Origin of the sequence: Methylophaga nitratireducenticrescens (assembly GCF_000260985.4) — a bacterium.
GTDB classification, from domain to species: domain Bacteria; phylum Pseudomonadota; class Gammaproteobacteria; order Nitrosococcales; family Methylophagaceae; genus Methylophaga; species Methylophaga nitratireducenticrescens.
This window is the reverse complement of record NC_017857.3, coordinates 2,131,243-2,188,913: the sequence shown is the minus strand read 5'-3', so window position 1 is coordinate 2,188,913 and position 57,671 is coordinate 2,131,243. Positions and strand designations below refer to the sequence as shown.

The 57,671-nt window shown below is 44.4% G+C and carries 51 protein-coding genes, 1 pseudogene and 1 riboswitch (2 of these 53 only partly in view); of the genes and pseudogenes, 39 read left to right on the top strand and 13 right to left on the bottom strand.

The window, feature by feature from the left end; translation table 11 throughout:
* A protein-coding gene (locus tag Q7A_RS10370; RefSeq protein WP_151903919.1) for a hypothetical protein crosses the window boundary here: on the bottom strand, positions 1-24 show its 5' portion. 192 nt of this gene lie to the left of the window's left edge; the window shows 24 of its 216 coding nt (coding positions 1-24); its start codon is at positions 22-24; the stop codon falls past the left edge of the window.
* A gap of 110 nt (positions 25-134) precedes the next feature.
* Here Q7A_RS10370 and Q7A_RS10365 point away from each other — a divergent pair, with 110 nt between their 5' ends.
* The 9 genes and pseudogenes from Q7A_RS10365 to Q7A_RS10325 form a co-directional block, all read left to right on the top strand.
* Positions 135-1,058: a patatin-like phospholipase family protein gene (locus Q7A_RS10365; protein WP_014707309.1), complete on the top strand. Its 924-nt coding sequence runs from the start codon at positions 135-137 to the stop codon at positions 1,056-1,058.
* 173 nt (positions 1,059-1,231) lie between these two features.
* Entirely contained in the window at positions 1,232-3,112 is a 1,881-nt protein-coding gene (locus tag Q7A_RS10360) for a peptide-binding protein (protein ID WP_014707308.1), read from the top strand.
* A 279-nt stretch (positions 3,113-3,391) separates the two neighbouring features.
* The gene (locus Q7A_RS10355) at positions 3,392-4,774 is read left to right on the top strand and encodes an ABC transporter permease (protein ID WP_014707307.1); all 1,383 of its coding nucleotides are present in this window, start codon (positions 3,392-3,394) and stop codon (positions 4,772-4,774) included.
* The gene (locus tag Q7A_RS10350; RefSeq protein ID WP_014707306.1) at positions 4,767-5,963 is read left to right on the top strand and encodes an ABC transporter permease; all 1,197 of its coding nucleotides are present in this window, start codon (positions 4,767-4,769) and stop codon (positions 5,961-5,963) included. Before Q7A_RS10355 ends, Q7A_RS10350 begins: the two co-directional genes overlap by 8 nt.
* Positions 5,960-7,612: an ABC transporter ATP-binding protein gene (locus Q7A_RS10345; protein ID WP_014707305.1), complete on the top strand. Its 1,653-nt coding sequence runs from the start codon at positions 5,960-5,962 to the stop codon at positions 7,610-7,612. Before Q7A_RS10350 ends, Q7A_RS10345 begins: the two co-directional genes overlap by 4 nt.
* Positions 7,613-7,709: 97 nt before the next feature.
* A complete protein-coding gene (locus tag Q7A_RS10340) occupies positions 7,710-8,249 on the top strand; it encodes a glutathione peroxidase (RefSeq protein ID WP_104934837.1) in 540 nt (179 codons plus the stop codon).
* Positions 8,250-8,391: 142 nt separating this feature from the next.
* Positions 8,392-9,075 (top strand): esterase/lipase family protein, encoded by a 684-nt coding sequence (locus Q7A_RS10335; RefSeq protein WP_238595906.1) that lies wholly within the window; start codon positions 8,392-8,394, stop codon positions 9,073-9,075.
* A 99-nt stretch (positions 9,076-9,174) separates the two neighbouring features.
* Positions 9,175-9,705, top strand: a complete 531-nt coding sequence (locus Q7A_RS10330; protein WP_238595905.1) for a DUF3280 domain-containing protein — start codon at positions 9,175-9,177, stop codon at positions 9,703-9,705.
* 100 nt (positions 9,706-9,805) lie between these two features.
* Positions 9,806-10,262: pseudogene (locus tag Q7A_RS10325) on the top strand (transposase); the annotation flags it as partial.
* Between the two features lie 297 nt (positions 10,263-10,559).
* On the opposite strand, the gene Q7A_RS10320 reads toward Q7A_RS10325, so the two are convergent.
* Positions 10,560-10,892 (bottom strand): hypothetical protein, encoded by a 333-nt coding sequence (locus Q7A_RS10320; protein WP_014707300.1) that lies wholly within the window; start codon positions 10,890-10,892, stop codon positions 10,560-10,562.
* A gap of 122 nt (positions 10,893-11,014) precedes the next feature.
* Between Q7A_RS10320 and Q7A_RS10315 the strand changes: the two genes are divergently transcribed.
* The 6 genes from Q7A_RS10315 (at position 11,015) to Q7A_RS10290 (ending at position 19,787) form a co-directional block, all read left to right on the top strand.
* Positions 11,015-11,377, top strand: a complete 363-nt coding sequence (locus Q7A_RS10315; protein ID WP_014707299.1) for a FlxA-like family protein — start codon at positions 11,015-11,017, stop codon at positions 11,375-11,377.
* Between the two features lie 231 nt (positions 11,378-11,608).
* Positions 11,609-12,175 carry a glycine cleavage system protein R gene (locus Q7A_RS10310; RefSeq protein ID WP_014707298.1) on the top strand — a complete coding sequence of 189 codons (567 nt, stop codon included), beginning with the start codon at positions 11,609-11,611 and terminating at the stop codon, positions 12,173-12,175.
* 10 nt (positions 12,176-12,185) lie between these two features.
* Entirely contained in the window at positions 12,186-13,559 is a 1,374-nt protein-coding gene (locus tag Q7A_RS10305; protein ID WP_014707297.1) for a PFL family protein, read from the top strand.
* A gap of 54 nt (positions 13,560-13,613) precedes the next feature.
* Complete coding sequence (locus Q7A_RS10300) at positions 13,614-14,096, top strand: hypothetical protein (RefSeq protein ID WP_014707296.1); 483 nt, start codon at positions 13,614-13,616, stop codon at positions 14,094-14,096.
* 904 nt (positions 14,097-15,000) lie between these two features.
* A complete protein-coding gene (locus tag Q7A_RS10295; RefSeq protein ID WP_169697774.1) occupies positions 15,001-18,051 on the top strand; it encodes a bifunctional diguanylate cyclase/phosphodiesterase in 3,051 nt (1,016 codons plus the stop codon).
* 452 nt (positions 18,052-18,503) lie between these two features.
* Positions 18,504-19,787 (top strand): GGDEF domain-containing protein, encoded by a 1,284-nt coding sequence (locus tag Q7A_RS10290; RefSeq protein WP_014707292.1) that lies wholly within the window; start codon positions 18,504-18,506, stop codon positions 19,785-19,787.
* A 5-nt stretch (positions 19,788-19,792) separates the two neighbouring features.
* Here the strand turns inward: Q7A_RS10290 and Q7A_RS10285 are convergent, their stop codons facing one another.
* The 4 genes from Q7A_RS10285 to Q7A_RS10265 form a co-directional block, all read right to left on the bottom strand.
* Complete coding sequence (locus tag Q7A_RS10285; protein ID WP_014707291.1) at positions 19,793-22,726, bottom strand: EAL domain-containing protein; 2,934 nt, start codon at positions 22,724-22,726, stop codon at positions 19,793-19,795.
* Between the two features lie 559 nt (positions 22,727-23,285).
* The gene (locus Q7A_RS10275) at positions 23,286-23,906 is read right to left on the bottom strand and encodes a class I SAM-dependent methyltransferase (RefSeq protein ID WP_041354544.1); all 621 of its coding nucleotides are present in this window, start codon (positions 23,904-23,906) and stop codon (positions 23,286-23,288) included.
* Between the two features lie 67 nt (positions 23,907-23,973).
* On the bottom strand, positions 23,974-24,750 hold the full coding sequence (locus Q7A_RS10270) for a nucleotidyltransferase domain-containing protein (protein WP_014707290.1): 777 nt from the start codon (positions 24,748-24,750) through the stop codon (positions 23,974-23,976).
* 202 nt (positions 24,751-24,952) lie between these two features.
* Positions 24,953-25,501, bottom strand: a complete 549-nt coding sequence (locus Q7A_RS10265; protein WP_014707289.1) for a Smr/MutS family protein — start codon at positions 25,499-25,501, stop codon at positions 24,953-24,955.
* 125 nt (positions 25,502-25,626) lie between these two features.
* Between Q7A_RS10265 and Q7A_RS10260 the strand changes: the two genes are divergently transcribed.
* From Q7A_RS10260 to thiE, 6 genes are all read left to right on the top strand, one after another.
* The gene (locus Q7A_RS10260; protein ID WP_041354542.1) at positions 25,627-25,839 is read left to right on the top strand and encodes a hypothetical protein; all 213 of its coding nucleotides are present in this window, start codon (positions 25,627-25,629) and stop codon (positions 25,837-25,839) included.
* A 49-nt stretch (positions 25,840-25,888) separates the two neighbouring features.
* Positions 25,889-25,993: riboswitch (TPP riboswitch) on the top strand.
* Between the two features lie 106 nt (positions 25,994-26,099).
* Positions 26,100-27,911, top strand: coding sequence for a phosphomethylpyrimidine synthase ThiC (gene thiC / locus Q7A_RS10255; protein ID WP_014707288.1), 1,812 nt, complete (start codon positions 26,100-26,102; stop codon positions 27,909-27,911).
* 12 nt (positions 27,912-27,923) lie between these two features.
* The gene (locus tag Q7A_RS10250; protein WP_014707287.1) at positions 27,924-29,003 is read left to right on the top strand and encodes an FAD-dependent oxidoreductase; all 1,080 of its coding nucleotides are present in this window, start codon (positions 27,924-27,926) and stop codon (positions 29,001-29,003) included.
* Complete coding sequence (thiS, locus tag Q7A_RS10245) at positions 28,993-29,208, top strand: sulfur carrier protein ThiS (protein WP_014707286.1); 216 nt, start codon at positions 28,993-28,995, stop codon at positions 29,206-29,208. The genes Q7A_RS10250 and thiS overlap by 11 nt, the downstream gene beginning before the upstream one ends.
* A 1-nt stretch (position 29,209) precedes the next feature.
* The gene (locus tag Q7A_RS10240; protein ID WP_014707285.1) at positions 29,210-30,007 is read left to right on the top strand and encodes a thiazole synthase; all 798 of its coding nucleotides are present in this window, start codon (positions 29,210-29,212) and stop codon (positions 30,005-30,007) included.
* Complete coding sequence (gene thiE / locus Q7A_RS10235) at positions 30,000-31,469, top strand: thiamine phosphate synthase (protein ID WP_014707284.1); 1,470 nt, start codon at positions 30,000-30,002, stop codon at positions 31,467-31,469. Before Q7A_RS10240 ends, thiE begins: the two co-directional genes overlap by 8 nt.
* Here thiE and Q7A_RS10230 read toward each other — a convergent pair.
* Together Q7A_RS10230 and Q7A_RS10225 are read right to left on the bottom strand one after the other, a co-directional pair.
* Positions 31,458-32,300, bottom strand: coding sequence for a MotY family protein (locus tag Q7A_RS10230; RefSeq protein WP_014707283.1), 843 nt, complete (start codon positions 32,298-32,300; stop codon positions 31,458-31,460). The genes thiE and Q7A_RS10230 overlap by 12 nt on opposite strands.
* Complete coding sequence (locus Q7A_RS10225; protein WP_014707282.1) at positions 32,300-32,815, bottom strand: adenine phosphoribosyltransferase; 516 nt, start codon at positions 32,813-32,815, stop codon at positions 32,300-32,302. The genes Q7A_RS10230 and Q7A_RS10225 overlap by 1 nt, the downstream gene beginning before the upstream one ends.
* 109 nt (positions 32,816-32,924) lie before the next feature.
* Here Q7A_RS10225 and Q7A_RS10220 point away from each other — a divergent pair, with 109 nt between their 5' ends.
* The 8 genes from Q7A_RS10220 (at position 32,925) to Q7A_RS10185 (ending at position 43,106) form a co-directional block, all read left to right on the top strand.
* The gene (locus Q7A_RS10220; protein ID WP_014707281.1) at positions 32,925-33,566 is read left to right on the top strand and encodes an ABC-type transport auxiliary lipoprotein family protein; all 642 of its coding nucleotides are present in this window, start codon (positions 32,925-32,927) and stop codon (positions 33,564-33,566) included.
* Between the two features lie 150 nt (positions 33,567-33,716).
* Positions 33,717-36,296, top strand: coding sequence for a DNA gyrase subunit A (gene gyrA, locus Q7A_RS10215; protein WP_014707280.1), 2,580 nt, complete (start codon positions 33,717-33,719; stop codon positions 36,294-36,296).
* 5 nt (positions 36,297-36,301) lie between these two features.
* Positions 36,302-37,381 (top strand): 3-phosphoserine/phosphohydroxythreonine transaminase, encoded by a 1,080-nt coding sequence (gene serC / locus Q7A_RS10210; RefSeq protein WP_014707279.1) that lies wholly within the window; start codon positions 36,302-36,304, stop codon positions 37,379-37,381.
* Between the two features lie 2 nt (positions 37,382-37,383).
* Complete coding sequence (gene pheA, locus Q7A_RS10205; RefSeq protein WP_014707278.1) at positions 37,384-38,472, top strand: prephenate dehydratase; 1,089 nt, start codon at positions 37,384-37,386, stop codon at positions 38,470-38,472.
* Positions 38,473-39,435, top strand: a complete 963-nt coding sequence (gene ispH, locus Q7A_RS10200) for a 4-hydroxy-3-methylbut-2-enyl diphosphate reductase (protein ID WP_014707277.1) — start codon at positions 38,473-38,475, stop codon at positions 39,433-39,435.
* Positions 39,436-39,443: 8 nt separating this feature from the next.
* Positions 39,444-40,853 (top strand): ABC transporter permease, encoded by a 1,410-nt coding sequence (locus Q7A_RS10195; RefSeq protein ID WP_014707276.1) that lies wholly within the window; start codon positions 39,444-39,446, stop codon positions 40,851-40,853.
* The gene (locus tag Q7A_RS10190; protein WP_014707275.1) at positions 40,850-42,883 is read left to right on the top strand and encodes an ABC transporter ATP-binding protein; all 2,034 of its coding nucleotides are present in this window, start codon (positions 40,850-40,852) and stop codon (positions 42,881-42,883) included. The genes Q7A_RS10195 and Q7A_RS10190 overlap by 4 nt, the downstream gene beginning before the upstream one ends.
* Entirely contained in the window at positions 42,861-43,106 is a 246-nt protein-coding gene (locus Q7A_RS10185) for a DUF1244 domain-containing protein (RefSeq protein ID WP_014707274.1), read from the top strand. The genes Q7A_RS10190 and Q7A_RS10185 overlap by 23 nt, the downstream gene beginning before the upstream one ends.
* A gap of 32 nt (positions 43,107-43,138) precedes the next feature.
* Here Q7A_RS10185 and Q7A_RS10180 read toward each other — a convergent pair whose 3' ends face one another.
* Positions 43,139-43,378 carry a zf-HC2 domain-containing protein gene (locus tag Q7A_RS10180; protein WP_014707273.1) on the bottom strand — a complete coding sequence of 80 codons (240 nt, stop codon included), beginning with the start codon at positions 43,376-43,378 and terminating at the stop codon, positions 43,139-43,141.
* Between the two features lies 1 nt (position 43,379).
* On the bottom strand, positions 43,380-44,000 hold the full coding sequence (locus tag Q7A_RS10175; protein WP_014707272.1) for an RNA polymerase sigma factor: 621 nt from the start codon (positions 43,998-44,000) through the stop codon (positions 43,380-43,382).
* A 194-nt stretch (positions 44,001-44,194) separates the two neighbouring features.
* Here Q7A_RS10175 and Q7A_RS10170 point away from each other — a divergent pair, with 194 nt between their 5' ends.
* The 10 genes from Q7A_RS10170 to Q7A_RS10125 all read left to right on the top strand — a co-directional run bounded on the left by Q7A_RS10170 (position 44,195) and on the right by Q7A_RS10125 (position 55,900).
* Positions 44,195-44,488 carry an HvfA family oxazolone/thioamide-modified RiPP metallophore gene (locus Q7A_RS10170; RefSeq protein ID WP_014707271.1) on the top strand — a complete coding sequence of 98 codons (294 nt, stop codon included), beginning with the start codon at positions 44,195-44,197 and terminating at the stop codon, positions 44,486-44,488.
* Between the two features lie 65 nt (positions 44,489-44,553).
* Positions 44,554-45,189, top strand: a complete 636-nt coding sequence (locus Q7A_RS10165) for an HvfX family Cu-binding RiPP maturation protein (RefSeq protein WP_014707270.1) — start codon at positions 44,554-44,556, stop codon at positions 45,187-45,189.
* Positions 45,176-46,132 carry a protein-methionine-sulfoxide reductase catalytic subunit MsrP gene (msrP, locus tag Q7A_RS10160; protein ID WP_014707269.1) on the top strand — a complete coding sequence of 319 codons (957 nt, stop codon included), beginning with the start codon at positions 45,176-45,178 and terminating at the stop codon, positions 46,130-46,132. The genes Q7A_RS10165 and msrP overlap by 14 nt, the downstream gene beginning before the upstream one ends.
* The gene (locus Q7A_RS10155; protein ID WP_014707268.1) at positions 46,132-46,734 is read left to right on the top strand and encodes a protein-methionine-sulfoxide reductase heme-binding subunit MsrQ; all 603 of its coding nucleotides are present in this window, start codon (positions 46,132-46,134) and stop codon (positions 46,732-46,734) included. The genes msrP and Q7A_RS10155 overlap by 1 nt, the downstream gene beginning before the upstream one ends.
* A 179-nt stretch (positions 46,735-46,913) precedes the next feature.
* The gene (gene aceE, locus Q7A_RS10150) at positions 46,914-49,568 is read left to right on the top strand and encodes a pyruvate dehydrogenase (acetyl-transferring), homodimeric type (RefSeq protein WP_014707267.1); all 2,655 of its coding nucleotides are present in this window, start codon (positions 46,914-46,916) and stop codon (positions 49,566-49,568) included.
* 3 nt (positions 49,569-49,571) lie between these two features.
* Positions 49,572-50,891: a dihydrolipoyllysine-residue acetyltransferase gene (gene aceF / locus Q7A_RS10145; protein WP_014707266.1), complete on the top strand. Its 1,320-nt coding sequence runs from the start codon at positions 49,572-49,574 to the stop codon at positions 50,889-50,891.
* Positions 50,888-52,681, top strand: a complete 1,794-nt coding sequence (gene lpdA, locus Q7A_RS10140) for a dihydrolipoyl dehydrogenase (RefSeq protein ID WP_014707265.1) — start codon at positions 50,888-50,890, stop codon at positions 52,679-52,681. Before aceF ends, lpdA begins: the two co-directional genes overlap by 4 nt.
* 111 nt (positions 52,682-52,792) lie before the next feature.
* Positions 52,793-53,578, top strand: a complete 786-nt coding sequence (locus Q7A_RS10135; protein ID WP_014707264.1) for a DNA adenine methylase — start codon at positions 52,793-52,795, stop codon at positions 53,576-53,578.
* Positions 53,579-53,629: 51 nt separating this feature from the next.
* A complete protein-coding gene (locus Q7A_RS10130; protein WP_014707263.1) occupies positions 53,630-54,838 on the top strand; it encodes an argininosuccinate synthase in 1,209 nt (402 codons plus the stop codon).
* Positions 54,839-54,862: 24 nt separating this feature from the next.
* Positions 54,863-55,900, top strand: coding sequence for a GGDEF domain-containing protein (locus Q7A_RS10125; protein WP_014707262.1), 1,038 nt, complete (start codon positions 54,863-54,865; stop codon positions 55,898-55,900).
* Here the strand turns inward: Q7A_RS10125 and Q7A_RS10120 are convergent, their stop codons facing one another.
* The 3 genes in view from Q7A_RS10120 to Q7A_RS10110 are tightly spaced (each overlapping or abutting the next) and all read right to left on the bottom strand, a layout consistent with a single transcriptional unit that may run on beyond the window.
* A complete protein-coding gene (locus tag Q7A_RS10120; RefSeq protein ID WP_014707261.1) occupies positions 55,901-56,551 on the bottom strand; it encodes a nitroreductase family protein in 651 nt (216 codons plus the stop codon). It lies immediately after the preceding gene.
* Positions 56,521-57,303 (bottom strand): secretin N-terminal domain-containing protein, encoded by a 783-nt coding sequence (locus Q7A_RS10115; RefSeq protein WP_014707260.1) that lies wholly within the window; start codon positions 57,301-57,303, stop codon positions 56,521-56,523. The genes Q7A_RS10120 and Q7A_RS10115 overlap by 31 nt, the downstream gene beginning before the upstream one ends.
* A protein-coding gene (locus Q7A_RS10110; protein WP_014707259.1) for a DUF7931 domain-containing protein crosses the window boundary here: on the bottom strand, positions 57,300-57,671 show its 3' portion. 135 nt of this gene lie beyond the right edge of the window; the window shows 372 of its 507 coding nt (coding positions 136-507); the start codon falls outside the window, past its right edge; the stop codon is at positions 57,300-57,302. Before Q7A_RS10110 ends, Q7A_RS10115 begins: the two co-directional genes overlap by 4 nt.

The window sequence follows — 57,671 nt, the reverse complement described above, 5'->3', positions numbered from 1 at the left end:
ATAAATTCGTGAAATATCCATCATGTTGACCTAAGGTTACACAAGTCATTTAGTTATAACGGTCGGAATTTATATATCTTTAGCCTTTTCATCATGTTAATACGGTTTTCCCCTAAATTTAAAGTGAATATTAAATGAAAAATTCGTTGAAAATCGGCTTGGCACTTGGCAGTGGGGCAGCAAGAGGATGGACACATATTGGTGTGATAAATGCTCTCGAAAAGGCAGGAATCAAGCCCGATGTGGTGGTTGGTACTTCAATAGGTGCTTTAGTTGGGGCAGCATATCTAAGTAATAAATTGCCCGATCTGCAACAACGATTGTTAAAGCTGACCAAACTGGAGACAGCGCGATTTTTTAATATCGGTTTTCCGTTTAACGGCGTGGTGAACAAAGATAAGTTGCATCAATTCCTAAGACAGTATGTGGCTGATGAAGCCACATTAATTGAAGACCTTCCGACGCGTTATGCCAGTGTAGCGACCCATCTTCATTCCGGTCAGGAAGTCTGGAATACTGAAGGAAAATTGCTTGAAGCCGTCTGGTCTTCTATTTCTTTGCCAGGTTTATTTCCAGCCATTAAGCACCATGGACGTTGGTTAATTGATGGTGGATTAGTCAATCCAGTACCGGTGTCGGTCTGCCGCGCACTGGGGGCTGATATTGTGATTGCAGTCAACCTGAATGGCGATATTTTAGGAAAACATCTGCATCAGAATCCTCCGGTTCCCAAGAATGATCAAAGCAGTAATCTGCTGAGTAACCGGATTGGTGAGTTTATTACTAATTACACGGGTAATCTTTTTGGTGAAGAGAAAACACCCAAAGAGGATGTACCGGATATGTTTGCCGCAATTGCTGCATCAGTCAATATCACTCAGGACAGGATTACCCGCAGCCGTATGGCGGGAGACCCACCGGATGTGTTGTTACAGCCACGTTTGTCGCATATTGGTTTGCTGGAGTTTTACCGTGCAGCTGAAGCGATACAGGCTGGCACGAATAGTGTTGAAAAAAATCTGGCAGAAATTCAATTTTGTCTTGGTCAACTTGATTAGATAATTTATCTGTTACCTTTTTAACCTCTGATAAGAACCAACTTCTATTTGCAACTGTCATGTCGTGAAGCTAAATTTTTAGTAGAAATCTACTGACAGTAACGCTACAAACTGTCAGGCTGAACAGAATAAATAAAATAACGTACATCTACAGAGATATAGGCAAATAAAGCATGAAAAATGGAAATGCGGGTATCAGTAAACTTAGGTTTTGGCTGGGATTAAGTTTATTCGTGGTGATGTTTCTGCTGCTAATGGTTCAGATAGACAGGCAGTGGACCAAGATGGATGAGATGACCCGTATCATGGAAGAGCAGGCCAAGGATATCCGCTCGACACGTGGTTTATTACGTAATCTTGAGCAAGCAATGCGAACGGCTGATTTCAGTAGCCGTTCCAACATCAGTAATGCTGAAAAATCAGCTTCGAATGAAACCGATGCGTTTGAAAGGGCTCGTCAGGCCGCTGAACAGGAAGACTATGCTCAGGGTGACTGGATGATGATGGCTTTTGGCAGCAACATTCGTACGCTGACTCCTTTGGTCTCTGCTGATGCCTATTCGTCTGAAGTACAACAATACGTCCTGGAATCTTTATTAGTCAGAAATCCCGATACGCTGGAGTGGAATGGCTTACTGGCTGAAGATTGGTCAACTTCAGCAGATGGGTTAACGATTACCTTTGCATTACGCCGAGATATTACCTTTTCAGATGGCGAACCGTTAACCGCCAAAGACGTTGAATTTACCTTTAATTTCATTATGAATGAAGCCATCGCGGCACCGCGCAGCCGTGCTTATCTTTCACGAATGGAGCGGGTCACTGCGCTGGATGATTACCATGTGGAATTTGTGTTCAAAGAACCTTATTTCAATAGTCTGCAATTGGCTGGAAGTCTGCAGATCATGCCGGAGCATTTTTACGGTCGTTTTCTCGATGATCCACAAACATTTAATGAAAGCCGGGGCTTATTACTTGGTTCAGGTCCGTTTCGTTTAGCCAATCCTGAAGGATGGTCTCCCGATGCAGGTGTCGTTGAACTGGTACGTAACCCACGCTATTGGGGGCCGGTCAGTGCTTCTTTTGATCGCATTGTCTGGCGAATTATTGAAAATGACAGTGCCCGTTTAACCACCTTCCGTAACGGTGATATTGATGTCTACAGTGCTCGTCCACGCGAATATCAAACGTTACTGGATGACAAAGACATCACCGAACGCAGTCAGAATTTTGAATATATGAGCCCCACCGCGGGTTACAGTTTTATTGCCTGGAATCAGGAACGAGGCGGTGAGAAGACTATATTTGCCGATAAACGGGTGCGGATGGCAATGTCCATGCTCACTGATGTAGACAGGGTATTGGAAGAGATTTTTCTGGGATATGGACAACCTGCAGCCAGCCCCTTTATGCCAGGCTCGGCTCAGCATGATAAGGCTAATGAAGCAATTGGCTACAATATCGAAAAGGCACGCGAATTATTATTGGAAGCCGGTTTTCAGGACAGCAATAATGATGGCGTATTGGAAACTCCCGATGGTGACAATTTTGAGTTTTCGCTGACTTACTTTCAGGACAGTGATGACACCCGCCGCATGGTACTGTTTTTGAGAGATTTATATGCTCGTTCGGGCATTATCATGGAACCAAATCCTACCGAGTGGTCAGTCATGGTGGAAAATATCCAACAGAAAAACTTTGATGCCATCACCCTGGCCTGGACCTCAGGTATCGAAATCGACATCTATCAGATGTTTCATTCCAGCCAAACCGTTGAAGGCGGCGATAACTTTATTAATTACCGAAATCCTGAACTGGATGCCATCATTGATGCGGCTCGTGGCGAGGTAAATGAGCAAAAACGTATGGCGTTATGGCATCAGGCAGAGAAAATTCTGGTGGAGGATCAGCCTTATACCTTCCTGTTCCGTCGCAATACCATGGCCTTTATTGACCGGCGCATTCACAATCTGGAAAAAACATCACTGGGTCTGAATCTGATGAGTGTCCCGGTCGAGATATATGTCCCGGCCGAACTGCAGCATAGTCGCTAGGGTCTGTTTATCTTTCATAGCCGCCTCTGTTGTGACTGAAAATGCACTAATCAAGGCGCGAGGAGAGCAGTTTAGTGACTCTAAATAAACGACGAGCAACGAAGAGTAGCGCATTTTCAGCCTCAACCCGCAGGGCTGGGGCTATTTTTCCGCCCTCCGGCGTTGAAAATGACTTATGTAGAACAACTACATTGCATCATTTCCGCCTTGTAGGACAAAAAAATAGCCTCCAGCAGTGGTGGCTATGAAAGATAAACAGACCCTAGGACCTAGACAGACATGCTGAATTATTTGCTGCGACGCATCTTCTTGATGATTCCGACGCTGCTCGGAATCACCATTGTCGTGTTTACTGTTATGGCTGCAGCTCCGGGCGGCATCAGTGCCCAATCGCTGGTTGATGGCATGGAACTGGAACCGCAAAGCCGTCAGGCGTTGGAAGACTATTACAACAAATTGTATGGTCTGGACCAGCCTGCCCCGGTGCAGTATGTCCGATGGTTAAATAATATTTCACCAATTGGTTTTGAAAGATTAGCTGACGGTAGTTTTGGTGAGTTTTCATTGTGGAAAGGCCCCGATCTTGGCACCAGCTTTCGTTATGGCAGACCGGTCACCGATATGATTGCTGAACGGCTGCCAATCACCTTGTTGCTCAATCTGATTTCAATACCACTGATTTATGCTCTGGCGATTGGTATCGGCGTACAAGCGGCTCGCCAGCGGGGTGGTCGCTTTGATGTCACCTCCAATATTTTCCTGCTCGGCTTATGGTCAGTGCCGAGTATGCTGGCCGGTGTTTTGTTTATTGGCTTTTTTGCTTCAGAACAATACTGGCGCTGGTTTCCAACCGGTGGCCTGATGCGTCGCGAAACAGCTGATCAAACGTTTCTTCCATTGTTTAGCAGCTTTGGCGATGCGTTTATTACCGTGGTGTGTGTGGCATTGATAACGGTTGCCTTAATCAGTGCTGCGGTGAGTTTTTCATTAAAAACCCGACAGTTCGCTGGAGTGATAGTAGGGGCCTTATTAGGCTATGCCATGGCGGTTAATCTGCATGGCGAATGGTTTGGTTTATTGCACCTGTTATTGATTCCTTCAATGGCAATGTTGTTCACATTACTGGCTGGACTCAATAATATTGCGCTTCGAATCGTAGTCACCGGTACCTTTGCGGTGGGACTGGGTTTGGCGATATCGCGGTTACTCGGAGTGGAAATTCTGCAAGGTGGTTATTTGCTGGATCGTCTGTGGCATTTGGTGTTACCGGTTATTGCACTTTCTTATGGTGGCCTGGCGTTTCTGGCCAAATTAACCCGCTCATCTCTGCTGGAAAATCTGGTCGCTGATTATGCCCGCACTGCTAGGGCCAAGGGTGTGGATGAAGAGGCCGTTTTATGGCGTCATGTATTTCGTAACTCGCTGTTACCGTTAATCACCGTTTCAGCAACCTTATTACCCAGTCTGTTGGCGGGCTCGGTGATTGTGGAAAGTATTTTCAGCATTGATGGCATGGGCAAACTGGCAGTTGAAGCAGTTCAGACCCGTGATCGTGAGCTGGTGTTATCGGTCACATTGATTTCCGGTCTGCTGACATTAGTCGGCTATTTACTGGCTGATATTGCCTACGCAATTGTTGATCCGAGGGTCAGTTATGACTGAGCAAGTCGTCGATATTCCAGTCAAGCAACTGTCTAAATCCTGGACCCAACAGGTGGTTTCTTCACTGTTAAAACGCACCAGTGCCAAAATCGGTTTAGCCTGGATTGGACTGTTAGTGTTAATCGCCACCTTTTCACCCTTTCTGGCCAGCAGTCATCCACTTTACATGGTCGTGGACGGACAGGCTTCCAGCCCATTACTGCAACATATGGAACCACTGGACTGGGTCTGGTTGAGTGGTTTTTTTATAACCCTGGTGATTTCCGCCTTATCCATTGTTGCCTGGAAAAAGATTTTGTTGTGGGTTGCCAGTATTGCCGTGGTGTCATTTATTGCTTACTCGAGCGTCACACCGCCGGTTCTGGTGGTATATGAACATTACCGTGAATTGGAAGCTGCCGGTAAAGTCGACAATATCATTCGGGCACCGATTCCCTATTCCGCTAAGGATTACCTGCGTGATTACGCCGATACCGGCATTGAATCACCCTTATCAGTAAACGAACGTACCCATTGGATGGGTACTGACGAAAATGGGGCAGACGTTGCATCCCGGATGATCCATGCGTCCCGTATTGCCTTGGGAATTGGGTTTATAGCTACGGGAATTGCCTTGGTTATCGGCACCATTATTGGCGGTCTGATGGGGTATTTTTCCGGCATTGTCGATATTATCGGCATGCGGCTGGTGGAAATCTTTGAAGCTATTCCAACATTATTTTTGTTGTTGTCATTCGTGGCGTTTTTTGGCCGTTCCATTTATATGATGATGGTGATTATCGGGATAACGGCCTGGTCAGGTTATGCACGTTATGTGCGTGCCGAGTTTCTCAAATTACGGCAGCAGGATTTTGTTCAGGCGGCAATCGCCAGTGGTTTGCCGTTACGATCAATTTTATTCCGTCATATGTTACCCAACGGGCTGGCACCGTTACTGGTCGCTACCAGTTTTGGTGTAGCTTCTGCGATTCTGGCTGAAGCGACATTAAGTTTTCTAGGTCTGGGGTTAGTCGATGATCCTTCGTGGGGACAGTTGCTTAATCAGGCCGTGCAATCCTCGACATTTAACTGGTGGTTGGCTGTTTTCCCGGGTGGTGCAATTTTTATGACGGTATTTGCCTATAACCTGTTGGGTGAATCATTGCGTGATGCCGTTGATCCTCATACCAATCGGGGTATGCAGTCATGAAATTACTGGAAGTTGAAAATCTGGTGACAGAGCTGGGTGAGGGCGAAAACTGGTTACGAGCGGTTGATAATATCAGTCTGGCTGTTGAGCCTGGCCAAACCTATTGTCTGGTCGGTGAATCTGGCAGTGGGAAATCAGTGACAGCATTATCGATCATGGGGTTATTACCGCATGGACATTACCGGCATCCTGATGGCCATATTCAGTTAATGGATCCTCAGGGACAATTACCTGAAATTGCCTTACTCAATGCGGATGACGAAACGCTGCGATCAGTTCGTGGCAGTCGGATTGCGATGATATTTCAGGAGCCAATGACCTCACTTAATCCCGTGCAGACGATTGGTGAACAGCTGGAAGAGGTGTTGCTGATACATCGTCCGGAACTGGACGAAGAAGCACGTAAACAGAAGATTCTGGCAGCATTGGCAGAAGTAAGGATTCCGGACCCGGAAGGTCGGATTCGGGAGTATCCCCATCGGTTATCCGGTGGCCAACGCCAGCGGGTGATGATCGCGATGGCGCTGATTTGTGAACCGGCATTATTGATTGCGGATGAGCCGACTACTGCCCTTGATGTAACGGTACAGGCTGAGATTCTCAAGCTGATGCGTGATTTACAGACCAAATATGGCATGGGCATGTTGTTTATCACCCATGATTTTGGCGTGGTGGCACAAATTGCCGATGTGGTTGGGGTGATGCGTAAAGGCAAACTGGTGGAAAGCGGTAAGACGGCAGATGTCCTACGTAACCCACAACATGCATATACCCAGAGTCTGATAGCGGCATTACCGGAGCGCCTGATCAGACCCGGCAGGCCCGTGAAACCAGAAAAAGTGTTGCTGGAAGTCAAAGACGTGTCTGTATATTTTCCGGTGCGTCGCGGTTTGATGCGTCGGGTAGTCGACCATTTTCGTGCCGTTGAAAATGTTTCTCTGCAAGTTAATGCAGGAGAGGTTGTTGCTCTGGTAGGTGAGTCAGGCTGCGGTAAGACAACATTAGGACGAGCCTTGTTACGGCTGCAGGAAGTGACATCTGGCAGTATATTTCTTGAAGGTCAGGATATCACCCAGGTATCCGCCAAAGCGATGCGGCCCCTTCGAAGAAGAATGCAGGTAGTGTTTCAGGATCCAGGGTCTAGCTTAAATCCACGATTGCCGATTCATACCACGTTAATCGAACCGATGCGGGTTCATGGTATTGGCAATAGTGATGCTGAACGTACTCAAATCGCAGCGCGGTTTTTGGACAGAGTTGAAATGCCAACCGATAGTCTATGGCGCTATCCACATGAATTTTCCGGCGGCCAGCGTCAGCGTCTTGCCATTGCCAGAGCTTTAGTGTTGGAGCCACGCTTTATATTATGTGATGAAATAACCTCAGCTCTGGACGTATCCGTACAAGCCGGTATTTTGCGATTGTTAAGGCAACTAGTCGATGAAGAGGGGATTGGCATGTTGTTTATTACGCACAATATGGGCGTAGTGGATTATCTCGCTGATCGTATGGTGGTGATGCATAAAGCAAAATTAGTTGAATCCGGTAATACCCAGGAAATCATGAACTCGCCACAAAACGAGCACACCAGAAACCTGCTGGATGCCGTGCCACGGTTGGATGATAACTATCTGGCTTCTGCTATCTGATAATAAAACCTTAACATCAACTTTTGATGCTCAAACTGGTCTGCATTGATAACGATTACCATTGGGCAATCAGTCTGTGGATTATTACAAGGATTATATGATGCGTACTCTCGTGCTGTTACTATCAAGTTTAATGCTATCTTTTTCAGTTCAGGCAGCAGAATCCTGTCCTGAATTTCTCGATTATGAACTGCCCAAACTGCATTCCAATGAAACAGTAAATCTATGCAAAGTTGCCAATGACAAGCCATTACTCGTCGTTAACACCGCCAGTCACTGCGGCTACACTCGCCAGTTTGAAGGACTTGAAGCCTTGCATCAGAAATATAAAGAAAGCGGTTTGATGGTTGTCGGCTTTGCCAGTAATGATTTTAACCAGGAAGCTAAAGAAGAAGCAGAGGTTGAACGGGTTTGCCGGGAAAACTTTGGTGTAACCTTCACCATGATTGCGCCAAGTTTTGTTACCGGGCAGAAAGCTAACCCGGTGTTTCAGGAAATCAATCGCCAGAGTGAACAGCCTGGCTGGAACTTTACTAAATATTTGATTAGCAAAGAGGGGAAAGTCGTCGCCACTTTTCCAAGTAAAGTTCAGCCCAGCGATAAAAAGCTGATCGATGCGATAGCTTCTTTGTTGTAATCCGTTACAAAATTCAAATCTACTGACTTGGCAAAAGTGCGTGTTGTGGTTTTTCTCAGGTCTTTTGTATAACTGAAACAGCATGAGCATCAAACCTAATCGTTGTTCAAATTGTCGATGGTTAATAACGTTTAGCTGGATAATGATGAGCATAATCTCACCGCTTGCTAACAGCCAGGAGTCAGCCGGTAATGTAGTGCTATTACATGGTTTGGCTCGCACAGCGGGCTCAATGGAATCGATGGAAAGCCAACTGAACAATGCGGGATATCAAGTTTGTAATATTGATTATCCTTCCCGTAAACATCCTATAGAAAAGCTGACTCACGAGTTTGTTGTGCCTGAAATTCAAGAATGTTTTGGAGATTCTCGAACACCTGTTCATTTTGTCACCCATTCACTGGGAGGCATTATTGTCAGACAACTCGCGGCGGATCATAAGCGAGTCAAAATCGGACGGGTAGTCATGTTGTCGCCACCTAACCAGGGCAGTGAAGTGGTCGATAAATTAGGTACCTGGGGTTTATTTCAATGGATAAACGGGCCTGCCGGTAAGCAGCTGGGGACGACACAAGACGCCGTGCCCAAACAGCTGGGGCCCGCAACATTTGAGCTGGGCATTATTACTGGCAACCGCTCGATCAATCTGATCTTATCGACCCTGATTCCCGGCCCTGATGACGGCAAGGTTTCTATTAGAAATGCCAAATTAGATGGTATGCAGGATTTTCTGGTTGTTGAGCAAACACATCCTTTTATTATGGCGAACGATATGGTTCAGTCACAGACCTTGTATTTTCTGCAAAACGGACGTTTCAGGCATTAAACCGTAAATTTTTAAACACGGGCAAATATCCCGCGGTTTGCGGTCAAAAAACTGTTTGAGCTTTCTGGAGGGTGAGTAATCGTATTTTAGGAGAACTGTATGATGTTAATAATCCGTGCAAGCAGATATATCCTGCCTTTCTTATTGTTGATGGGGGCTGCGCCACTGATGGCTGATGAGCATCAGAAACATGACTATAAAACCCTGGTGCTGGATATTCTGATTACTGGGGACAGTTCAGTAGCGGGCGATAAAGCCGAGAATGCAGAAAAGATTGCCAAGTTCAGTGAACATCTACGAAACGAATTGAATGATAAAACACAATTTAACATTATTAATGATGCTGATTCACTGGCAAAAGTTAACGCAGCAGATGAAAAACAGGATTTGCATCATTGCAACGGTTGTGAAATTACCCTAGCCAAAGAACTGGGAGCAGAGTTGGTGGTTATGCCAAATGTTTTCCGCATGAGTCATTTGATTTCGACATTACATGTTGAGTTTAAAGAGGTAGCCTCAGGAAAATTGATCAAGCGTAAATCGTATGATTTTCGTGGCAACACTGATCAGGCTTGGGAACGGGCGATTAAATATGCCATGCGGGATTTAAAAGATTGGGATAGAAAGTAATCTAGGGTCTGTTTATTGATCTTTGTTGGTTATTTTTTGAGCAGCATGGTGACTCGATATAATTGTGGTTCACCACAAACAAAAATTACACCAAATCACCATGCCAAGACTCATGTTAACCGACCAACGGTGGCAAACGCTATCCAGACTGATGTATCAAAGTGGCCGTATTTACAACAAACCCGAGCACAGAATGACGCTCGAAGGGATATTGTAACGAATGCGAACCGGCGTTTACCCAGAGAGTTTGGGCAATGGAGTACCGTTTTCCGACAATTTAGCTTATGGTCGAAGAAAGGTCTATTGGAAAGGCTGTTCAAAGCATTATCACGTGGCACGGACATGGAATGGTTGTTCATTGATGGCAGTATCGTTAAAGCCCACCAACATAGCTCTGGCGCGGCTTCTCTCAAAGGTGAAGCGATAGGCCAAAGTCGGGGCGCCACTTCACCAGAATCAAGTATTTCCGGGCGATTGCAACGCGCTACGACAAGCTCGAACGGAATTATTACAGCATGCTCATGCTGGCGTTCACCATCATGTGGCTGCCAATGTGGGCTGGTTCATTTTTGTACAGCAAAGATCATTGTCGGCATTCTGTTCATTTTGACGCAAGTTTTCATTCCATAATATTTGGTTATAGAGTTAATTCACTCCGTTCTCAAAATACAAAATGGATTATCTCTAAGGGAATGAGCACGCTAAAATTGAGCGGCTATTTGCGGCGTTATCTCAAGGACTCACGCTAATTGCTGATAATGTTGAAGTAGCCGCTACCGATAAACAAGCCCCCTGAGGTGTTGAAATATTCGAGAATATAATGTGTAGTGCCAAACTACTATTTATAAACACCGTTACTTTAGTAGCAGATAAATACAGATCAATCCCGTTACCGAAGATAATCCCAACGACACAAATAATAGATTCCGATAGGTCGTTACTTGTTTTCTGGCCTCTTCAGCTGCGGTTTCAAATCCATTAATCGCTTGTTGCATCTTCTCGGCCAACACGTGAATGGACTGAGCATTTTGAGTCGCTGCTTCTTGTAATTCTTCTATCTGTTTGACGAGAACCGGATCGGCTTTAATGGTTTCAGGTTTTGCTGTAAATGCCGGAATTGCATAGGCAGCAACCTGGGCAACATAAGGTGCAACAGCCTTAATAATCGGTAGAAATTGGATGGCCATAAATAAACTCGTGTTGAGTGTGAGCAATAAAGTGTAATTTTTGTTATAAATCCAGCAAAAAAATTAAAGTTAATGTTATAACAACCGACTTTATAAATAAGTTTGTTTCAGGAAACTTTAGCATGAGTAATCCAATTTCTGTTGATATGCGTTCCTTCACTGCCTCCAGTGCTTCCACTGGAGACAGCAAAAGCAGTGGTCAGTCGTTAGATGCCAAAATTGCTGCTTTAAAACAAAAATTGGTTGATTTGTTTGACGATCTGAAACAGACTGTTCAAGAAGCAACACCTGAATCAGCGAAAAAAGCAAAAATGATTCAAATGCAAATCCAGGTGACTCAAGCTCAAATCATGCAGCTGGAAGCAATGAAACAGCAAAAAATTCAAGATGAACAGCGTGAACAGCAACAAACAGATGCGGCAAATAAACAAGCCACTGTTCAAACAGAATCGACCATCGGTCAAAATATAAACTCCTTTATCTAAACATAATTCCTTAGCAAGCCGTCATTGAATTACGCTTAATTGACCTCATTTGTTAAGCTAGTCGATTTACCTATTATCTGTACAAAATTTCTACCGTTATTGGACGAAAATTCATCGTCAACGCGATATTGTCTGATTACGTTTGTCTATTGACCTTCGGGGAAGGGCGTTGTGTGTAGCATTAATGCCCAATCCCGCTTTTAACAACTTGATCTCATACAAGGAGACATCGTGAACAAGGCACTCATTTCGGTTCTTGGTAATGACCAGCCCGGCATTATGGCCGCTGTTGCTACCATCATTACTGAGCATGGCGGTAATATTGAAAATCTCAGTCAAACACTGCTTCAGTCGGTATTCGGCGCTTTATTGATGGTTTCAATGCCAGAAGAAGCTCAGTGTGAAGAATTACACAAGGCACTACAGCAGGTAGGCCAGAAAATGCGTTTGTCGATTCACGTTGATCCCTGGGACGAGCAGCCGACAGCATGGCAGGAAAACCCACCTGAAGTACAACCCTATATTTTGACCGTTATTGGTCCGGATCGCCGGGGTCTGGTGGCAGAAGTCTCCACTCAGCTGGCTCATCATGGCGTCAATATCACCAACATTCAGGCGATATTTAAAGGGGGTAAAAACCCAATGGACAATCTGATGGTGTTTGAAGTTGATGTACCTCGTTCTACCGTGATGCAGGATCTACGGGATGCCCTGCATTTAGTGGGGCAGCGGTTGGATATCGAAATTGATACACAACATCGTAAGATTTTCGAATCCGTGAGCAACATCAGTAATTAAGGAACCTCTCATGCTCAATGAAAAAGATATTATTTCCACTCTGATGATGGTTCGGGAGCAAAACCTGGATCTTCGCACCGTGACTGTTGGTATCAACCTGACCGATTGTGTCAGTCATGATCTGGAAACATTCAAACGTAAAATTTACGACAAAATCACCCGCTATGCCGGTCAGTTAGTCGCTTCCTGCAATCGTATTGAAAGACGTTATGGTATTGAAGTCGCCAATAAACGTATTTCCATCAGTCCAATTGGTGTGGTTGGGGCTCCTTTCAGTTCGGAACAATTGGTCGAGGTCGCCGTAACGCTTGATAAGGCAGCTCATGAACTGGGTGTCGATTTTATCGGTGGCTTCACTGCTCTGGTAGAGAAGGGCATGAGTAAAGGCGATCAGGCTTTGATCGAAGCGATTCCCCAGGCTCTGACTGAAACGCAACGAATCTGTTCATCCGTCAATGTCGCCAGTACCCGTGCCGGTATCAATATGGACGCGATTCTCAAGATGGGACAAATCATCAAACAGGCGGCAGAACTCACCGCCGACGATGATGGTCTGGCTGCTGCAAAACTTGTTGTTTTTGCCAATATTCCTCAGGATGTGCCGTTTATGGCAGGTGCTTATTTAGGTATTGGTGAAGCCGATGCCGTTGTCAGCGTAGGTGTGAGTGGACCAGGTGTAGTAAAAGCGGCTTTAGAAAAAGCCCTGGCTGAAGATGAAAATATGGATCTGAGTCGAGCTGCAGATGTGATCAAACAAACGGCCGCCCGGTTAACCCGTGCCGGTGAACTGGTAGGTCGTGAAGTGGCACAATTACTCAATCTGCCATTTGGTATTGTCGACTTATCTTTGGCTCCAACACCAAATCGTAACGACAGTGTTGGCGAAATCTTTGAAGCCATCGGTATACCAGCGTTTGGTGCGCCAGGCAGTACGGCCTTTTTATCCATGCTCAATGATGCAGTGAAGAAAGGAGGTGCATTTGCCAGTTCGCACGTCGGTGGACTGAGTGGCGCGTTTATTCCGGTTTGTGAAGATTTAACGATTGCTGAATCGGCAGCCAATGGCACTTTGAGTTTGGAAAAACTTGAAGCCATGACCGCCGTCTGTTCAGTCGGTCTGGATATGGTGGCTATCCCCGGTGATACTTCAGCGGAAATGATTTCAGCCATCATTGCTGATGAAATGGCCATTGGCGTTATCAACAAAAAAACTACGGCGGCTCGATTGATTCCCGCTCCAGGTAAAAAAGCCGGTGATATTGTGCGTTTTGGTGGTTTATTGGGCGAAGGCCCAGTGATGGCAGTCAATATGGGCAGTCATGAAAATCGTTTCGTGCGTTTAGGCGGACGCATTCCGGCGCCAATACAAAGTTTGGTGAATTGATTCAATATCCCATGCCAGCAGTGTTGGTGTGGGAATTTTCCGAATCTTAATTGAATGAAAAAACTTGTTTTACAGTTTGTCATCCACCAGTGGGATAAATCCCAACTCACAGAACATCATGAACAACTAAGACAGGCGCTGCCTGATCGTTATCCCATGAGTAATGAGGTATTAGCATTATTCAATAATAAGGTATTGCTGGATCAACTTGGCGATGACGTTTCAGGTAATCGTCTTCGCTATCAGCTGATAGACAATCATTTGTTAATTGACCGTTTTCATTTTGATCTCGATCTCCAGACAGTTGAGTTCAAACCCCGATTACAGGCTGATGAGCCTCCGATATTACTTGCCAAGCTCAATGAAGGATGGGTGCAATGCCAGTATCAATGGCGTTATCGAGTGGATGATGGTGGGTTTATTTACTGGCGATATGAAAAAATAATTGTAAATGCGTGTTTTATAGAAAAAGTGAATTCAACCGTTTTTCTTGATTCACCACCAGACCAATGTTTCAAACAACGCGTATCGATCTGAACAACCAATCAACGATTTCATTTTTATACGTGAAGCAGCAAAAATATATCGCTTATCTTGATGCTGTCGTTCTGATCAATGCCTGCTGGCTCTTTCGGAGCTACTTTTAGGATGATTGAAAATGCCCAAGTAAAGCACAAAAAAGCTGTTTATGAGTGATCTCTATTCATCTCACCCGTTGGGCCAGACTCTAAAAACGTTTACCTTCATGAATAGCAAGGTCTCTCCTGTGCTTCTTTGCATAGCATAGGCAAAAACAATGTCAAGAATATGGCTTGTTATGAAGCTTATGAAGTCGTTCTAAATAAATGACAATCAACACTCTGGCACCATTAGCTTGTCTTCATGGCTAAGGTAAAACATCCTCGTTTTAAGGTGAGAAATATCCCTTGTAATAAAAAAGTAATGTGCCTAAGATGCACCGGCCTTTTGTCCTTTTACGGTCAACTGGCATGTCGAATATTTTGTAGATGGATTGTTTTTTATATTGATTCAGGAATTTGAATCGTGGCTGTTACTAAAGGATAAATGCAGTGAGTCAATAATTCATCCTTCAGCGGTAATAAAAAACAGGTATTAACCTATTAACAACGAACTCATCAATCGAAACATATTAAAATTATCGTCAATGATTAACGGTGCAACCGATACTCCAGAGGTTGCAATAATCAAATTTTGTCTGCATGAGCATAATCAGATCAAAATTCTTGATAGCACTTCTTCGATAACAAATGTTTTTGGCTTTTCAGTTAAGGCTTTAATCAAAAACCCCTCTCTTCTCTGGTCAAAAATATTTCCTGAAGATCGTGTCAATATCCTTCAGAAGTTGAATGAATCTGCCCAAACGATGCAGCCTCTGAATATAAGTTGGCGGCTATCGCATCCCCTCAAGGGTGAAGTTCTGTTGGATTGTAAAGCGCTCCCTGAAACCGATGCAGAAGCCAAAATCGTTTGGCATGGCTATTTTCAAGATATCACTGAGCTAAAACGTGTCGAACAGGAAAACCAAGTGCACCTGCATTTTCTTGAATGTCTGGATCAGGTCAACCGGGCCATTCAGGGAACCAATGATCTTGAGCAGATGATGAGTGATGTTCTGGCAGCGATTCTGTTGTGTTTTGAATGTGATAGAGCTTGGCTTTTATATCCTTGTGATCCAACAAGTGCCACTTGGCACATTCCCATGGAGCAGACACACCCTGATTTCCCCGGCGGTTTGGCTGCCGGTGTTGATTTTTCAATGACTAAGGAAGCTGCGGTTGGGTTGGAAGCCTATCTGAGCAGTAAACAACCCGTAACATTAATTCCCGATCTTGATTGTGCAGATACTCCCGAATTTTTCAAAGAGCATCAGATTCGCTCCATCATTGGTACTGCAATTTATCCAAAAACAGGTAAACCTTGGGTGTTTGGTTTACATCAATGTTCCTATGGACGTGTTTGGACTGATAATGAAAAACGTTTGTTCAGTGAAATTGGCCATCGGCTGTCTGATGGTTTAACCAGTTTGCTGATATATCGTGAACAGCGTGAAAGTGATGAGCGCTTTCGGCAGGCATTTGAATTTGCTGCAATTGGAATGGGTATATTGTCATTGGGTGGTCAGTGGTTACGTGCCAATCATTCCATTTATGAAATGTTCGGTTACTCTGAAACTGAACTACTGAAAATGACCTATCAGGAGATGACCCATCCTGATGATTTGCCAAAAGGACAGGCTGAGCTGGATCGGCTGATTGCAGATCAGATTCCCTATATGCAGATTGAAAAACGTTATCGGCATCAGAACGGGAAGTATTTCTGGGCAAGACTTACAACCAGCATTGTCAGAGGAACAAACAATCAGCCGCTGTATTTTGTCTCGCAGATAGAAAATATTGAGAAGGGGAAGAAATCTGATCAAAGCATCGCCCTGTTAAATTTTGCCATCAATCAGGTAAAAGAGTGTATTTATTTACTCGATAGGAAAGGACGCATCAGATATGTCAACGATGAAACCTGCCATACCATGGGATACCATTACGATGAGTTATTGACTATGTCCGTTCCAGAGGTTGATCCAAATATCTCCCAACAACATTGGAATGAACATTGGCAAGAACTCAAACAAGAACGTTCCGTTCGTTTGGAAACCCACCATAAGACAAAAACGGGCAGGATCATTCCAGTCGAGGTTAATGCCAACTATTTTGAGTATGGGGGGATAGGCTACAATCTGGCATTGACCCATGACATAACCGAAAGAAAAGCGGTAGAAAGTGCGTTACGAGAACAGGAAGAACGTTTCCGTCAGCTTGCCGATAATATTGAAGAAGTCGTATGGTTGACCGATCTGATGAAGGGGCATCTGCTTTACATTAGCCCTGCCTACCAAAAAATTTGGGGACACAGCTGCGACAGTCTTTATGAAAAACCCTCATCCTGGCTGGAAATAATTCATCCTGAGGATATCAATAGTGTTCGTCAGGCTCTCGTTAATGGCAAAGCCGTTGGTGAATATGATATTGAATTTCGTATTATTCGCCTAGATGGCACTATTCGTCATATACATCAAAAAGCTTTCCCTATCCTGAATGAATCGGGTGAGCTGTATCGAATTGCCGGTACTGCTCAGGATATAACGGAACGCAAAGAGCAGGAAGCTCATATAGAGTATCTTGCCTATCACGATTCATTAACCGCATTACCTAACCGCTTACTGACTATGGATCGTCTGGAGCACGCCATAACGCACGCTATTCGTCACACAGATGTACTGGCGGTTTTGTTTCTGGATTTGGATCGATTTAAAACCATCAATGATTCACTTGGTCATCAAGCCGGTGATTTGTTGTTGCAACAAGTCGGTTCACGTCTGCTCGAGGTCTTGCGACAAGAAGATACTATCGGTCGGGTGGGAGGGGATGAGTTTCTGATTCTGCTCCCCAGTATTAACTCGCCTGACGATGCGGCACATGTTGCTAATAAGCTTCTCGACGTATTATCTCCGCCTTTTATGGTAATGAGCTATCAGTTACATGTTAATGCCAGTATTGGCATAAGTTTGTGTCCCCGTGATGCCGTAAACGCCGAAACATTAGTGAAATATGCTGATACAGCGTTGTATCTGGCGAAAGAGCAGGGCCGGGGCGTTTTCCGTTTTTTCAGCCCCGAGCTGGATGATCGCGTTCATGCACGACTGCAATTGGAAAATGATTTACGCGTTGCTTTAGAAAACAATGAACTGTATTTGCATTATCAACCATTGATGGATTTGAACTCGGGCGAATGCATTGGCACAGAGGCGTTATTGAGATGGTTACATCCCGAGATAGGTTCTATCTCACCAGGGGATTTTATTCCGGTTGCTGAAGAAACGGGGCTGATCTTACCGATTGGCGACTGGGTTCTACGAACCGCTTGTATTCAGGCAAAAAAATGGTTTGAGGCGGGTATCACAAATTTTCGGATGGCAGTTAACCTGTCACGCAGACAATTGGATAATGCCGGTTTAGCCACAGATATAAAACGAATTCTGGATGAGACAGAATGTCCGGCATATCTACTGGAACTGGAAGTCACTGAATCCAGTGCCATGCAGAATCCGGAACAGGCTATTGTTATCTTAAACTCGCTTCATGAAATGGGTATTTGCCTGGCACTTGATGATTACGGAACGGGTTACTCCAGCCTGGCTTATCTAAAACGTTTCCCGTTTGATCGGCTTAAAATTGATCGGTCATTTATTGATGGGATCCCAGATGATGCTGATGATATGAGCATTGTGCAGACAACCATTATTCTGGCGCGTCAATTGCGTTTAACGGTCATAGCCGAAGGCGTGGAAACCCAGGCCCAGTGCGATTTTCTTAAGAAACATCAATGTGATGAAATTCAGGGCTATTTGTTCGCAAAACCAATGCCGGCGGATGAGCTGGAAAAACGATTTGGATTTGGTAAGCTGCAATTGGGTTAGTTTTTTGAAAATGACGTGTCGGACTAAAGCTCGTCATGGTGTTTTTAACGTGATTGCTTACGCTTTTGTTCCTATCGAGAGCTGGTTTTTCTGATCTGGGTTATTTTCATATTCAATCGTATCTGTTTATTTATGGACTTCTGCTACGCTGCTTATTTCAATCATCCGATAATCAATGTTAAAACTGACCAGATCAATCAATAAAGTAACAAAAATAATAATCTCAAAATTAATGGTTTTAGTGGATGTTTCAAAGAAAAAAAGTGAACAGGATTGTATGGGTGACGCTGGCGATAAATGGATTTATGAGCTTTCCTGTTGACGTTCAGGTGGATAACCCAAATTGATGCAGAAAATGTTGCAAATGGATTTTGACAACAAAACCATTTGTTGTTCATTAACCAATAGCAATAAGCTTGTCATATGCTTTCCAACGGGTGAAAATTTGAAATATGGATAAACCCTTTCTTGATTCCTTTAGCGAATATGTACATTTATTATTGGATGCTATTTGTGTTGTAGATGAAGATAGCCGCATTATCTATATCAGTGACGGAGCACAGCGTGTATTTGGGTATCCACCTGAAGAAATGATCGGCAAAAGAATGCTGGATTTGTTGCATCCAGACGATCAAGAAATAACTGAGCAAAGTATTTCTTCAGTTATGCAGGACAAGCAGGTACTGGACTTTGAAAATCGCTATATTCGTAAAGACGGTCAAATCACCCATCTGCTTTGGTCCACCAGTTGGTCAGATCAACATAAAATGCGCATCGGGGTTGCGCGTGACATCACCAGTATCAAAGCTGCTGAGGCAATGCAAAAAACCTTGGTTGCAATTTCTGATACAGCGCATCGAACGAATGGCATAAAACAAATTTGTCAGCAAATTTTGTTTCACATCGACACGCATCTCTCTGTAGCTACATTCGGCGTGGCAATCTTTCCGAAAAATAATGAAACATGGCAGATTGTTTTTGAAAGCGTTGGTGGTTGTATGAGGATCCTGGCCAATGAAGCGATGTTTCGCATAGCCAGTCAGAGTGAGATTGCTCTGGAAAAAAATGATGCTAGATCAGTGTTACTGGTGCCACTGCTTTTTGGTGAAGCATGTTATGGAGTACTTGCGCTGGCATTAATGGAACAGGATTATTTGCTTACTGAAAACCACCGAACATTATTAACCTTTACGGCTTTGCAGGTGGCTACCGCTATTGAACGCTACCAAAGCATTGAGAGACTGCAACACCTTGCTTTATATGATGCTTTGACCGGTTTGCCTAATCGTGAATTGTTTGAAGATCGCGTTCAAAGATCGCTCTTAAGAGCAAAGCGTGAAAAAAATTGCTTTGCTCTGATGTATATGGATTTGGATAAATTTAAAGAGGCCAACGATACCTTTGGACATGCCGCAGGGGACTTTTTATTAAAAGAAGCAGCACGGCGTATTGTCGCTTGTGTTCGTGATACAGATACTGTGGTGCGATTTGGTGGTGATGAATTTGTGGTGTTACTCGATAGTATTGATAACCGACAAGGCGCGCTTACTGTCGCTGAAAAAATTCGTCTGGCGCTTTGCGAACACTTCCAATGGCAAGGAAACGACATAGCGCTTTCTGTCAGTATTGGTATCTCATTGTTTCCCGAACAAGGAGATCACATTCCTCGATTGGTCGCTGCCGCTGATGAAGCCATGTACAAAGCCAAAAAGCGTGGTAAAAACTGTATTTTTTGACGCTATCAGTGAATCGTTAGGCCACTCGAAGTTCCCTGTTTTTGTTTTATCCATTCTTCTTCAAAGTCATTAATAGTGAGAGGATGAGAGACAAAATAACCTTGGGCATAATCACAGCCTAACCGCTTTAATTCCGTAAGCGTTTCTTGATCCTCTATTCCTTCGGCCAGTGTTTTCATGTCAAAAATCTGGGCCGTTGAAATGATCGTTTTGACAATGGCCATATTTTTTTTATCAGTCAACATATTTTTAATGTAAAACATGTCGATTTTTAGAATGTCAGCCTCAATATTTCGAAGGTAGCTGAGTGATGAATGGCCCATGCCAAAATCATCTATCGCCAGAACAAATTTTTCCAGTTTGAGTTGTTTAATGATTTCTATCGCGAGCTCAGGATCATGCATTATCCCTGTTTCGGTCAGTTCCAATTCAAAATCTTCCGGGGTTAAACCAGAATCTTTGATATCTGCTATAAACTCTTCAACAAAGATCAGGTTATTAAAACTTTTGGCAGAAATATTGATTGCCATTCGAATATCCCGATCGGTTACTAATGCGTAACCTTGTTTTTTCCAGGAGAGCAGAGCGTGGCTGGTAAGCTGAATCACTAATTTTGTAATTTCATTGATTAAGCCACGCTCCTCGGCGATAGGGATAAAAATATTGGGGGGAATACTACCCAATGAGCTGTCATCCCAACGTAACAATATTTCGGCCCCTGAAAGGTTCATTGTCTGTAAGTTAACTTGTGGTTGAATCCTGATGGAAAAGCTATTGGGATCAAATTTTAATGAGTACTCCAGCCTTTTTGCGATAAGGGAGTGTCGATGTATTTCTTCGCCTAAACGTACATTGAAAAAATAACTGGACAGCAATTTTTCTTTTGCAATATGCAATGCGATAGCGGCTCCTCTCGTCAGTGCGTCAAAGTTGTCGGCATCTTGTGGATATAAGGCAATACCAGTTCTGGTATTCACCATCACCTTTGAATCGGAAATAGAAAAAGGTGCTTTTAACGTATTCTGCAGTCGCGTTACCATTATTTCGACTGCATCAACGGAGCTTACTACTGCTGCCAGAGCAAATACATCACCATTGATTCTGGCAAGTGAGTCAAACTCGCGATCAATTATCGTATGATCGATATCGAAATTTTTTGAATCATCATTAAAAACATAGTGAGCCAGTGAATCTGTACTTCTTATAATACTGGTTATTCGTTGGCCGACAGCATGCAGCAACGTATCACCAGCAATATAGCCGAGCGTTTCTTGAATATCTTCATGATTAACAAGGTCAAGGTAAACAACAGCAATGGTATAGTTGTAGCGCTTGGAAAGTTGCAGAAGGTGTTTAACTCGATCAGCAAATAGATTTTTATTTGCCAGTCCGGTTAGTTCATCAAAATACGCCAATTGCTTGATTCGGTGCTCTTTAGCTTTAATATCCGTCAAGTCCCGCCAGACTACCTGAATGCAGGTTTCATCATGAAATATAACTGGCGTCAACGTTACTTCGATTGGCGTATTCTCACTTTGTGCGGTGTGGTGAAGCCATTCAAACCGTTGATAACCTTCGGTCAAAGCTTTACTTATGTATTGCTTTGCAAGATCACTACTATAACCAGCAGGCTGAGAAACCGGCGAAATGTCGAGAGGCGATAGACCAATCAACTCCTGCCGAGTTGCAAAACCATAAAGTTTGGCTGCCGCATCATTACATTCGGTAATGATCATTTCTTTACCGATAATACCCATTGCATCGGCCGATCTTTGTAATAAAACCGCAATCTGTGACTCATTTTGTCGACGCAGTCGATCATTTTCAATTAGCGTTTCGCTTAAACGATCACGCATTTTCCTTGCCTCATAAAGGCTCTCAAGGGTTGCAAGGATAGGACTAAGACGTTTGATGGTATTCTCGTTATAAGCGCCATTAGTTTTCGAGAGCTCTATCATACCGACGACATTGCCATTATGTGAAAAGGGAAGCCCAAGACACGAAGTGAATTTTGGCTGGCATGGTTGTGCTTCATCTGAATGGCTATTCGTATTTGGTGAATTGTTAATTACTGGTTTTCCAGAGGCCATCACGCTATCAAGCAGATTATGCGGATTATGCGGATTATGGAAATCAAGTGGATTTGTTTGATTGACTTTGTACAAAGCTTGGTTTTTGCCATTGGATTGGATATCAGTCAATACTCGCACTTTCAGGTAAGGGGCTTGGTTTGCATCATAACGAACATCTCCAATCAAGCCGAAAGCGCTATCTGTAAAATCAATAAGCTCGTTTAATAGCAGTTCCAATGCGCTGTCATACGAGGCATCAAGGATAAAAGCTTTTTGAATGCGATCAATTGTTTGTTGTAATCTTAATTGTTCATCATATTTATCAGATACCTCTTGCCTTGCAACCTGGATTGACTCATGACTGGCATACATATACGCATCAAAGGCCAGCGTAATATCCAATAAGGCAACCTTGTAAAGTGCGTGGATTGAGGGTTCGATTAATGCCGGTGTATGAGAGAGAATTTTGGCAACATAGTGACTCGTCAATTCAAGATAAATAGCATACGAGCCAATATACCACTGCGTGGTGAGACCCACACGTTCATGGGCTATACCGACACGGATGCGATCCTTTGCGTAATCCAGGTCGTATATTCCGGCAGTCAGCCTTCGAAAGTAAGCTTTTTGAGTGGTTTTTAACTTAGCGACGATTTGAGGATCCGCCAGAAAATCTTGTGCAAAATCAAATGTCTTCAAATGATCATAAAAGGCATCGATCAACTCAGTTTCATAGGATTGCAATGGACCATGCAGGGCGCGAAGTAGCCCAATATCTTCACTATGCAGGCGGATCAGATCCTTACGATGGTGAAAACTTGTTTCATCTAGTGCTAGATGTTTGAAGATGACTTCCATTGCTTGCATGAGCTAAATGTCCATCTATATAAGAGCAGTATTACATACCTAACAGCACGTTTATTGTTACACATTTATGGCGAATGGATGATGGTTTTCGTTATCTTTACATCAAACTATAAAATGTCATATTTTTAAAGAAAAAGGTATTGTCTCGTCAGAATTTACATGATTTTTTCTTGATACCAATAAAGTAATGTCACAACTGCAGCAAGCGTAACGCGTTATTTCCTTTGATTGAAGTAGCAATGTCGTAACAGCTTTTATCCAAATTCATATTGCGAGTTATTCAGCAATGAAGACAACATCCTCGGCAACACAACCACCATTAGAAATCTCAAAAAATTTACAAAAGTCGCTGTACCAGACCGTTTCCCAAACACTTTTTCTCTGTCGAGTAATGGATTTATATTCACATTCCCGTTGCAGTATTTCTCGTTCCCACGCTCCTGCGTGGGAACGGACTTTTTTAAACCAAATTCAAGTTTTATGACCACTTGATACATTTTTCTATCACCTAAATTTCCAATACCTTGTTGTGTAACGCAGGTCGCGCGTGAGGTGTTTGTTAGGCATTTGCAACTCGACAATAACAATAAATAAAATTTTGGTTGGTGCCAAAAGGCGTTTTATGCCTTTCGTACTCATGACCCAGTAGTACGAACGGCTCACCAAATTGATCATGTAACGATTCAGCGTCGTATCTTTGCACTAGCAGCCCGCTACATTTTTCTGGCCCATCTAAAGAGAAAGTAGAAACAATGACATGACCACCAGGCTTAACCGCATTTAGGACAGCTTTTACGTACTTTTCTCTTTGCTTCTGATCGTTAAGAAAATGAAATACAGCTCTATCGTGCCAAACATCTATGGAATGCTTTGGAACACTGAATTTTGTTACATCCTCCACAATCCATTCAACGGCATTCGCCCGTTCTCCGAGCCTTGTTTTCGCAACTTCTAAAGCAGCAGATGATATATCAAGTACTTTTATGTTTGAGTAACCTAGTGAAAGTAAATCGTCCACGAGTGTTGAAGCACCACCACCAACATCAAGAATGTGCGCTTCAGTGTTATTTTCAAGTTTTCTTATAATATCAATCGAAGCCGCAGCGTGAGGCTGGAACCAGCTCACTTCATCGCTTCTTTTTGTTGTATAAACCTTTTCCCAATGATTTTTCTCGTTCATATAAATTCCTTATGCTTGAGGATTTGGTTGCTAACGTCAGGGCTAAGCCGCCGGTTTGAGCCCCTTGTTAACTCAATATCTCGTGGAACAAAGAGTTTAGGTCGTTCATGATTTGCCCCTTTTTCTCAGGGCTCTCAGAAAAAGGTTCCAAGCGCTGTAGCTCAGATTCAATGAATTCGTTTAGCTCAGTGATCGGCGGCGCCAACTCCTTTTCCAAACTTCTCTTTTTTCTTTGCAATAATTTTGAAATCAGGCCATCTAGCTCAGTTCTATCTTTGACCATTTTTCGAAGCTTCTCAAATTCAATTGGTGCTGGGTCCCGATATTCTTCCAGCCACATAATTGAAAGCAGTGGCCTCAACACATAGAAATACTTCTTTATAGGAACACGTTCTTCGCGGAGATAGCCCCTGTAATTCGTCTTCGCCATGCTGTGGTAGTGGTGTATTCCTTTTTCAACGGAATACACTTTAGAGAGAAGCTCTCGCGCTCGCTGAGCAAAATTGCCACGCTCGATATACACAATAGGTGACTGCAGCCATTCCACAAACGCAGGATTAGATTTGGAAAAGAGCCTCAAAGCCTTTCTGATGTCCCATCCATTGATGTCGATTTCGTCGACAATCGGATATTCAATAACATCTCTCTTATCTTCCAAATCAATAGCCACATACCAGTCCTTGGGATGGGCATATATAAAGCGAACATCGTAGTCACTATTGGGCGATTCGAATCCCCAAGCGCGGCTACCTGATTCAACAGCATAGAGCACTCGCACCCCATGCTTTTTTTCAGCTTTCTCTATTCTGGAAAGGATCGCTTCTTTAACAACTTGTTCGATCATAAATATTTTTGAGTTAACAGTATGGTAATAAGGCCGTTGGCCACATAATAATTATTATCAAGCGGCTATTTAATTTGAACGAGGCTTGATCAAGTTGTCTAAGTGTTTGAATAGTATATAAAAAAACGTATAAACAAAAGTTTAATGATAATTAAAAGGCCAATGGCCAAAAATTAATGAATTGAAAAGGAGGGTTGTAAACTTATCTTTCAAACTGTCTTTTCAACAAAACATACAAAGCCCCAGTCCCCCCATCTTCAATCGTTGTACTACAAAACGCCAGTACGGCATCACTTTGTCTGAGCCAGTGATTGAGTTTGCTTTTTAAAACCGGTTTGTTATCACGGGAGCCCCAGCCTTTGCCGTGGATGATTCGTACGCAGCGGATCTTTTGTTCCTGACATTGTTCGAGAAAATGGGAGAGGGTGGGTTCGGCTTTGGCTAAGGTGAGGCCGTGTAAATCAAGTTCGGCTTCGAGATGCACTCTGCCACTTTTGAGTTTGGCGAATTGACGGTTTTGAATGCCGTCGCCTCGGTATTCCAGATATTCCTCGTTCCCCACCGTTTCGGGGGCGAATAAACTGGAAAACTCACTTTGATCATTTACCAAATCGCTAGGGATATGTTTTCTGACTTTGGGTTGAGGCGGTGGTTTGATATGCAGTAATTTATCGTGCTTGATAGGCTCGGCGTCGCTCATTTCAGTACGAAATAATTCCAGTTCCTCATCAATGTTTTTATCTTTGCTCATATCAATATCTGTGTTTTGAGAAACGGTTCGTTAATTAGCCTAATCATTTACATCAAAATCATAACATCTGAGATACGATTCAAACGATATTGATTTTTATTTACCGCTCAAATGAGGGATTAGCTATGGGCTTACAGGATCGGGACTACTATTGGGAAAAGCAGCAGAGTAACGCCAAGGCTAAACCTTCGCGATTAAAACGCGCCAGTAGACCCATTGGTACAGCAAACCAACCGCCGGATTTGCTGGACATGATGTCCAGAGTTTCTTTTGCAAAATACTTATTTCTTCTGGTTGTTCTAGGCTGTGCGGGCTTTTTTCTCTATCCCATGATCTGATTTTTCAATCACTGATTTGCTTAATGGCAATTTAGTGGATTAAGATAATTTCCACTTGTCGGGGTGCCACTCTGAATTTTCAGAAATGGCTGAGATGAAACCCGTTGAACCTGAAGAGGCTAGAACCTCCGTAGGAAACAAGCCGGAATGCCGGTACGTCTGATTGTCTGACTGTAGCCGCCGTGTATCTCCATCACCTTGTTCGCGTAAGCGCAACGTCTTCATTTCCCCGACTTTTTTATTCAAAAAGGGGAAATCAGATGTCAGCAGCCAATCCAAAAGTCATTGATATTAAAGACCGTAGTGGCATTACTACCCAGCCGTTACCGGGTTCTGAAAAAATCTATATTACCGGCAGCCGTGACGATATCCGGGTGCCATTTCGTCAAATTTCTCTGACCGATACACCGAATCGTGATCCCAATCTTCCGGGTGAGCCAAATGCGCCAGTGATGGTGTATGACACCTCTGGTATTTACACCGATACCACTGAAACCATCGATCTGGAAAAAGGTTTAACGCCGATCCGTCAGCAATGGATTGAAGAACGCGATGATACCGAAGTGTTACCAGCTTTCAGTTCCAACTTTACCCGCGATCAGGATGGTCTGGAATTTGATATTCCACTGTTCACCAATCGTCGTCTGCCACGCAAAGCCAAGCCGGGCAAAAACGTCAGCCAGATGCACTATGCACGTCAGGGCATCATCACGCCCGAAATGGAATATATCGCCATTCGTGAAAGCATGGGGCGTGCTGCACTGCAAGCCAAAGGCGAATTGCCAGCCGATAAACCGAATCACATCACGCCGGAATTTGTCCGTAAAGAAGTCGCTGAAGGTCGGGCGATTATTCCAGCCAATGTCAATCACCCTGAGGCTGAGCCGATGATTATCGGTCGTAACTTTCTGGTCAAAATCAACGCCAATATTGGTAACTCTGCCACCACATCTTCGATTGAAGAAGAAGTCGAAAAAATGGTCTGGAGCACCCGTTGGGGTGGTGACACAGTAATGGATTTGTCGACTGGTAAACATATTCACCAGACCCGCGAATGGATTATTCGTAACTCACCAGTGCCAATCGGTACTGTGCCGTTGTATCAGGCATTGGAGAAAGTAAATGGCATTGCCGAAGATCTGACCTGGGAAGTGTTTCGCGACACCTTGATTGAACAGGCCGAGCAGGGCGTCAGTTACTTTACGATTCATGCCGGTATTCGTCTGGCACATATTCCACTGACGGTCAATCGCACCACTGGCATTGTCTCGCGTGGCGGTTCGATTATGGCGGCATGGTGTCTGGCGCATCACGAAGAAAGCTTTTTGTACACGCACTTTGAAGATATCTGCGAAATCATGAAAGCCTACGATGTGTCGTTCTCGCTGGGTGATGGTTTGCGTCCGGGTTCACAGGCTGATGCCAATGATGAAGCCCAGTTTGCCGAGCTGCGTACTCTGGGTGAATTAACCCATATTGCCTGGAAACATGATGTGCAGGTAATGATTGAAGGACCGGGCCATGTGCCAATGCACAAGATCAAGGAAAATATGGATCTGCAATTGGAAGTCTGCCACGAAGCGCCTTTCTATACCTTAGGACCATTGGTCACCGATATTGCACCGGGATATGACCATATTACCTCGGGCATTGGTGCGGCGATGATTGGCTGGTTTGGTACGGCGATGCTGTGTTACGTGACGCCTAAAGAACATCTGGGTTTGCCGAATAAAGATGACGTTAAAGTTGGCATCATTACTTACAAAATTGCAGCCCATGCCGCCGATTTGGCGAAAGGTCATCCTGGAGCACATGAACGTGATGATGCGATTTCCAAAGCACGTTTTGAATTCCGTTGGGAAGATCAATTTAACCTCGGGTTAGATCCGGATACTGCACGAGCTTTCCATGATGAAACCCTGCCGCAACCCAAAGCCAAAGTGGCACATTTCTGTTCCATGTGTGGGCCGAAATTCTGCTCAATGAAGATTTCACATGATGTGAAAGAAGCCTTTGCCGAGAAGTCAGAAGAGTTTAAGGCCGGCGGCAGCAAAATTTATCACCAAATTTGAGGAAAATAAGAGATGAGTCATTATCTGGTAATTGGAAGTGGTCTGGTTGGACGGCTGACTGCCTGGCGTTTACTTCAAGCCGGCCATGAAGTAGCAATTTTATCCAAGGATGATCGTGAAGGTCGTGATAGTGCCGGTTATGTCGCTGCAGGTATGGTTTCACCTTCGAGTGAAGCGGTTGGTTCTGAAGCGTTGGTTAAAACAATTGGACAGCGATCATATGAGTTATGGCCGCGCTGGTTAAAGGATTTACCAGAGCCGGTGTTTTATCAAGAAACGGGTACTTTAGTGGTCGCCTATGCGGGAGATCAGGCTGAAATGTCACGCTTCCGGCGAAGAGCGGATCATGTTCTCGGTGCTTCTGAATATATTGCTTTGGATCATGATGGCATATCACAACGTGAGCCTGAGCTTGCAGACACATTTGACCAGGCAATCTTGTTCGAGCAGGAAGCCGGTCTGAATAACAGACAGTTTTATCGTCACATCACCGCTTTATTGGAAAAAAACTGTGAGTGGTATCAATGTGAAGCGATTGAACAGCTTACTAAGAAAAATATCGACAGTTTATGCCAACGCTATTTTGGTAAACCGGCAGATCATTTTGATGCCGTGATTGACTGCCGTGGTAATGGTGCACGAGCTGATTTGAAACAACTGCGAAGTGTACGTGGTGAAGTGATACGAGTGCATGCACCAGAGGTTAATCTCAAACATACCGTTCGGTTAATGCATCCCCGTTATCCCTTTTATATCGCTCCCCGAGCTGATCATGAATATATTCTCGGGGCGACAATGATTGAAAGCGATGATATGTCCCCTGTCAGCTTGCGTAGTGGTCTGGAATTGATGTCAGCGTTATATAGCTTGCATAAAGGCTTCGCCGAAGCACGAATTCTGGAAATGTCTGTTCATTGTCGTCCCGGATTACCCAATAATCTGCCGACTATCAAGCAGACCGAATGGGGTTATCACATCAACGGCTTATACCGCCATGGTTATTTGTTCGGGCCCGCCTTGGTTGATGATCTGCTTACTTTGTTGGCTGGCAATAAACAGCAAGTTCATTTCGGGGCATTGTATGGCGTCTGAACAGCTACAGATTCAGTTTAACGGCGAATCTGTTGCGATTGACAACAATCAAACGATCGCCGCTTTTCTGCAACAACAAAAAATGGCCAACAGTCGTTTTGTTGTGCTGCTCAATGATGAAATTGTGCCCAAGTCTTATTGGGCTGAGCGGAAAATTAATCCGGGTGACCAAGTTAATATTATTTCACCCATTAGTGGAGGTTAAAATGCAAGCATCAAGTTGGCAAGTATATGGCCAGGAACTTTCAAGCCGATTATTGATTGGTACGGCTTTGTATCCGTCACCACACGTTATGATAGATGCGATTCGTGCCTCGAATGCTGACGTTATTACAGTATCGTTGCGTCGACAAACGCTCTCGCAGTCAAAAAATGGTGAACAGTTCTGGCATCTGATAGAAGCGTTGAACCGGCATTTACTGCCTAATACGGCGGGCTGTTATAGCGTTAAAGAGGCTGTTCAAACTGCTCATATGGCTAGAGAGCTGTTTCAAACAGACTGGATTAAACTGGAAGTGCTGGGCGACAGTTTTAATCTGCAACCTGATCCGTTTGCCTTGCTGGAAGCCACTAAAATTCTGATTGCCGATGGTTTTAAGGTATTTCCCTATTGCACCGATGATTTGGTGCTCTGTCAGAAACTGGCTGATGCTGGCTGTGAAGTATTAATGCCCTGGGGCGCGCCGATTGGCACAGGTCAAGGATTGCTCAATCCCTATGCCTTGAGAACATTAAGAGAACGCCTGCCAGAAATCACCTTACTGGTTGATGCTGGCATCGGCAAACCTTCTGATGCTGTGCAGGCGATGGAACTCGGTTATGACGGCATTCTGTTAAATACCGCCGTGGCCGAAGCGCTGGAACCGGTGTTAATGGCCGAAGCCTTTAAACAATCCATCAATGCCGGACGTCTGGCGTATGAAGCGGGCATTATGCCAAAGCGTGATTCTGCCAAGCCCAGTACACCGATTCTGGATCAACCTATCTGGCAGCAACATGGCTGAGCAAATACCGCAAACTGCAATCTTATTAATTGGTGGACTGGATCCACAAGGCTGTGCTGGGCTGACGGCGGATATTCAAACTGTCAGCCATCATGGTTTTCATCCGGTGCCATTGATGACCTGTGTGACCGAACAGACCCAAACTGGTATGCGGGCGCTAAATCCATTATCTGCTGAGAAATTTCTCAAGCAATACGAAAGCTGTATTGCTGACTTTGAAATTGCAGCAATCAAAATCGGTTTGATTCCAAATCTTGAGATCGCCGAGGCGATTGAACGGATTCTGACAATTCATGATGTGCCGGTGGTGATGGATCCAGTGATGGCTGCAACAAGTGGTGGAGAACAGGCTGCACCTGAAGTAATGGATTTTGTTCGCAATTCAGTGTTACCGAAGATCACTTTGCTGACGCCAAACCTGCCAGAGATGCAGTATATCTCAGCGAATTCAGCTTGGTCAGTGGAGAAGCAGGTTCGTCAGTTGATTGAGGATGGTTTATCTGCCTGCCTGGTCAAAGGTGGCCATGGTGATCAAAGCTTTGTATCAGATTATTTTGCCAATGCGTTTAGTCAATTTTATTGTTATCAGCCACGACTGAATAAAAATGTTCGCGGTACCGGTTGTGTGCTGGCATCGAGTCTGGCGTGTTATCTGGCCCAGGGCGAAGATATCCGTGATGCGGTGATTTTATCGCGTAGTTATATTAATCGCGGGATTCGAGAATCACAGTCACTGGGCCCTTATCAGTTGTTTTCCCACCAACGGCAACCCTTTGAGCTTCGCGACATCCCCAGGCTGAGTTACACCCCGGATCTGATTGGTAAAAGCTTCAGTTTTCCGGATTGTCCGCATCGATTGGGAATCTATCCGGTGGTCGATAGTGCGGATTGGGTTAATCGTTTATTAACCATTGGCATCAAAACCCTCCAATTACGTTTAAAACAATCAGATAACGCTTTTCTCAATGCAGAAATTGCCAGCGCAGTGGATATCTCGAATCAATATAGTGATATTCAGTTTTTTGTGAATGATCACTGGCGTATGGCGATCGATAATGGCGCTTACGGTGTGCATCTGGGGCAGGAAGATTTGCATGATGCTGATTTGCTGGAAATTGAACAGGCCGGGTTGCGGCTGGGGATTTCAACCCATTCATATTGGGAACTGGCCAGAGCGTTAGCGGTGAACCCCAGTTATATTGCTTTAGGTCCCATTTTCGAAACAGACAGCAAACAGATGCCGTGGCAGCCACAAGGCTTTGATCGCTTAGCAGAATGGATACGTTTATTACATGGGCATACGCCATTAGTGGCGATTGGTGGCATTGATCTGCCGCGTGCCACAGCGTTACATAAAACCGGTGTGGGTTCAGTGGCAATGATCTCGGCGATTACCAAAGCCGCTGATTATCAACAAGTCACCCATGATTTACTGACTTTATGGCGTGATTCAGCGAATTAAACGTAATTCCGTGCGGCGATTTTGGGCGCGACCCTCTGGTGTTTTGTTGCTTGCAATAGGTTTGTTATCACGATAAGAATGCGTTTCGATAATGGCTTCGTCGATTTCAGCCTGTTCTATCAGAAAGTTTTTCACCACTTGCGCCCGTTTATCTGACAGCTCGGTATTCAGTTCTCGGCGACCAAAGCTGTCGGTGTGTGATTCGATAATGATTCGCGAGATACTTTCATCCACTTTAAGGTACTCAGCCAACCGTTTCATCCGTTGGGAGGCACTATTGTCGAGGATAGCTTTTTCCGATTCAAAATAGACACTGAATTGCTGTAAATCATTAAAGCTATCAGGATGCATTTTGTCTGAACATTCCTGAAACTCACGCATGGCGGGCAGGAATTGCACATTAGTCAGAATTACACTGACCGGTTGAACACTGCTTTGCGAGGCATACTTTAGTTGAACAAACTGACCTTGCTGCAAGGCTGCCAGGGCTTTTCTCGCTGCATTGCCTTCTACGATAAACTCGCGTTGTCCATAAGTTACTGGCAGAGTCATTAACTTTTGGCTGACCTGGTCGAATTGCCAGGGCGTATTAATGATCATCAATTCAGCAGTGTTCTGGGAAGCACGGTGATCTGCAGTGGATATTGAAAGTTGAAGCGGCTCACCATTTTCGCGGTGAAAAACGGTTTTACCAAAGTCAGTGATATCATGACTTATCGCGCAGGAAAGCGGGGATGCTTCAGTTTGCCATGTTGCTTCGTGCACAGCAGATTGATAGACCGTGTCAGCGACAACGGGAGAGGCAAATAATAAAAACAGTAAAAACTTCATCAGTATTGGATTACGCTGTGTACGTTAACGTCAGTCAGTAAAGAACGGCCATTCAGTCCTGTAATTTCCATCAGGAATGCACAGCCAACCACATTACCACCCAGTAATTGGATTAATTCACAACTGGCCTTGGCCGTGCCACCGGTGGCCAGTACATCATCAACAATTAAAATATTGTCATTTTCAGCCAGCGCATCGGCATGAATTTCAAGGCTGGTTTCACCATATTCCAATTGGTATTCGACCTTATGGGTCGTGTGAGGAAGTTTGCCGGGTTTGCGCAGCGGAATGAATCCGACCTCTAGCATTGAGGCGGCGAGTGAGCCAAAAATAAAGCCCCGTGCTTCCATACCAGCGACGGCAGTTACATTGGAATTTTGATAGGGTGCAATCAGCAATTCAACGGCCTGACGCAGTAAGACAGGGGATTGCATTAATGGTGTGATGTCTTTGAATAAAATACCGGGTTCGGGAAAATCTGCGATATCGCGGATCTTGTTTTTTATCTCGTCCATCTGACGCCTAAATTATTTGAGAAGGGATGGTCACCACCAGTATTATAACGACACCAATTACAAGATCTGTAATGCAATTTCCCAGAAATCTTCAGGAGTACAACATTTCGTGATTCACAGATGGCAGAGAGTGCTGGTTTTCGTTCTGTTCAGTTTATTGACCGGTTGTTTTGGCTTTGGTGGTGGAGATAAAGAAGCTGACGATATGCAACCGCGGTTTTATATTGTTGATGTCGATCGAGGTAATGTTGCTGCGCAGTTTGCCCAGAACAGGGTTTTGCGTATTAAACCCATTCGTATAGCACCCCATTATCGTACCGAGAATATTGTGTTTCGTATTGGCGACAATGAATATCAACCACAGGCGGGGCATTTGTTACTCACCGATCCGCAAGTGATGTTTACTTCCCAATTACAACGCTGGTTATCCAAGAGTGGTTTATTCAGCGATGTCATTACCGATGATTCTCAACCAGCGGATTTGGTACTGGAAGCGGCAGTCACCAAACTTTATGGTGATGAGCGCGCTGAGTATCCGCCGCAGGCTGTTTTAGAAATGCAGTTTTTCATGAGCCCTGGCGATGCTGATCGCAGCAAGATGCTGTTTCAAACCGGTTTTCGTGTTGATGCATCGATTGATGAAACAACCCCGCAAACCGTTGTAACTGGCTGGCAAAATGCGTTGGAAGAAATTCTCGCGACGTTGGAGCAGGATTTGAGCGATTATTTTGATAAAGCTGGTACACCCTAGCAGTATCTTATAAACGTGCAGGAAATCGCTCAGAGTGGTAGGATTACTCCTTTGTGATGGTTAGCATCTGTTCGGGTTTTGGCAGCTGAAATTTTTGTCTGAAACTTCAACAAGCTAGGCTTGCTTTTGTTCATTTTGGAAGAATATTAAATGTCTGAGATTGCTCTGGAACTGGACTCGATCAGTATCGAAGATGAAATGAAACAGTCCTACCTCGATTACGCCATGAGCGTTATCGTAGGACGCGCCTTACCGGATGTCCGGGACGGCCTGAAACCTGTTCACCGTCGTGTTTTATATGCCATGCGTGAATTAGGAAACAGCTGGAACAGCCCATACAAAAAATCTGCTCGTATCGTCGGTGACGTTATCGGTAAATATCATCCGCATGGTGATACTGCTGTTTACGACACGATGGTTCGTATGGCTCAGCCGTTCTCGATGCGTTATATGCTGGTTGATGGTCAGGGTAACTTTGGTTCAGTCGATGGTGATCCACCTGCCGCGATGCGTTATACCGAAGTGCGTATGGCGAAAATCGCCCACGAAATGCTGGCCGATCTGGACAAGGAAACGGTTGATTTCATCCCTAACTATGATGAATCCGAATCCGAGCCAGCTGTTTTACCCACTAAATTCCCAGCGTTATTGGTCAATGGTTCTTCGGGTATTGCTGTGGGTATGGCGACCAATATTCCGCCACATAATCTGACTGAAATCCTGAATGCCTGTATTGCGATTATTGATGATCCGAGTGTTACTACTCGTGAGTTGATGGAATTTGTTCCGGGCCCGGACTTTCCGACAGCCGGTATTATCAATGGTGCCAACGGCATTGCCGAAGCCTATGAAACCGGCCGTGGCCGTGTTTATATGCGTGCTCGCGCCGAAATCGAAACCAATGAAGCCACTGGTCAGCAAAGTATTATCGTCCACGAGCTTCCATATCAGGTGAACAAAGCCCGTTTACTGGAAAAAATCGCCGAACTGGTCAAAGAGAAAAAAATCGAAGGTATTTCTGCACTGCGTGATGAATCTGATAAAGATGGCATGCGCATGGTAGTGGTCATCAAACGTGGTGATGTGCCAGAAGTTATTCTGAATAACCTGTATCAGCAAACCCAGTTACAAACGGTGTTTGGTATCAATATGGTGGCGATCGTAGATGGTCAGCCACGCACGTTGGGCCTGAAACCGATACTTGAAGCCTTTATTCGTCATCGCCGTGAGGTAGTGACCCGTCGTTCGATTTATGAACTGCGTAAAGCCCGTGACCGTGCCCATATTTTGGAAGGCCTGGCCACTGCACTGGCGAACATTGATGAAGTTATTGAGCTGATTAAAGCTTCGCCAAGCCCTTCTGAAGCCAGAGAAGCTTTATTATCGCAAGGCTGGCGCAGCGAAATGATTCTGGAAATGCTTGGCGCTGCTGGTGCCCAGGCTTCACGTCCGGAAGATTTGGCCGCTGAATTTGGCCTGGTGGAAGGTCAATATTATTTATCGCCGGTTCAGGCTCAGGCTATCCTGGATATGCGTCTGCATAGACTGACTGGTCTGGAACAAGACAAAATCCTGCAGGAATACCGTGAGGTCCTTGATCAAATCCGTGACTTGCTGGCTATTTTGAGTGATCCAGACAATCTGATGGCTGTTATCCGTCAGGAATTAGTAGCGATTAATGATGAGTATGGTGATAACCGTCGTACCGAAATTCTGGATACACATCTGGATCTGACATTGGAAGATCTGATCACCGAAGAAGAAATGGTGGTCACCTTATCGCATGCCGGTTATGCCAAAACACAGCAATTGGATACCTATCAGGCCCAACGCCGTGGCGGTAAGGGTAAAGCAGCCACTTCAATGAAAGATGAAGATTTCATTGAACATCTGTTTATTGCCAATACGCATGACACTTTATTGTGTTTCTCCAGTACCGGTAAGGTTTACTGGAAAAAAGTTTATGAATTACCACAAGGTGGTCGTACCGCCCGTGGTAAACCGATTGTGAACTTGCTGCCACTGGAAGAAAATGAACGCATCAATGCGGTATTGCCAATCCGTGAATTTGAAGCCGATAAATTTATCTTTATGGCGACTGCCAGCGGCACGGTCAAGAAAACCCCATTAGTCGATTATTCTCGTCCACGCGCCAACGGTATTATTGCGGTCGATCTGAAAGATGATGACAAACTGGTTGGTGTGGCATTAACGGATGGTGAGTCTGATGTCATGCTGTTTAGCAGCAACGGTAAAGTTATTCGTTTCCCTGAAACCGATGTTCGCTCAATGGGCCGTGTATCCCGTGGTGTTCGTGGTATGCGGCTGGCGGATGGTGAGCAGATTATTTCGTTGATTATTGCGCAGCAGGAAGGTGCCATTCTGACCGCAACTGAGTTCGGTTACGGTAAACGCACCAACCTGGAAGAATACCGTGTACAAGGTCGTGGTGGTCAGGGCATTATTTCAATCCAGACTTCTGCCCGTAATGGTCAGGTGGTCGGTGCCGTACAAGTCTGTGACGAAGATCAGATCATGTTGATTACCAATGGCGGTACGCTGGTTCGTACACCTGTTAAACATGTTTCTCTGGTAGGACGTAATACTCAGGGCGTACGTCTGATTAATCTCAGTAATGAAGAAAAACTGGTGGGTCTGGAACGCGTTATTGAAGACGAAGATCAAGATATTGAAGATCTGCCACACACTGATGATTTAACGGAAGAATAAGCACTTTGAGAGCCTATAACTTTAGTGCCGGCCCAGCGATGTTGCCGGACGATGTAATGCTGACTGCTCAACAGGAAATGCTGGACTGGCATGGTACCGGTATGTCGGTGATGGAAATGAGTCACCGAGGTCCGGAATATACCTCGATTGCTGAACAGGCTGAAGCCGACTTACGTGAATTAATGGGTATTTCGGATGATTATGCCGTGCTGTTCTTACAGGGTGGTGCCTCCAGCCAGTTTTCGATGATTCCGATGAACCTGCTGAATGGCAAAACACATGCGGATTACTTTAATACCGGCGCTTGGTCGGAAAAAGCCATTACAGAAGCCGGTCGTTACACCAAAGTAAATGTGGTGGCTGATGCCAAACCATCACATTATCGGACCATACCGGATAAGGTTGAATGGCAGTTATCTGATAATGCGGCCTATGTGCATTACACGCCAAATGAAACGATTCACGGAATCGAGTTTGCTAACATTCCTGAAGTAGGGGATACCCCATTAATTGCGGATATGTCGTCAACCATTCTGTCGCGTCCGGTTGATGTGAATCGTTTTGGGTTGATTTACGCTGGTGCTCAAAAAAATATTGGGCCGGCAGGACTGTGTATTGTTATTGTGCGTAAAGATTTGATTGGTAAAACCTTGCCGGGAACACCTGTGATGTTTGACTACAAAATTCATGCGGACAATGGCTCAATGTATAACACCCCCGCTACTTACAGCTGGTACCTTGCTGGTTTAGTGTTTCAATGGCTGAAACAGAAGGGTGGTTTACAGGGCATGGCTGAAATCAATCAGCGAAAAGCCGCTAAACTTTATGCCACGATTGATGGCAGTGATTTTTATGCCAATCCGGTTGATATACGCTATCGGTCATGGATGAATATTCCGTTTACACTGGCAAACAGCGATCTGGATAAACAGTTTCTGGCGGATGCAGCCAAAGAAGGCTTACTCACACTTAAGGGGCATCGTGATTTGGGCGGAATGCGTGCCAGTATTTACAATGCCATGCCTGAAGCCGGGGTTGATAAACTAATCGGGTTTATGTCTGAATTTGAGCGCAGGTTTGGTTAAACATGTCCGAGAAAAAAGCTCTTCAAGCCGTTCGTGAACAGATTGATAAAGTCGATAAGCAACTTCAGGATTTATTAAACGAACGTACGGCATTAGCCCATCAGGTTGCAGAAATAAAACAGCAATCCGGTGAACAAGCAGATTTTTATCGCCCTGAACGTGAAGCGATGATTTTGCGCCAAGTGATGGCTCGTAATAACGGGCCGTTATCCGATCTGGAAATGGCCAGATTATTTCGTGAAATCATGTCGGCCTGTCTGGCCGCCGAAAAACCATTACAGGTTGCCTATCTTGGCCCTGAAGGTTCGTTTACCCAAGCCGCTTCATTGAAACATTTTGGTGGTTCAGTACAACTGCACTCTATGGCAACCATTGCCGATGTTTTTCATGCGGTTGAAACAGGTCAGGCATGTTACGGTGTTGTTCCTGTGGAAAATTCTACTGAAGGCATGGTTAACCATACGCTGGATAGATTTGTCAGCTCTTCGTTAAAAATTAACGGTGAAGTAACTATACGCATTCATCATTATTTGCTGAGTAAAAGCGCCGATTTATCACAAATTAAAACGGTTTATGCTCATCCTCAGGCCTTGGCACAATGCAGACATTGGTTAACTGAAAACTTGCCTAACAGTGTGCAGATTCCTGTAAACAGTAATTCTGAAGCTGCAAAACTGGTTGCTGAAAACGGCTTGGATTGTGCGGCAATTGCCGGTAATCGGGCAGCAGAAATTTATGGCTTGTCAGTATTAGCAAATAACATTGAAGATGAAGTCGGCAATACGACGCGGTTTCTGGTGATTGGTACCCAATTAGTCGAGCCTTCCGGCGAAGACAAAACCGCATTATTGGTGTCTACAAAAAATAAACCAGGCGCATTACAAAACTTACTGAAGCCTTTGGCTGACAAAGGAATAAGTATGAGCCGGATTGAATCCCGACCATCACGTAAAGGTATTTGGGAATACGTGTTTTTTATTGATATTGAAGGTCATTGTCAGGATCCGACGGTTGCCAGCGCATTACAGGAACTGGAGTCGGAATCTTCTGTTTTCCGCGTTTTAGGTTCTTATCCAAAGGCAGTTTTATAAATGACCAAACTGGTATTAGCCAATCCACGAGGTTTTTGTGCTGGTGTGGATCGCGCCATTGAGATTGTAGAGCGTGCTCTGGAGTTGTTCGGGGCGCCGATCTATGTTCGTCATGAAGTTGTGCATAATCGTACCGTGGTCGAAGACTTACGCAATAAAGGCGCTATTTTCATTGAAGAATTAGCCGATGTGCCAGATAACAGCACATTAATCTTTAGTGCGCATGGTGTTTCCAAAGCCGTGCAGGAAGAGGGCAAACAACGTGGCCTGAAAGTATTTGATGCAACATGTCCGTTAGTGACTAAGGTGCATCTCGAAGTAGCCAAACATGAAAAAGTTGCCCGTGAATGTATTCTGATTGGCCATGCCGGCCATCCGGAAGTGGAAGGCACAATGGGGCAATATACTGCTGATCCGACAGCGATGCATTTGGTCGAATCACCTGAAGATGTTGCCAAACTACAGGTGAATGAGCCCAATAATCTGTCATTTGTCACCCAAACCACATTATCTGTGGATGATACCAAGTTGGTTATTGATGCATTGCGTGAACGTTTTCCTAACATCATTGGGCCCGGAAAAGATGATATTTGTTATGCCACACAGAATCGTCAGGACGCAGTAAAACGGCTGGCCGAAAATTGTGATCTGGTGTTGGTCGTAGGCTCGGTCAATAGTTCAAATTCCAATCGACTCAAAGAGTTGGCGACCAAACTTGGTACGGAGGCTTATCTTATTGATAATGCCGATGAAATTGATGCGAGTTGGTTGGTCAATAAAAAACAAATCGGTTTGACTGCCGGGGCCTCAGCACCGGAATCATTAGTACAGGCAGTGGTGAATAAACTCAAAATGCTGGGTGTGGAAGCCGTTACTGAAGATAAAGGTCAGATTGAAAACATTGCTTTTTCATTACCAAAAGCACTTAAAGTGGATATTTCCAGCCTCAGAAAATCAACGTAAGGACAATTATGCCCTTTCTGCCGGTATTCCTGTGGACCGACATTCTGATTTTTCTTCTGCTAGCTGTTATTACTGCCGGCATATTCTATCTTCGTAGTAAACCGCATTTACGTTCACCCTGGATCATGGTGATGCAGCGTAAACGGGGTGTTATCTCCATTATTATTCTGCTCAGTTATGTGACCATTGGGTTTTTGGATTCATTACATTTTCGAACTGCACTTGAATCGGAAAACCCGGCCCAGCAACATTATTCAACCGAAGTGCTGAGTGTGCTTGACTTGATGGTTACGCCGATTCGTACCCAGGTTGAAAAAACCTATTCCGCCCCGTTTGCCACACATTTATTTGTCAAAGAAATGCAGATTATTTCGGGAGGGCAACTGGAATACAGTTATCCAAAACTGAAATATTCTGCACAGCATCTGCAGTCTGAAACGGAGAAGTGGACAGACATCACTTCAAGCGTGGCAGGCAGTACAGCAGCTGCGGTTGTGTTAACACTGCTGATCATGGCCTGTTACATCTTTTATCGGAAAACACGTTACAAGAGAGATATTTTTGCAGAGCTGAAACGAATAATACGCGGCGATTCGGATTACCCGATACGTACCTTTTATCTGATGATTTTTTTGCTTAGCTGGCTGAGTATTGCGTTAATTGTTTTAAGCCAGAATTATCATGTGTTTGGAACCGATAAGGTTGGCCAGAGCGTGCTTTATCAGGCATTGAAAAGTATCAGAACCGGTCTGGCTATAGGTACCTTGACGACCTTGATAATGTTGCCACTGGCGATTTTTCTCGGTATCAGCGCCGGCTATTTCAAAGGCTGGATTGATGATGTTATCCAGTATATTTACACCACATTGAACTCCATTCCTGGCGTGTTATTAATTGCGGCAGCTGTATTGATGCTGCAGGTTTATATCAATAACCATCCTGAAAATTTTGCCACCGTGGCCGAGCGAGCCGATCTGCGGTTACTGTTTCTCTGTCTGATTCTTGGTGTCACCAGCTGGACAGGTTTATGTCGAATTCTGCGCGGTGAAACCTTGAAACTGCGTGAAGCTGAATATGTACTGGCTGCGAGGTCGTTGGGTGTCAGTGGTTTCAATATCCTGCATCGACATATTCTGCCAAATCTTATGCATATTGTGCTGATTACCGTGGTACTGGATTTCAGTGGTCTGGTACTGGCTGAAGCTGTGCTGTCATATGTCGGGGTAGGTGTTGATCCTTCCATGATTAGCTGGGGCAATATGATTAACAGTGCCAGACTGGAAATGGCCAGAGAACCGGTGGTCTGGTGGTCGTTAACTGCTGCATTTATATCAATGTTTATACTGGTACTGGCAGCCAATCTGTTTGCTGATGTGGTACGCGATGCCTTTGACCCACGAATGCAGAAAGCACGATGAACTCACCAGCCTTATTAGAAGTTACTGGCCTTAAAACCTGGTTTGATAGCAAAGAACAGCCATATAAAGCGGTTGATGGTATTGATTTTCGTATTCATCAGGGCGAAACCTTCGCCTTATTAGGTGAGTCAGGCTGTGGTAAATCCATCAGTGCATTATCTTTGATGCGGCTAAATCCCTATCCCGCCAGCCGCATTGTGGCAGGTGAAGTCAAGTTAGATGGAGAGGATCTGCTTAAACTTTCTGAAGCGAACATGGAATCCGTTCGGGGCAGACGTGTTGCGATGATTTTTCAGGAGCCGCAAAGCTCGTTGAATCCGGTTTTAACAATTGGTCAACAAATAGGTGAAACGCTACGATGGCATTTCAAACTCTCTTCACAAGAAGTGCAGCAGAGAAGCCTGAAATTACTGGATTCGGTAGGAATTCCAGACCCATTACGCCGTTTGAAAGATTATCCGCATCAATTATCCGGTGGGATGAAACAACGCGTAATGATTGCGATGGCGCTGGCTGGTGAACCCGAATTATTGATCGCTGATGAGCCAACGACAGCATTAGATGTAACAATTCAGGCACAGATCCTGGATTTACTTAAACAAATCCAGCGGGATACCGGTATGGCGATTTTGCTAATCACTCATGATCTCGGTGTGGCAGCACAGATGGCCGATCAGATTGCTGTTATGTATGCCGGACAAATCGTTGAACAGGCGGACAGGCAGACCTTCTTTGCCAATCCTCAGCATCCCTATGCACAGAAACTATTTGAAGCTTTACCCAGTGAGCAGAAACGTGAACAACGGCTGACGGTAATCAAAGGCAATGTACCGCCATTGAATCAGCATTTTGTTGGCTGCCGTTTTGCTGATCGATGTGATCATGCCTGGGAGCATTGTCAGCAACATGAACCAAGGTGGATTGAGGCCAATCAAGCCGGGGTTCGATGTCACTTATATGATTCCGCTGTGGTTTCATCAAAAATCGAGACAATTAAACCATTACATGCCTCTCATCTGTCTGATGTGGTTCCTTCGCAGGTGCATGCGCTTGATGTCAGAGGATTGAAAGTGCATTTTCCAATTCGTAAAGGCATCCTGCAACGTCAGGTCGGTCAGGTTAAAGCTGTGGATGGGGTTAATCTCAGCATACATAATGCTGAGACACTGGCGTTAGTCGGGGAGTCCGGTTGTGGCAAAACCACGGTAGGAAAAGGCATTCTGCAACTGGTTAGAGTGACTGCAGGTGAAGTGCGTTTTCAGGGGAAAGTGTTAAACCGACTCTCGCAACGTGAATTAAAACCCTATCGTGGTGAGCTGCAGATCATTTTTCAGGATCCGTTTTCCTCAATGAACCCGCGGATGACCGTTGAGCAGATTATTGAAGAGGCGATCAGTGCTACTGAGCTTCGAAAAGATCCAAAGGCCAAGTCCAAGCATATAGATTCTTTACTGGAAAGAGTTGGGTTAAGGGCAGATATTCGACACCGCTATCCGCATGAGTTTTCCGGCGGGCAACGCCAACGGATATGTATTGCCCGGGCTTTGGCGACGGAGCCTGAATTGATTATCTGTGATGAACCAACCAGCGCGCTGGATGTATCTGTTCAGGCACAGATCCTGAATTTACTGCGCGATATTCAGCATGAATTTGGCCTGTCATTTCTGTTTATTACCCATAATATCGGGGTCGTAGACTATCTGGCGCATCGCGTAGCAGTGATGTATCTGGGTAGAATAGTGGAGCAGGGCAGTCGCCAACAGGTACTGGATTCGCCCAAACATCCTTATACGCAGGCTTTATTGGCGGCGGTTCCAGAGATTGGTAAGCAGACCATGCAGGTTACGGTAAAAGGCGAATTGCCTTCACCTGCCAACCCTCCTGTGGGATGCCACTTTCATCAGCGCTGCCCACAGGTCATGCCCATTTGCCATGAGCACTATCCGCCAACTAGCGTGTTGGAAAACGGGCATCAGGTTAATTGTTTTTTATATGAAGAGAATGAAGATGGACAAACAGACACAAACTGAACTTGAAGCTGCCGCTTTTCGCAGATTAGTTGCGCACTTACAGGAACGAAAAGATGTGCAGAATATTGATTTGATGAACCTGGCTGGATTTTGCCGAAACTGCCTGTCCAAATGGTATCTGGCTGCCGCAGAAGAACACGGTGTGGAAATGGATTATGATGCAGCCCGCGAGCATGTATACGGAATGTCTTATGACGAATGGAAAGAGAAATATCAGAAATAAAATTAGAACATGGCAAGTTGCCAGCCAACAGATTAATGTTTTCTGGCATTTTCTCTAAGCAGTTTCGCCAGTTCTTTGGTTTTGTCATCCACAATGATTTGGTTTGCTGGCATCAATTTGATGCTGGTGATAGTTATCTTGAGCTGGCGCACGTAATTACGGCAGTTATGACAAATAAATAAATGCATTTTGAATGCCATAAGTTGCCCAAATGACAGATCTTGATCCAGATAGTCACTGGCAAGTTGTTCAATTTCGCGGCATTTAAGCATGTTAATCATTATCCTGATATTGAGCGATTTTCTGTTGAATTGCTGACCGCGCACGATGCAGCAATACTCTTGCATTGGACGCAGAGATGTCGAGAATATTACAAATTTCTGTCATTGATTCGCCTTCCAGATCGTAAAGGCTCAATACAGCTTGCTGTTGTGGTGGAAGTTGATCGAAGGTCTGGCTGATGATGTCGCTGAGTTCACTATTGGCCAGAATAGCTTCTGGGGTTTCCAGTTCCCATTGAGCAACCGGTTCTTGCCAATGCCCACTATGATCAAAACGATCATCTGTTTCGCTTTTTTGCCAATTTTCATCCAGCGAGACCTGACGTTTTTCTCTGCGAAGTCTGGTTTTGGCGGCGTTGGCTGTGATTTGAATCAGCCATGTATTCAGGCTGCTGCGACCGGCAAATTCACTCAATGAACGAATGGCTGATATCCAGGCATCCTGAGCAATTTCTTCTGCGAAGGCTTCCCCGATAATGGCTTTGGCGATGGTTACCATTCTTGGATGATATAGCGCTACAGCCGCTTCAAAAGCAGTTGAGTCACCTTCAAGCATGGCGGCAATTAATGCGGCATCATTCTCAAAATAGTGTGAAGCATGCTTGTCTATCATTGTGTTAATGAATCCTGACGCCTACGGTTTAGCCAAATGTTTCAACCAAATAATGCTTCTTTTACTGGATGGATATGTTTTTCAGGGAAATGCATAAAATTTTGTAACAAATGATTTGCTGGTCAGTCTATGTCAACAAGCCCGGTTATGAAAGTCGGGTTAATAATGTGACCCAATACATAAGGAATTTAAACATGACTATGAACAAAAAAACTTCTATCGCGTTGGCTGCCAGTGCAGCAATGACTGCAGGTCTGGCTTTTTCACCCATTGCTGCTGCAGATAGCAACCCATTCCAATCAACTGAATTAAGTAGTGGTTACATGCAACTGGCTAAACATCACGAAGAAGGCAAATGTGGCGAAGCCAAGTGTGGTGAAGACACTAAAAAAGATGCTGAAGGTAAATGTGGTGAAGCCAAGTGTGGTGAAGACAGCAAAAAAGATGCTGAAGGCAAATGTGGCGAAGCTAAGTGTGGAAATAAATAAACATTTGTTTAAGCAAGCGAAAAAACAGGGGCCTCGGCCTCTGTTTTCCTCTGGGAATAACTATTATGATTCAGTTGCTTAAAAGTGTGCAGTGGCTAATAAATATCATCCGAAAAGTGGATTTTTTGGCACCTTTATTATTGAGAGCTTACTTGATACCGGTTTTCTGGGTAGCTGCCAATAACAAATGGAATCCCTTCAATCCCGAGAGTTCATTACAAAACACCATAGACTGGTTTGCCAATCCGGACTGGGGATTGGGGTTACCGTTTCCCGAGCTGATGGCTTATATGGCCTGGGGGGCTGAGTATTTTGGTGCTATTTTATTATTGCTGGGACTGGCTGTACGCTGGGTCAGTATTCCACTGATGATTACCATGCTGGTTGCTGCGTTCAGTGTGCATTGGAAAAATGGCTGGCAAGCAATTCATGATCCGATGAGCGCTTTTGCTGCTGAGAATGCTGGGGAAGCAATAGATCGTTTGGACCGAGCCAAATCAATACTTCAAGAATATGGAAATTATAGCTGGCTTACGGAACATGGCAACTTTGTTGTACTCAATAATGGTATAGAGTTTGCCGCAACTTATTTTGTGATGTTGCTGGCATTGTTCTTTATCGGGGCTGGTCGATATATCAGTGTTGATTACTGGTTAGCCAAACGTTACATGCCTAATGAGGTGAATCATGTGGATTCGTAAAAAACATCCCTGGGATATTCCTGAGTCAGAAGTCACGGATTATCAGGTCTATTTGAATCGCCGACAATTTATTAATGGTGCGGCGGGTTTGGCTGCCGCAAGCACAATACCGCTTAGCTTTGCTGCTAAAGCCCCCTCAGGGGAAGCTTATGCTGACCTTCAACCCAGTGACTTTTCTACTGAAGAAAAACTTACGACCTATGAATCTATTACCTCCTATAACAATTTTTATGAATTTGGCACTGACAAGGAATCTCCTTCTGCATTAGCCGCCGATTTTCCTGATCGTAGCAAGCCATGGATGATTACTGTTGATGGCGAGTGCGATAAACCGGGGCAATATGATTACAACGAGCTGATAAAAACGCAGACCTTGGAAGAGCGGATTTATCGGCTGCGTTGTGTTGAAGGCTGGTCAATGGTTATTCCCTGGGTAGGCTTTCCTTTAGCCGAGGTGTTAAAGCAGGCTCAACCCAACTCCAAAGCCAAATTTGTTGAATTTACGACGTTGTATGATCCTGAACAAATGCCAGGGCAACGTCGTCGCGTGCTCGATTGGCCCTATCGGGAAGGACTACGTATGGATGAAGCGATGCATCCTTTAACATTGCTGGCCGTTGGTTTGTATGGCCGTGAAATGCCGGGACAGAATGGGGCGCCGATTCGTCTGGTGGTTCCGTGGAAATATGGTTTTAAAAGCATCAAATCAATCGTGCGAATCCGTTTTGTTGAAGAAATGCCATTAACTGCCTGGGTTCAGGCCAATGCCGGCGAGTATGGTTTTTATTCTAATGTAAACCCGGATGTGAACCATCCACGTTGGAGCCAGCGACGGGAAAGACGCATTGGTGAGTTTCTTAAACGAGAAACGCTGATGTTCAATGGCTATGGAGACGAAGTCGCAGAGCTGTATAGCGGCATGGATCTTAAACGATATTTCTGATGCAAAAACATATCACCAGTCTGAAACGGCTGGTTTTTATTATTTCGCTATTACCACTTAGCTGGCTGATTTATGCGTTACTGACCGATCAGTTGGGTGCTAATCCTATCGAAGCGGTGACCCGAGATACCGGCGTGTGGGCGTTACGGTTTATTATGGTGACATTATTGATTTCACCGCTACGTAAACTGACGGGTATCAACCAATTTATCCGGTTTCGCCGAATGCTGGGATTGTTTGCCTTCTTTTATGCCAGCGTGCATATGCTGTTGTATCTTGGAATGGACCAGTTTTTTGATGTACACGAGATATGGCTGGACATTGTGAAACGTCCTTTTATAACCATTGGCTTTATCAGCTTTGTCTTGCTGATTCCATTGACGATTACTTCTACCGACAAGATGATGAAACGGCTAGGTGGCCGTCGCTGGAAAAAATTACATTATTTAATTTATCTTATTGTCGTGCTTTCTTGTGTGCATTTTTATATGCTGGTTAAGCAAGATAAAACTGAACCATTAATTTATCTGCTCATTACTTTTTTATTGTTGGGATTCAGATTATTCATTCAACACCGACGTAATCAATCTACCGCTTTATAAATCCCGATTAACCAGATCTCGCAATAGTTTTTCGTTATTAGCTTTTTCCATAAGGTTTTGATTTTCCTGTCAGAATGCTGCTGTAGCGTGCTTTTGTCGGAGTTCCGGAGTGTGAATTAAACAAAAACTGTTACAATGTGCGACTAGTTTTCATCGCGTTATGATTTAAGAAGGTAAATATGACTGATTTTGTCGATCACGATCCACAAGAAACGCAAGAATGGTTGGACGCCCTGGAGTCCGTGCTTCAAGCAGCCGGTGACGAAAAAGCCCACTTTATTATTGAAAAGCTTATTGATAAGGCCCGCCGAAGCGGTGTAAACCTTCCTTACAGTGCCAACACAGCCTATGTAAATTCTATTCCGGTCGATCAGCAGGAGCGCATTCCTGGTGATCAGGCGATGGAGCATAAACTCCGTTCATACATTCGATGGAATGCTATGGCGATGGTGGTTAAAGCCAATATGAAGCCTGGCTCCGTCGGCGGTCATATCGCTACGTTCTCATCAGCCGCAACACTTTATGATGTCGGATTTAACCATTTCTTCAGAGGCGACAATCATGAACATGGCGCCGATTTAGTGTTTCTGCAAGGCCACTCTGCTCCAGGTATCTATGCCCGTTCATTTCTTGAGGGCCGACTGACTGAAGAACAACTGAATAATTACCGTTTTGAAATCGATGGGAAAGGACTTTCTTCCTACCCGCATCCATGGTTAATGCCAAATTATTGGCAATTCCCGACGGTGTCTATGGGACTTGGCCCAATTCTTTCTATTTACCAGGCACGATTCATGAAGTACATGCATCATCGTGATATTGCTAAAACAGATGGACGTCACGTATGGGCATATCTGGGTGATGGTGAGATGGATGAGCCAGAATCATTAGGTGCCATTACCCTGGCCGGACGCGAAAAACTTGATAACCTGATATTTGTAGTAAATTGTAATCTGCAACGACTTGATGGCCCGGTCCGCGGTAATGGCAAAATCATTCAGGAGCTGGAAGCATTATTCCGTGGTGCTGGCTGGAATGTCATAAAAGTTATCTGGGGTAGTGGCTGGGATCAATTACTGGCACGTGATACCAAAGGCTTACTGCTGAAGCGCATGGAAGAAGTTGTCGATGGCGAATACCAGAATTATAAGGCCAAAGATGGAGCATATGTTCGTGAGCATTTCTTTGGCAAATATCCGGAATTACTGGATATGGTTTCGGATATGACTGATGAAGACATCTGGCATCTCAGCCGTGGTGGACATGACCCACGCAAGATCTATGCTGCTTATAAACGTGCTGTAGATCATGAAGGCCAACCTACAGTCATATTGGCGAAAACGGTTAAAGGCTACGGTCTCGGACAAGCAGGTGAAGGTCAAAATACTACCCACCAGCAAAAGAAAATGGGGCTGGAGCATATGAAACGTTTCCGTGACCGTTTCAATATTCCTATTTCTGACGATGAAATTGAAGAAATTCCTTACGTCAAACTTGATGATGACAGTGATGAGAAAAAATATCTCTTGGAACGACGTAATGAGTTAGGTGGTTTTATACCAAAACGTAATAATAATGCTCCGGCTCTGGAAATTCCTTCTCTCACCATCTTCGATGCGGTGCTTAAAGACAGTGGTGACCGCGAATTGTCTACGGCCATGGCTTTCATGCGTGTATTAACGGCATTAATACGTGATAAGAAAATCGGTAAAAATGTTGTACCAATTGTTCCTGATGAAGCTCGAACTTTTGGTATGGAAGGCCTATTTCGTTCAATTGGTATCTATTCATCTTCGGGCCAGAAATATGAACCGGAAGATTCCGGCAAGGTCATGTGGTATCGCGAAGATACTAAAGGCCAGATTCTCCAGGAAGGTATTAACGAAGCTGGATCAATGGCTGAGTGGGTTTCTGCGGCCACTGCATATTCCAACTACAACGTCAATATGATTCCTTTCTACATTTATTACTCGATGTTTGGTTTTCAGCGGGTTGGTGACCTATGCTGGTTGGCGGGAGATATTCAGGCTAAAGGTTTTTTGATTGGAGGTACTGCTGGTCGTACAACTTTGAACGGCGAAGGATTGCAGCATCAGGATGGACATAGTCTGATTCTGGCAAATACTATTCCTAATTGTATTAGCTATGATCCAACTTACGCTTACGAAATCGCTGTTATTGTTCATGAAGGCATGCGGCGTATGTATGAAAACCAGGAAGGAGTGTTTTATTACTTAACTGTAATGAATGAAAATTATGGACATCCCGCTATGCCTAAAGGCGTCGAAGATGGCATCATCAAGGGGCTTTATCAGCTGAAGTCTGGTGGCAAACATAATATAAAAGCCCAACTTTTAGGCAGTGGTACGATTCTACGTGAAGTTGAAGCTGCAGCTGAAATGCTGGAAAAAGACTGGAATGTCTCCGCCAATGTGTGGAGTGTGACCAGTGTGAACGAACTGGTGCGTGAAGGTATGGATGTTGACCGTTATAACCGCCTGCATCCAACTGCTGAGAAAAAACGTAGCTACATTTCACAGTGTCTGGATGATCAACAAGGCGTTGTGGTGGCTTCTACGGACTATATGCGTCTTTATGCCGAGCAATTGCGCCCATGGATAAAACAACGTTATGCCGTATTGGGTACTGATGGATTTGGTCGTAGTGACACCCGTGAAAAATTACGCAGCTTTTTTGAAGTGGATCGTTATCATGTGGTAGTTGCTACACTCAGCGCGCTGGCTGATGAAGGCACAATTAAATATGATGTGGTTGCTAAGGCTATCAAACAATATAAGATTGATGTCGAAGCAGCAAATCCAGTGAAGGTCTAAAACATGGCAGATTTAATCGAATTAAAAGTTCCGGATATCGGTGATTTTGACAATGTTGAAATTATCGAAGTATTAGTTGCCGAAGGTGATTCAATCAGTGCCAATCAGGAAGTGATCACTATTGAGTCTGACAAAGCGATGATGGAAATCCCATCATCGTTAAGTGGCACGATTAAGGAAGTAAAAGTCAAAGTCGGCGATAAAGTTAGTGAAGGAGCGGTTATCGCTTTGATTGAGTCAGCTGACGATGACGTCGAAAAAAATGATAAACCGACTGGAAAAACAGTTGAAAACAAACCAGTAGAACAAGAAAAACCTGCTGCGGCTGAGAGCAAACCGGAGCCAGCTCCTACGCTTGCCAACCCTGAGGCTGAAAGAGCAGAAACACTTCCATATGCACCTGATACAGGATCGTCCAAAAAGCTATCACACGCTTCCCCTTCGGTAAGACAGTTCGCTCGTGAATTGGGTGTTCCGCTGGCTGCCGTAGTGGGTAGTGGTCAAAAAGGACGTATTTCCAAAGAAGATGTGCAGAATTTTGTTAAACAGGTGATGAACACACCCGTACCAAAATCTGCTGAAGGCGCCGGAATTCCAGCTGTTCCAGTGATCAACTTTGAACAGTTTGGCGAAATCGAAAGCAAAGAATTATCACGAATCAAGAAAATTTCCGGCAAACATCTGCACGCCTGCTGGTTGAATATTCCACATGTAACACAGTTTGATGAAGCCGATATCACCGAACTGGAAGAATTCCGTCAGGAAAATAAAGATATGGCTGCCAAGAAAGGTGTCAGCCTGACGCCATTGGTGTTCATTATGAAAGCCGTGGTTGCCTGTCTGAAACAGTATCCGGAATTTAATGCTTCATTAAGTGAAGACAAGCAAAGTCTGATTTATAAAAAGTATTACAACATCGGTGTGGCCGTTGATACGCCAAATGGCCTGATGGTGCCGGTCATCCGTGATGTTGATAAAAAAGGCTTCCTGGACTTGGCAGGTGAATTGGGCGAAATCAGTGCCCGTGCCCGTGAAGGAACCTTAACGGCCAAGGATTTACAGGGCGGAACATTCTCTATTTCCAGCCTGGGTGGTATTGGCGGTCAATTCTTCACGCCAATCGTCAATGCACCTGAAGTCGCTATTCTGGGCGTCAGTCGTCACCAGATGAAACCAGTCTGGAACGGAAAAGAATTTGAGCCTCGACTGATGTTGCCATTATCCATTTCTTATGATCATCGGGTGATTGATGGCGCTGCCGGTGCACGATTCACTGTAATGCTGAATCAGATGTTGTCAGATATCAGAAAGGTCTTGTTATGAGTTTGATTGAAGTCAAAGTACCGGATATCGGCGATTTTGATACGGTTGAAATTATTGAAATTCTGGTTGCTGAAGGTGATTCAGTTAGCGAAAATCAGGACATTATTACGCTTGAATCTGACAAAGCCGCAATGGAGATTCCAAGCTCAGCTGCTGGCATCATCAAGTCAATAAATGTCAAAGTAGGTGATAAAGTTGCACAGGGTGATGTGATTCTGTCAGTTGAAAGTGAGGCAGACTCTGCAGCTGAGGAAAAACCAGCTGAACCCAAACCAGAAGCAGATAAGCCAAAACCTGCTGAAACAGAAAAGCCTGCGGAAAAATCCAAAGCAGCACCTGTTGCTAAAGCAGAAATTCCAACTGATGCTGACATGCATGCTGAGCTAGTGGTTTTAGGTTCCGGTCCTGGTGGTTACACGGCAGCATTTCGTGCTGCTGATTTAGGCAAACAGGTGATTCTGATTGAACGTCACCAACGAATTGGTGGAGTGTGTCTGAATGTTGGTTGTATTCCTTCAAAAGCTCTATTGCATACAGCACACGTTATTAATGAAGCAAAACATATTGCTGAAAATGGTGTGACCTTTGGCGCCCCAAAAATTGATATTCGCAAAGTCGCAGATTGGAAAGACGGAATTGTTTCTAAGCTGACCGGTGGATTATCAGCGTTGGCCAAGCAACGTAAAGTGACTGTGGTACATGGTGAAGCACAGTTCTCCGGTACTAATTTAATGCAGGTCAAGACAGAAGAAGGCGATAAAACCATCAGTTTTGAAAACTGCATTATTGCTGCTGGTTCACGGGTAACAAAAATCCCGGTGTTTCCGAATGATGACCCACGGATGATGGATTCTACCGATGCACTGGAGCTCGAGGATATTCCGAAGAAGCTGCTGGTCATTGGTGGCGGTATTATCGGCCTTGAAATGGCGACCGTTTACAACGCTCTGGGTTCTGAAATCAGTGTTGTCGAATTACAGGACAGCCTGATCCCCGGTGCCGATAAGGATCTGGTTAAACCTTTGCATAACCATATCCAGAAACAATACAAAGCGATTTATCTGAAAACCAAAGTCAGCAAAATCGATGCGTTAAAATCTGGCCTGAAGGTCACCTTTGAAGGTGATAATGCGCCAGATCCACAAACCTACGACAAGATTCTGGTCGCAGTGGGCCGTTCACCCAACGGTAAACTGATCAATGCAGAAGCTGCTGGTGTGGATGTAAATGATTATGGCTTTATTAAGGTCAATCAGCAGATGCAGACCAATATGCCGCACATCTATGCAATTGGTGACATTGTCGGTCAACCGATGCTGGCCCATAAAGCAACACATGAAGGTAAAGTGGCTGCAGAGCATATTGCCGGAAAAAAAGTGGCCTTTGATCCGATGACCATTCCTTCAGTCGCTTATACCGATCCTGAAGTTGCCTGGATGGGTCTCAGTGAAGATGAAGCGAAAAAGCAGGGCATTGATTACGTTAAAGGTGCTTTCCCATGGGCTGCCAGCGGTCGTAGTTTGAGTGTCGATCGTGATGAAGGTCTGACTAAAGCTTTGTTTGATAAGGAAACAGGACGTTTATTAGGTGCGGGTATTGTCGGACCAAATGCCGGTGAATTAATTGCTGAAGCGGTATTGGCACTGGAAATGGGAGCCGATGCAGAAGATATCGGATTAAGCATTCATCCTCATCCGACTTTGTCAGAAACGTTTGCCTTTGCAGCGGAAATGGCCGAAGGCAATATCACGGATCTGATTCCTCCACGTAAAACATTACATTCCAAGTAAAAACAGGCAATCCGTTCGAGACTTTTGTCTCGAACGGATAAATAACCTCACTTTAGCAATCAGTAATGAACTGCTTTTCATGCAGCGAAACCGACCGGTGATAAATTAGCTATGACCAGAGAAGCTACTTTGCTTAAACCCCCGCTAAAATGGGCTGGTGGCAAACGCTGGTTAATTTCCAGACTGTTGAAACTATGGAAACAGTTTCCGGATTATCGTCTTGTCGAGCCGTTCTGTGGTGGCTTGTCGGTAGCGTTGGGATTAAATCCCGATAAAGCATTGTTAAATGATCTGAATCCGGCTTTAATCAATTTTTATCAACAACTGCAGCAAGGCCTGACAATTGATTTGCCCCTTGCAAATGATGAGCAGCTCTATTATCAATACCGTAAACAGTTCAATGATATTTCAGCCCATACAGACGCTGAACGTGCTCAATTATTTTATTATCTTAATCGTACTGGTTATAACGGCCTGTGTCGTTTTAACAAAACGGGTGGTTACAATGTGCCATTTGGCCGTTACAAAACAATCAATTATGTAAGCGATTTTGCACCTTACCAGTCGGTATTAAATCAGTGGGAATTCAGCAATATGGATTTTGCCCAGCTGGATATTCGACAGAATGATTTTATTTATGCTGATCCGCCCTACGATGTGCCATTTCGGCAATATTCCCAGCAGGGGTTTGACTGGGATGACCAGGTCCGATTAGCCGAGTGGCTGGCAAAGCACGACGGACCAGTGGTGCTGTCAAATCAGGCAACAGATAAAATAAAAAAACTCTATCGTGATTTGGGGTTTACCCTGCAATTTCTTGATGCACCCCGAACAATAAGCTGCAAAGGTGATAAACGGCAGGCTGCAAGAGAAGTGCTTGCTTTGCGCGGATTTTGATACAATAACAGATTCTTTTTTACATTCTTCGATACAGGATTTCTTCCCCCCATGTCTGACATCAAAAAAGTCGTTCTTGCCTATTCTGGCGGTCTGGATACTTCCGTTATTCTTAAATGGCTGCAGGATAAATATCAATGTGAAGTGGTGACCTTTACAGCTGATCTGGGTCAGGGTGAAGAAGTTGAGCCGGCACGAGCAAAAGCAAAATCGCTGGGCATTAAAGAAATTTATATTGAAGATTTACGTGAAGAATTTGCTCGTGATTATGTGTTCCCAATGTTTCGTGCCAATGCCATCTATGAAGGTGAATACCTTTTAGGTACATCAATTGCCCGTCCTTTGATTGCCAAACGTCTGGTTGAGATCGCGGCTCAAACCGGTGCAGAAGCTGTCTCACATGGCGCTACTGGTAAAGGCAATGATCAAGTACGTTTTGAATTGGGCGCTTATGGCCTGAATCCAAATATTAAAGTGATTGCTCCGTGGCGTGAATGGGATTTGTTATCCCGTCAAAAACTATTGGATTACGCCGAGAAACACGGTATTCCGGTTGAAATGAAACAGGGTAAAAAATCACCTTATTCGATGGATGCCAATCTGTTACATATTTCTTATGAAGGTGGCATTCTTGAAGATCCATGGGCTGAAGCAGAAGAAAGCATGTGGCGTTGGTCGGTGTCACCGGAAAATGCTCCTGATAAAGCCACTTATCTTGAACTAAGCTATGAAAAAGGCGATATTGTAGCGATTAATGGCGAACGTTTAACCCCTGCTCAGGTGATGATTTATCTAAACAAGGTTGCCGGTGAAAATGGTGTTGGTCGCCTAGATATTGTTGAAAACCGTTATGTCGGTATGAAGTCCCGAGGTTGTTATGAAACACCAGCCGGTACAGTTATGCTTAAAGCCCATCGTGCTATTGAGTCATTAACACTGGATCGTGAAGTCGCTCATTTGAAAGATGAACTGATGCCACGTTATGCCAGCATGATTTACAACGGTTACTGGTGGGCACCGGAACGTTTGATGATGCAGACAATGATAGATGCATCACAGACATCTGTGAACGGTGATGTCAGAATTAAACTTTATAAAGGTAACGTCATAGTTGTTGGTAGACAGTCAGCCACCGATAGTCTGTTCGATGAATCTATTGCTACATTTGAAGATGATGCTGGTGCCTACAATCAGAAAGATGCAGAAGGCTTTATCAAATTAAATGCCCTAAGGTTAAAAATAGCAGGGAAGAAGAAATAGGCATACGGATCTGCCGGAGTATTTATGAAACATAGTGAACATGAAGAGCGAACTGCTGAATGGATGCGACTAGCGCTCTCAAAAATGAAACAATATGAGATTCCTCCCACACCAGTAAATTATGCGCTTTGGTTTGAGTACGTTTCCGGTACAAATCTAGCGTTGGTAGAAGCCGTAGACAGTGAAATTGAACTAACAGGGAAAATAACTGAACAGCAAGTACGCTTGTTGCATGAACAATTCTTTGATGATGATAAAGATAGGGCTGCGATGTTTGAAATGCGTCAAGAGCTTGCCCGTCTTCTCAAACAGACTTTGAACTATATTTATACCGGTGTGACTACAACCGATCGTAGTAACAGCCATTTACAAAGTATGCTGACGCGCTTGCAACCAGATTTAAATCGTCAGCAATTGCATACACTCATCGAAGAGGTGCTTATTGAAACCCGACTGGCAGTTTCGTCGGGTGAATTACTCAACGAGCAGTTAAATGGTGCAATGGTAGAAGTTGCTGCACTGAAAAAAGAACTAAGCGATTCCCGTCGAGAATCAATCACAGATAGTTTGACTGGATTAGCCAATCGTAAACATTTTGATGAGTTGATCAGCGAGATGATCCGTGATGCTGATCAGAACGGCATCGATGTGTCAGTGATTTTTTGTGATGTGGATATGTTCAGTGTTATCAATGAAAAACATGGGCAGTTAGTAGGTGATCAGGTCTTAAGAGTGATTGCTGAGTTGATGAGGAAATCGCTGAAAGGACGTGATTTAGTCGCTCGTTATGGAGGTGAAGAGTTTGCTGTTATTTTACCCAACACCAGCATGCAAAACGCCCGTCAACTTGCTGAAAGTATTCGACAGGATATTGCCGGGAAACGGATTCAACGCAAGGATACCCGTGAACCACTTGGCACTATCACCATGTCATTTGGTGTGGCGCGTTATGTTCCTGGTGAAGGTGTTGATAGTTTCCTACAACGTGTTGATCGAGCGGTTTATCTGGCAAAACGCAGTGGACGCAACAATGTCTCAGACGCACCGCCGCCAATTATCTGATTAAAAACTATCAGTAAAATAAACTTCTTCGAGTGGCAATTGCCCTGCTCGGGGGCGCGCATCTTCCAGCTTTTTCCCAACGGTAATCATCATTACAATAATATGATCATGGGGCAGGTTAATGATGCGAGCGACTTTATCAAAGTCAAAACCATCCATCGGGCAGGTGTCATACCCCATGCCTCTTGCCATCAACATAATATTCATGGCTGCAATGCTGGCCGAGCGAACGCATTCATCACGCTGACCTTGATGGTGATTGGCATAATAATTTTCGATTGCTGGCAGTATGGCATTTTGTGCAGCCTGTGGTGCATGTTGCCAATAACGTTCAGGCTGTTTTTCCCAAGCATTTAAATCGGCACAGAGTACCAGCAATAAAGAGGAATCTACCACCTGGGCCTGCCCCCAGGCCGCCTCCAAAATCTGCTGACGCTTTTCAGTATCCTGTATTCTGACAAATCGCCAGTGTTGAATATTAAATGCGGTGGGTGACAGGATGGCATGTTCCATCAACTCATTCACTTCTGCTTCAGTCATTTGATGTGCCGGGTCATAGTGTTTGACCGAGCGACGAGTTTGAATCGCTTCTTTTATATCCATCAGTTTTGGAATGCTACTCAGTTTAGTTCGATTTTCAGATACAGCCATTGTTGTTCATCCTGATGGCTGCGATAGGTTGTTGTATTAGTTTGCTGGCGTTGTTGTTCACCAATCTGGCCAATTAAAATCCATTGGTTTAGCGGACCATTGACAGTAGTTAGTAAGCTGGTTGTTGAGATATCGCCATTACGCTGCATCTTAGAGAATAAGGGCAGGATATCGACACGGGCCTGTTGATTGCCGAGAATATTCACTCTTGCCTGAAAGCCATTATCCAGTTGAATGTACTGGGTCGTTTCCTGAACCGCAATACCACCATGAGGGTAAAAAATAAGCTGTTGCTGATTATCAGCGACAGCACGGCCCATTTGTATATCAATAGGCTGACCGGCAATACCCCTTGCCTGATATTGCTGATCCCTTTCTCGACTGTCTTTGGTGGACCAGCGATTTATTTCCACCGATGAATTTTTCGGGTTCTCTAAATCGATATTAAATCGATCGTCAGCATACTGTTCATCATTGAGCTGTTGCTGGGCACGCAGCACGGTGACGGTAAGGCTCTGCTGTCTGCTGTCCAGCTGTTTGGCCAGTCGTTCGATCTCCTGAAAACTTTGCGACGAACTTTTGATAATCAACAGGTTATCGTGGCCATTAATAGTCGTGTAGTTGTCTATCATAGGCTCAATCATTGGCAATATTTCGGACGCAAGACGGTGTTGCAATTCAATGGTTCTTATCTGATCAGCAACTGCAGGTAATGCTAATAATAAAAATAGTATCGAATAGATAATTTTCATAAATTTAACCGCCTTGTCGCAACATCTGCAAAGCTGTGATTCCAGCATTCTTCAAATTGTTGTTTGAGTTCCCGGACTGTCAAGGGATCATGCAGATTGGCCTGACCTTGATAGCGTTGATTGTTGAGACAGCGTAAATAGCCGGAATGATCCACCAACATCACTATATTTTTGGGTCGTTGTTGTTTTTCCGAGAGAATATGCACGCTGATCGAACTGGTGAGTTTAGATATTAACGGTAGCAGTCGATGGGAATTCATGATGCTACTCTGGGTTTCATCAACTAATATTCTTATTTGGGTACGGCGGCTATTGATGCAAAGTTGTTTCAAACAGTCGATTACTGCCGGATTATCAAGTAAAACCAT

What these genes read in the sequence shown, in the direction of transcription:
- Q7A_RS10340 (WP_104934837.1), top strand. Translation starts at nt 7,710, where the DNA reads ATGATGCGTACTCTCGTGCTGTTACTATCAAGTTTAATGCTATCTTTT.
- Q7A_RS10320 (WP_014707300.1), bottom strand. Translation starts at nt 10,892, where the DNA reads ATGGCCATCCAATTTCTACCGATTATTAAGGCTGTTGCACCTTATGTT.
- Q7A_RS10285 (WP_014707291.1), bottom strand. Translation starts at nt 22,726, where the DNA reads ATGCAAGCAATGGAAGTCATCTTCAAACATCTAGCACTAGATGAAACA.
- Q7A_RS10125 (WP_014707262.1), top strand. Translation starts at nt 54,863, where the DNA reads ATGAAACATAGTGAACATGAAGAGCGAACTGCTGAATGGATGCGACTA.
- Q7A_RS10155 (WP_014707268.1), top strand. Translation starts at nt 46,132, where the DNA reads ATGCAAAAACATATCACCAGTCTGAAACGGCTGGTTTTTATTATTTCG.
- Q7A_RS10330 (WP_238595905.1), top strand. Translation starts at nt 9,175, where the DNA reads ATGATGTTAATAATCCGTGCAAGCAGATATATCCTGCCTTTCTTATTG.
- Q7A_RS10115 (WP_014707260.1), bottom strand. Translation starts at nt 57,303, where the DNA reads ATGAAAATTATCTATTCGATACTATTTTTATTATTAGCATTACCTGCA.
- Q7A_RS10250 (WP_014707287.1), top strand. Translation starts at nt 27,924, where the DNA reads ATGAGTCATTATCTGGTAATTGGAAGTGGTCTGGTTGGACGGCTGACT.
- Q7A_RS10230 (WP_014707283.1), bottom strand. Translation starts at nt 32,300, where the DNA reads ATGAAGTTTTTACTGTTTTTATTATTTGCCTCTCCCGTTGTCGCTGAC.
- Q7A_RS10175 (WP_014707272.1), bottom strand. Translation starts at nt 44,000, where the DNA reads ATGATAGACAAGCATGCTTCACACTATTTTGAGAATGATGCCGCATTA.
- Q7A_RS10120 (WP_014707261.1), bottom strand. Translation starts at nt 56,551, where the DNA reads ATGGCTGTATCTGAAAATCGAACTAAACTGAGTAGCATTCCAAAACTG.
- Q7A_RS10135 (WP_014707264.1), top strand. Translation starts at nt 52,793, where the DNA reads ATGACCAGAGAAGCTACTTTGCTTAAACCCCCGCTAAAATGGGCTGGT.
- Q7A_RS10260 (WP_041354542.1), top strand. Translation starts at nt 25,627, where the DNA reads ATGGGCTTACAGGATCGGGACTACTATTGGGAAAAGCAGCAGAGTAAC.
- pheA (WP_014707278.1), top strand. Translation starts at nt 37,384, where the DNA reads ATGTCCGAGAAAAAAGCTCTTCAAGCCGTTCGTGAACAGATTGATAAA.
- aceF (WP_014707266.1), top strand. Translation starts at nt 49,572, where the DNA reads ATGGCAGATTTAATCGAATTAAAAGTTCCGGATATCGGTGATTTTGAC.
- Q7A_RS10225 (WP_014707282.1), bottom strand. Translation starts at nt 32,815, where the DNA reads ATGGACGAGATAAAAAACAAGATCCGCGATATCGCAGATTTTCCCGAA.
- gyrA (WP_014707280.1), top strand. Translation starts at nt 33,717, where the DNA reads ATGTCTGAGATTGCTCTGGAACTGGACTCGATCAGTATCGAAGATGAA.
- Q7A_RS10185 (WP_014707274.1), top strand. Translation starts at nt 42,861, where the DNA reads ATGGACAAACAGACACAAACTGAACTTGAAGCTGCCGCTTTTCGCAGA.
- Q7A_RS10350 (WP_014707306.1), top strand. Translation starts at nt 4,767, where the DNA reads ATGACTGAGCAAGTCGTCGATATTCCAGTCAAGCAACTGTCTAAATCC.
- Q7A_RS10315 (WP_014707299.1), top strand. Translation starts at nt 11,015, where the DNA reads ATGAGTAATCCAATTTCTGTTGATATGCGTTCCTTCACTGCCTCCAGT.
- Q7A_RS10130 (WP_014707263.1), top strand. Translation starts at nt 53,630, where the DNA reads ATGTCTGACATCAAAAAAGTCGTTCTTGCCTATTCTGGCGGTCTGGAT.
- Q7A_RS10190 (WP_014707275.1), top strand. Translation starts at nt 40,850, where the DNA reads ATGAACTCACCAGCCTTATTAGAAGTTACTGGCCTTAAAACCTGGTTT.
- Q7A_RS10180 (WP_014707273.1), bottom strand. Translation starts at nt 43,378, where the DNA reads ATGCTTAAATGCCGCGAAATTGAACAACTTGCCAGTGACTATCTGGAT.
- Q7A_RS10365 (WP_014707309.1), top strand. Translation starts at nt 135, where the DNA reads ATGAAAAATTCGTTGAAAATCGGCTTGGCACTTGGCAGTGGGGCAGCA.
- msrP (WP_014707269.1), top strand. Translation starts at nt 45,176, where the DNA reads ATGTGGATTCGTAAAAAACATCCCTGGGATATTCCTGAGTCAGAAGTC.
- Q7A_RS10195 (WP_014707276.1), top strand. Translation starts at nt 39,444, where the DNA reads ATGCCCTTTCTGCCGGTATTCCTGTGGACCGACATTCTGATTTTTCTT.
- Q7A_RS10300 (WP_014707296.1), top strand. Translation starts at nt 13,614, where the DNA reads ATGAAAAAACTTGTTTTACAGTTTGTCATCCACCAGTGGGATAAATCC.
- Q7A_RS10240 (WP_014707285.1), top strand. Translation starts at nt 29,210, where the DNA reads ATGCAAGCATCAAGTTGGCAAGTATATGGCCAGGAACTTTCAAGCCGA.
- ispH (WP_014707277.1), top strand. Translation starts at nt 38,473, where the DNA reads ATGACCAAACTGGTATTAGCCAATCCACGAGGTTTTTGTGCTGGTGTG.
- lpdA (WP_014707265.1), top strand. Translation starts at nt 50,888, where the DNA reads ATGAGTTTGATTGAAGTCAAAGTACCGGATATCGGCGATTTTGATACG.
- Q7A_RS10265 (WP_014707289.1), bottom strand. Translation starts at nt 25,501, where the DNA reads ATGAGCAAAGATAAAAACATTGATGAGGAACTGGAATTATTTCGTACT.
- Q7A_RS10270 (WP_014707290.1), bottom strand. Translation starts at nt 24,750, where the DNA reads ATGATCGAACAAGTTGTTAAAGAAGCGATCCTTTCCAGAATAGAGAAA.
- Q7A_RS10290 (WP_014707292.1), top strand. Translation starts at nt 18,504, where the DNA reads ATGGATAAACCCTTTCTTGATTCCTTTAGCGAATATGTACATTTATTA.
- thiS (WP_014707286.1), top strand. Translation starts at nt 28,993, where the DNA reads ATGGCGTCTGAACAGCTACAGATTCAGTTTAACGGCGAATCTGTTGCG.
- Q7A_RS10275 (WP_041354544.1), bottom strand. Translation starts at nt 23,906, where the DNA reads ATGAACGAGAAAAATCATTGGGAAAAGGTTTATACAACAAAAAGAAGC.
- Q7A_RS10355 (WP_014707307.1), top strand. Translation starts at nt 3,392, where the DNA reads ATGCTGAATTATTTGCTGCGACGCATCTTCTTGATGATTCCGACGCTG.
- Q7A_RS10165 (WP_014707270.1), top strand. Translation starts at nt 44,554, where the DNA reads ATGATTCAGTTGCTTAAAAGTGTGCAGTGGCTAATAAATATCATCCGA.
- Q7A_RS10360 (WP_014707308.1), top strand. Translation starts at nt 1,232, where the DNA reads ATGAAAAATGGAAATGCGGGTATCAGTAAACTTAGGTTTTGGCTGGGA.
- Q7A_RS10345 (WP_014707305.1), top strand. Translation starts at nt 5,960, where the DNA reads ATGAAATTACTGGAAGTTGAAAATCTGGTGACAGAGCTGGGTGAGGGC.
- Q7A_RS10335 (WP_238595906.1), top strand. Translation starts at nt 8,392, where the DNA reads ATGATGAGCATAATCTCACCGCTTGCTAACAGCCAGGAGTCAGCCGGT.
- thiE (WP_014707284.1), top strand. Translation starts at nt 30,000, where the DNA reads ATGGCTGAGCAAATACCGCAAACTGCAATCTTATTAATTGGTGGACTG.
- thiC (WP_014707288.1), top strand. Translation starts at nt 26,100, where the DNA reads ATGTCAGCAGCCAATCCAAAAGTCATTGATATTAAAGACCGTAGTGGC.
- aceE (WP_014707267.1), top strand. Translation starts at nt 46,914, where the DNA reads ATGACTGATTTTGTCGATCACGATCCACAAGAAACGCAAGAATGGTTG.
- Q7A_RS10305 (WP_014707297.1), top strand. Translation starts at nt 12,186, where the DNA reads ATGCTCAATGAAAAAGATATTATTTCCACTCTGATGATGGTTCGGGAG.
- Q7A_RS10170 (WP_014707271.1), top strand. Translation starts at nt 44,195, where the DNA reads ATGACTATGAACAAAAAAACTTCTATCGCGTTGGCTGCCAGTGCAGCA.